This window comes from Mycobacterium cajalii (assembly GCF_045809005.2).
In the GTDB taxonomy this organism is placed as follows: Bacteria; Actinomycetota; Actinomycetes; order Mycobacteriales; family Mycobacteriaceae; genus Mycobacterium.
Map to the genome: position 1 here is coordinate 3,651,709 of NZ_CM141436.1, position 56,477 is coordinate 3,708,185.

Annotated in this window: 51 protein-coding genes and 3 pseudogenes (2 of these 54 only partly in view); 19 read left to right on the forward strand and 35 right to left on the reverse strand. The window is 71.2% G+C overall.

All coding sequences use genetic code 11. The features are described 5' to 3' along the window. The 8 genes and pseudogenes from murC to ACJ512_RS17360 all read right to left on the reverse strand — a co-directional run. Positions 1-1,270, reverse strand: the 5' portion of a protein-coding gene (gene murC / locus ACJ512_RS17325) for a UDP-N-acetylmuramate--L-alanine ligase (RefSeq protein WP_407689745.1). Its footprint begins 200 nt before the window's first position; only the first 1,270 of its 1,470 coding nucleotides appear in the window; the start codon lies at positions 1,268-1,270; its stop codon lies off the left edge, out of view. Next, positions 1,271-2,460, reverse strand: a pseudogene (gene murG, locus ACJ512_RS17330) (undecaprenyldiphospho-muramoylpentapeptide beta-N-acetylglucosaminyltransferase); the annotation flags it as partial. Beyond that, the gene (gene ftsW, locus ACJ512_RS17335) at positions 2,457-4,052 is read right to left on the reverse strand and encodes a putative lipid II flippase FtsW (protein ID WP_461479778.1); all 1,596 of its coding nucleotides are present in this window, start codon (positions 4,050-4,052) and stop codon (positions 2,457-2,459) included. The pseudogene murG and the gene ftsW, both read right to left, overlap by 4 nt. Before the next feature lie 6 nt (positions 4,053-4,058). Continuing rightward, positions 4,059-5,528: a UDP-N-acetylmuramoyl-L-alanine--D-glutamate ligase gene (gene murD, locus ACJ512_RS17340; protein ID WP_407689216.1), complete on the reverse strand. Its 1,470-nt coding sequence runs from the start codon at positions 5,526-5,528 to the stop codon at positions 4,059-4,061. Beyond that, positions 5,528-6,607: a phospho-N-acetylmuramoyl-pentapeptide-transferase gene (gene mraY, locus ACJ512_RS17345; protein WP_407689215.1), complete on the reverse strand. Its 1,080-nt coding sequence runs from the start codon at positions 6,605-6,607 to the stop codon at positions 5,528-5,530. Before mraY ends, murD begins: the two co-directional genes overlap by 1 nt. Further along, positions 6,604-8,139: a UDP-N-acetylmuramoyl-tripeptide--D-alanyl-D-alanine ligase gene (locus ACJ512_RS17350; protein ID WP_407689214.1), complete on the reverse strand. Its 1,536-nt coding sequence runs from the start codon at positions 8,137-8,139 to the stop codon at positions 6,604-6,606. Before ACJ512_RS17350 ends, mraY begins: the two co-directional genes overlap by 4 nt. Next, entirely contained in the window at positions 8,136-9,716 is a 1,581-nt protein-coding gene (locus ACJ512_RS17355) for a UDP-N-acetylmuramoyl-L-alanyl-D-glutamate--2,6-diaminopimelate ligase (protein ID WP_407689213.1), read from the reverse strand. The genes ACJ512_RS17350 and ACJ512_RS17355 overlap by 4 nt, the downstream gene beginning before the upstream one ends. Before the next feature lie 59 nt (positions 9,717-9,775). Beyond that, positions 9,776-10,192 carry a TetR-like C-terminal domain-containing protein gene (locus ACJ512_RS17360; RefSeq protein WP_407689212.1) on the reverse strand — a complete coding sequence of 139 codons (417 nt, stop codon included), beginning with the start codon at positions 10,190-10,192 and terminating at the stop codon, positions 9,776-9,778. 42 nt (positions 10,193-10,234) lie between these two features. Between ACJ512_RS17360 and ACJ512_RS17365 the strand changes: the two genes are divergently transcribed. Continuing rightward, entirely contained in the window at positions 10,235-11,149 is a 915-nt protein-coding gene (locus tag ACJ512_RS17365) for an FAD-dependent monooxygenase (RefSeq protein ID WP_407689211.1), read from the forward strand. A 94-nt stretch (positions 11,150-11,243) separates the two neighbouring features. On the opposite strand, the gene ACJ512_RS17370 is transcribed toward ACJ512_RS17365, so the two are convergent. The 5 genes from ACJ512_RS17370 to ACJ512_RS17390 all read right to left on the reverse strand — a co-directional run bounded on the left by ACJ512_RS17370 (position 11,244) and on the right by ACJ512_RS17390 (position 16,822). Next, positions 11,244-13,313 carry a peptidoglycan D,D-transpeptidase FtsI family protein gene (locus ACJ512_RS17370; protein WP_407689210.1) on the reverse strand — a complete coding sequence of 690 codons (2,070 nt, stop codon included), beginning with the start codon at positions 13,311-13,313 and terminating at the stop codon, positions 11,244-11,246. Next, positions 13,310-14,476, reverse strand: coding sequence for an FtsB family cell division protein (locus ACJ512_RS17375; RefSeq protein WP_461479779.1), 1,167 nt, complete (start codon positions 14,474-14,476; stop codon positions 13,310-13,312). Before ACJ512_RS17375 ends, ACJ512_RS17370 begins: the two co-directional genes overlap by 4 nt. Further along, entirely contained in the window at positions 14,473-15,651 is a 1,179-nt protein-coding gene (rsmH, locus tag ACJ512_RS17380; protein ID WP_407687591.1) for a 16S rRNA (cytosine(1402)-N(4))-methyltransferase RsmH, read from the reverse strand. The genes ACJ512_RS17375 and rsmH overlap by 4 nt, the downstream gene beginning before the upstream one ends. Beyond that, positions 15,626-16,057 carry a division/cell wall cluster transcriptional repressor MraZ gene (gene mraZ, locus ACJ512_RS17385; protein WP_144950524.1) on the reverse strand — a complete coding sequence of 144 codons (432 nt, stop codon included), beginning with the start codon at positions 16,055-16,057 and terminating at the stop codon, positions 15,626-15,628. The genes rsmH and mraZ overlap by 26 nt, the downstream gene beginning before the upstream one ends. A 369-nt stretch (positions 16,058-16,426) precedes the next feature. After that, a complete protein-coding gene (locus ACJ512_RS17390) occupies positions 16,427-16,822 on the reverse strand; it encodes a DUF3040 domain-containing protein (protein WP_407687592.1) in 396 nt (131 codons plus the stop codon). Positions 16,823-17,142: 320 nt separating this feature from the next. On the opposite strand from ACJ512_RS17390, the gene ACJ512_RS17395 reads away from it, so the two are divergent. Beyond that, entirely contained in the window at positions 17,143-17,751 is a 609-nt protein-coding gene (locus tag ACJ512_RS17395) for a GNAT family N-acetyltransferase (RefSeq protein WP_407687593.1), read from the forward strand. A 150-nt stretch (positions 17,752-17,901) separates the two neighbouring features. Further along, on the forward strand, positions 17,902-18,546 hold the full coding sequence (gene lppM / locus ACJ512_RS17400) for a lipoprotein LppM (protein ID WP_407687615.1): 645 nt from the start codon (positions 17,902-17,904) through the stop codon (positions 18,544-18,546). On the opposite strand, the gene ACJ512_RS17405 is transcribed toward lppM, so the two are convergent. Beyond that, positions 18,543-19,439, reverse strand: coding sequence for a mycobacterial-type methylenetetrahydrofolate reductase (locus ACJ512_RS17405; RefSeq protein WP_407687616.1), 897 nt, complete (start codon positions 19,437-19,439; stop codon positions 18,543-18,545). The two genes, lppM and ACJ512_RS17405, sit on opposite strands and share 4 nt — an antisense overlap. Positions 19,440-19,704: 265 nt before the next feature. On the opposite strand from ACJ512_RS17405, the gene idsA2 reads away from it, so the two are divergent. After that, positions 19,705-20,754 (forward strand): bifunctional (2E,6E)-farnesyl/geranyl diphosphate synthase, encoded by a 1,050-nt coding sequence (gene idsA2 / locus ACJ512_RS17410; RefSeq protein WP_407687617.1) that lies wholly within the window; start codon positions 19,705-19,707, stop codon positions 20,752-20,754. Between the two features lie 4 nt (positions 20,755-20,758). Next, complete coding sequence (locus tag ACJ512_RS17415; protein WP_407687594.1) at positions 20,759-22,318, forward strand: alpha-(1->6)-mannopyranosyltransferase A; 1,560 nt, start codon at positions 20,759-20,761, stop codon at positions 22,316-22,318. Here the strand turns inward: ACJ512_RS17415 and ACJ512_RS17420 are convergent. Continuing rightward, entirely contained in the window at positions 22,305-22,709 is a 405-nt protein-coding gene (locus tag ACJ512_RS17420; protein WP_407687595.1) for an Rv2175c family DNA-binding protein, read from the reverse strand. The genes ACJ512_RS17415 and ACJ512_RS17420 overlap by 14 nt on opposite strands. Positions 22,710-22,743: 34 nt before the next feature. Between ACJ512_RS17420 and ACJ512_RS17425 the strand changes: the two genes are divergently transcribed. Beyond that, positions 22,744-24,012, forward strand: coding sequence for a protein kinase domain-containing protein (locus tag ACJ512_RS17425; RefSeq protein ID WP_407687618.1), 1,269 nt, complete (start codon positions 22,744-22,746; stop codon positions 24,010-24,012). A gap of 88 nt (positions 24,013-24,100) precedes the next feature. Here the strand turns inward: ACJ512_RS17425 and ACJ512_RS17430 are convergent, their stop codons facing one another. The 3 genes and pseudogenes from ACJ512_RS17430 to ACJ512_RS17440 form a co-directional block, all read right to left on the reverse strand. After that, a complete protein-coding gene (locus ACJ512_RS17430; RefSeq protein WP_407687619.1) occupies positions 24,101-25,489 on the reverse strand; it encodes a class II 3-deoxy-7-phosphoheptulonate synthase in 1,389 nt (462 codons plus the stop codon). 63 nt (positions 25,490-25,552) lie between these two features. Then, positions 25,553-26,064 (reverse strand): annotated as a pseudogene (locus ACJ512_RS17435) (polyadenylate-specific 3'-exoribonuclease AS); the annotation flags it as partial. Positions 26,065-26,096: 32 nt separating this feature from the next. Then, entirely contained in the window at positions 26,097-26,972 is an 876-nt protein-coding gene (locus ACJ512_RS17440; protein WP_407687620.1) for a hypothetical protein, read from the reverse strand. A 108-nt stretch (positions 26,973-27,080) separates the two neighbouring features. On the opposite strand from ACJ512_RS17440, the gene ACJ512_RS17445 reads away from it, so the two are divergent. Next, positions 27,081-28,376 carry a glycosyltransferase 87 family protein gene (locus ACJ512_RS17445; RefSeq protein WP_407687596.1) on the forward strand — a complete coding sequence of 432 codons (1,296 nt, stop codon included), beginning with the start codon at positions 27,081-27,083 and terminating at the stop codon, positions 28,374-28,376. Here the strand turns inward: ACJ512_RS17445 and ACJ512_RS17450 are convergent. The 5 genes from ACJ512_RS17450 to ACJ512_RS17470 form a co-directional block, all read right to left on the reverse strand. Further along, positions 28,373-29,110 (reverse strand): lysophospholipid acyltransferase family protein, encoded by a 738-nt coding sequence (locus ACJ512_RS17450; RefSeq protein ID WP_407687597.1) that lies wholly within the window; start codon positions 29,108-29,110, stop codon positions 28,373-28,375. The genes ACJ512_RS17445 and ACJ512_RS17450 overlap by 4 nt on opposite strands. 84 nt (positions 29,111-29,194) lie before the next feature. Further along, on the reverse strand, positions 29,195-29,575 hold the full coding sequence (locus tag ACJ512_RS17455) for a hypothetical protein (protein ID WP_407687598.1): 381 nt from the start codon (positions 29,573-29,575) through the stop codon (positions 29,195-29,197). After that, entirely contained in the window at positions 29,572-30,831 is a 1,260-nt protein-coding gene (locus ACJ512_RS17460; RefSeq protein ID WP_407687621.1) for an ArsA family ATPase, read from the reverse strand. The genes ACJ512_RS17455 and ACJ512_RS17460 overlap by 4 nt, the downstream gene beginning before the upstream one ends. Then, on the reverse strand, positions 30,824-31,261 hold the full coding sequence (locus tag ACJ512_RS17465) for an SRPBCC family protein (RefSeq protein WP_407687599.1): 438 nt from the start codon (positions 31,259-31,261) through the stop codon (positions 30,824-30,826). The genes ACJ512_RS17460 and ACJ512_RS17465 overlap by 8 nt, the downstream gene beginning before the upstream one ends. A gap of 96 nt (positions 31,262-31,357) precedes the next feature. Further along, the gene (locus ACJ512_RS17470; protein ID WP_407687600.1) at positions 31,358-31,756 is read right to left on the reverse strand and encodes a polyketide cyclase / dehydrase and lipid transport; all 399 of its coding nucleotides are present in this window, start codon (positions 31,754-31,756) and stop codon (positions 31,358-31,360) included. Between the two features lie 126 nt (positions 31,757-31,882). Between ACJ512_RS17470 and ACJ512_RS17475 the strand changes: the two genes are divergently transcribed. Next, positions 31,883-33,685 carry an AMP-dependent synthetase/ligase gene (locus ACJ512_RS17475; protein ID WP_407687601.1) on the forward strand — a complete coding sequence of 601 codons (1,803 nt, stop codon included), beginning with the start codon at positions 31,883-31,885 and terminating at the stop codon, positions 33,683-33,685. Here the strand turns inward: ACJ512_RS17475 and pimB are convergent, their stop codons facing one another. From pimB to ACJ512_RS17495, 4 genes are all read right to left on the reverse strand, one after another. After that, positions 33,686-34,828: a GDP-mannose-dependent alpha-(1-6)-phosphatidylinositol monomannoside mannosyltransferase gene (gene pimB, locus ACJ512_RS17480; RefSeq protein ID WP_407687602.1), complete on the reverse strand. Its 1,143-nt coding sequence runs from the start codon at positions 34,826-34,828 to the stop codon at positions 33,686-33,688. 11 nt (positions 34,829-34,839) lie between these two features. Further along, entirely contained in the window at positions 34,840-35,700 is an 861-nt protein-coding gene (locus ACJ512_RS17485; protein WP_407687622.1) for an eCIS core domain-containing protein, read from the reverse strand. Between the two features lie 49 nt (positions 35,701-35,749). After that, a complete protein-coding gene (gene ripC / locus ACJ512_RS17490; protein ID WP_407687603.1) occupies positions 35,750-36,907 on the reverse strand; it encodes a peptidoglycan hydrolase RipC in 1,158 nt (385 codons plus the stop codon). 187 nt (positions 36,908-37,094) lie between these two features. Further along, the gene (locus tag ACJ512_RS17495) at positions 37,095-37,349 is read right to left on the reverse strand and encodes a hypothetical protein (protein WP_407687604.1); all 255 of its coding nucleotides are present in this window, start codon (positions 37,347-37,349) and stop codon (positions 37,095-37,097) included. 154 nt (positions 37,350-37,503) lie between these two features. Here ACJ512_RS17495 and ACJ512_RS17500 point away from each other — a divergent pair. Beyond that, positions 37,504-39,333: pseudogene (locus ACJ512_RS17500) on the forward strand (DEDD exonuclease domain-containing protein); the annotation flags it as partial. On the opposite strand, the gene trpD reads toward ACJ512_RS17500, so the two are convergent. After that, the gene (gene trpD / locus ACJ512_RS17505) at positions 39,271-40,359 is read right to left on the reverse strand and encodes an anthranilate phosphoribosyltransferase (RefSeq protein ID WP_407687605.1); all 1,089 of its coding nucleotides are present in this window, start codon (positions 40,357-40,359) and stop codon (positions 39,271-39,273) included. The pseudogene ACJ512_RS17500 and the gene trpD sit on opposite strands and share 63 nt — an antisense overlap. Before the next feature lie 127 nt (positions 40,360-40,486). Between trpD and ctaE the strand changes: the two genes are divergently transcribed. From ctaE to qcrB, 4 genes are read left to right on the forward strand one after another with little or no spacing between them, the layout of a single operon-like run. Continuing rightward, positions 40,487-41,098 (forward strand): aa3-type cytochrome oxidase subunit III, encoded by a 612-nt coding sequence (gene ctaE / locus ACJ512_RS17510; protein ID WP_407687606.1) that lies wholly within the window; start codon positions 40,487-40,489, stop codon positions 41,096-41,098. Then, positions 41,095-41,985 (forward strand): cytochrome bc1 complex diheme cytochrome c subunit, encoded by an 891-nt coding sequence (qcrC, locus tag ACJ512_RS17515; RefSeq protein ID WP_407687607.1) that lies wholly within the window; start codon positions 41,095-41,097, stop codon positions 41,983-41,985. Before ctaE ends, qcrC begins: the two co-directional genes overlap by 4 nt. Then, the gene (qcrA, locus tag ACJ512_RS17520) at positions 41,982-43,157 is read left to right on the forward strand and encodes a cytochrome bc1 complex Rieske iron-sulfur subunit (protein ID WP_407687608.1); all 1,176 of its coding nucleotides are present in this window, start codon (positions 41,982-41,984) and stop codon (positions 43,155-43,157) included. Before qcrC ends, qcrA begins: the two co-directional genes overlap by 4 nt. Beyond that, positions 43,154-44,851, forward strand: coding sequence for a cytochrome bc1 complex cytochrome b subunit (gene qcrB, locus ACJ512_RS17525; RefSeq protein ID WP_407687609.1), 1,698 nt, complete (start codon positions 43,154-43,156; stop codon positions 44,849-44,851). The genes qcrA and qcrB overlap by 4 nt, the downstream gene beginning before the upstream one ends. A 232-nt stretch (positions 44,852-45,083) precedes the next feature. Here qcrB and ACJ512_RS17530 read toward each other — a convergent pair whose 3' ends face one another. From ACJ512_RS17530 to ctaC, 4 genes are all read right to left on the reverse strand, one after another. Continuing rightward, on the reverse strand, positions 45,084-45,737 hold the full coding sequence (locus ACJ512_RS17530; protein WP_407687610.1) for a DUF2561 family protein: 654 nt from the start codon (positions 45,735-45,737) through the stop codon (positions 45,084-45,086). Continuing rightward, complete coding sequence (locus tag ACJ512_RS17535; RefSeq protein ID WP_407687611.1) at positions 45,737-46,657, reverse strand: MmpS family transport accessory protein; 921 nt, start codon at positions 46,655-46,657, stop codon at positions 45,737-45,739. Before ACJ512_RS17535 ends, ACJ512_RS17530 begins: the two co-directional genes overlap by 1 nt. A gap of 180 nt (positions 46,658-46,837) precedes the next feature. Then, positions 46,838-47,257, reverse strand: a complete 420-nt coding sequence (locus ACJ512_RS17540; protein ID WP_407687612.1) for a cytochrome c oxidase subunit 4 — start codon at positions 47,255-47,257, stop codon at positions 46,838-46,840. Positions 47,258-47,270: 13 nt separating this feature from the next. Then, on the reverse strand, positions 47,271-48,353 hold the full coding sequence (gene ctaC, locus ACJ512_RS17545; RefSeq protein ID WP_407687613.1) for an aa3-type cytochrome oxidase subunit II: 1,083 nt from the start codon (positions 48,351-48,353) through the stop codon (positions 47,271-47,273). 168 nt (positions 48,354-48,521) lie between these two features. Between ctaC and asnB the strand changes: the two genes are divergently transcribed. Continuing rightward, positions 48,522-50,474, forward strand: a complete 1,953-nt coding sequence (asnB, locus tag ACJ512_RS17550) for an asparagine synthase (glutamine-hydrolyzing) (RefSeq protein WP_461479780.1) — start codon at positions 48,522-48,524, stop codon at positions 50,472-50,474. A 12-nt stretch (positions 50,475-50,486) separates the two neighbouring features. Here asnB and ACJ512_RS17555 read toward each other — a convergent pair whose 3' ends face one another. After that, positions 50,487-51,461, reverse strand: coding sequence for a carbohydrate kinase family protein (locus tag ACJ512_RS17555; protein WP_407686514.1), 975 nt, complete (start codon positions 51,459-51,461; stop codon positions 50,487-50,489). A 202-nt stretch (positions 51,462-51,663) separates the two neighbouring features. Between ACJ512_RS17555 and ACJ512_RS17560 the strand changes: the two genes are divergently transcribed. Beyond that, the gene (locus ACJ512_RS17560) at positions 51,664-52,335 is read left to right on the forward strand and encodes an Rv0361 family membrane protein (protein WP_407686515.1); all 672 of its coding nucleotides are present in this window, start codon (positions 51,664-51,666) and stop codon (positions 52,333-52,335) included. A 41-nt stretch (positions 52,336-52,376) separates the two neighbouring features. Here the strand turns inward: ACJ512_RS17560 and ACJ512_RS17565 are convergent, their stop codons facing one another. Together ACJ512_RS17565 and ACJ512_RS17570 are read right to left on the reverse strand one after the other, a co-directional pair. Next, positions 52,377-52,733: a HesB/IscA family protein gene (locus ACJ512_RS17565; protein WP_407686516.1), complete on the reverse strand. Its 357-nt coding sequence runs from the start codon at positions 52,731-52,733 to the stop codon at positions 52,377-52,379. Between the two features lie 103 nt (positions 52,734-52,836). Next, positions 52,837-53,913 carry a glycerate kinase family protein gene (locus ACJ512_RS17570; protein WP_407686552.1) on the reverse strand — a complete coding sequence of 359 codons (1,077 nt, stop codon included), beginning with the start codon at positions 53,911-53,913 and terminating at the stop codon, positions 52,837-52,839. Between the two features lie 193 nt (positions 53,914-54,106). On the opposite strand from ACJ512_RS17570, the gene ACJ512_RS17575 reads away from it, so the two are divergent. The 4 genes in view from ACJ512_RS17575 to ACJ512_RS17590 are tightly spaced (at most 27 nt apart) and all read left to right on the forward strand, a layout consistent with a single transcriptional unit that may run on beyond the window. Beyond that, a complete protein-coding gene (locus ACJ512_RS17575) occupies positions 54,107-54,787 on the forward strand; it encodes a DUF3043 domain-containing protein (RefSeq protein ID WP_407686517.1) in 681 nt (226 codons plus the stop codon). A 27-nt stretch (positions 54,788-54,814) separates the two neighbouring features. Further along, the gene (locus ACJ512_RS17580) at positions 54,815-55,375 is read left to right on the forward strand and encodes a bifunctional adenosylcobinamide kinase/adenosylcobinamide-phosphate guanylyltransferase (RefSeq protein WP_407686518.1); all 561 of its coding nucleotides are present in this window, start codon (positions 54,815-54,817) and stop codon (positions 55,373-55,375) included. Beyond that, positions 55,375-56,421, forward strand: a complete 1,047-nt coding sequence (gene cobT / locus ACJ512_RS17585; RefSeq protein WP_407686519.1) for a nicotinate-nucleotide--dimethylbenzimidazole phosphoribosyltransferase — start codon at positions 55,375-55,377, stop codon at positions 56,419-56,421. The genes ACJ512_RS17580 and cobT overlap by 1 nt, the downstream gene beginning before the upstream one ends. Next, positions 56,418-56,477: the 5' portion of an adenosylcobinamide-GDP ribazoletransferase gene (locus ACJ512_RS17590; RefSeq protein ID WP_407686520.1), read on the forward strand. 678 nt of this gene lie beyond the right edge of the window; 60 of the gene's 738 nt are visible here — the first part of the coding sequence; its start codon is at positions 56,418-56,420; its stop codon lies off the right edge, out of view. Before cobT ends, ACJ512_RS17590 begins: the two co-directional genes overlap by 4 nt.

Genomic DNA, 56,477 nt, shown 5'->3' on the forward strand with positions numbered 1-56,477 from the left:
CGACGCTGGCGCCGCTGATACCGGCGACCGGTTGCTCGCGCGCGCCGTAGACGTCGAGGACGAACACCTCGTCGGCGGCGTCCAGCGCACGACCGAACTCGGCAGCGAAAGCCTTTGTGCGCGAATACAAATGGGGCTGGAACACCACGATGCAGCGACCCTCGCCGGTCTGGTCGAGCAGCGTGCGCACCGCCGCCAGCGTGGCGCTGATCTCCGTCGGGTGGTGGGCGTAGTCGTCGAAGACCCGCACCGGCGCATGGCCGTCTCCGGAGGTGCCGACCAGTTCGAAGCGGCGACGTACCCCCTCGAAGCCGGACAGCCCGTCGAGCACCTCGTGGGCGGCCGCGCCGATCTGGGTCGCCGCCAGCAGCGCGCCCAGCGCGTTGAGCGCCATGTGCCGGCCGGCCACCGACAGCCGCATCACCCGCGGATGCGGCTCGCCGGCCAGTTGAATGTGGGCGACCGCCTCGGTGCCCTGTTGCACCCAGGCCAACAGCGCGCCGGCCAGGTTCTCACCCGCGGACCCGTAGCGCAGCACGCGGACACCCAGTTCCGCGCTGCGCTCGGCCAGCGCGGCGGCGCCGGGGTCGTCGGTGCAGACCACCAGCGCTCCCCCGGGCGCCAGCCGCTCCACGAAGGCGTCGAACACCCCGGCGTAGGCGTCGGCGCTGCCGTAGAAGTCCAGGTGATCGGTCTCGATGTTGGTCACCACCGCGACGTCGGGCCGGTACTGCAACAACGAGCCGTCGCTCTCGTCGGCCTCGGCGACGAAGCAGTCGCCGCTGCCGTGGTGGGCGTTGGTTCCGGCCTCGCCGAGTTCCCCGCCGACCGCGAAGGACGGGTCGCGCCCGCAGTGCTGCAAGGCCACGATCAGCATCGACGTCGTGGTCGTCTTGCCGTGCGTGCCGGTGACCATCAACGTGGTGCGCCCGTCCATCAACCGGGCCAGCACGGCCGGCCGCAGCAGCACCGGGATGCCGCGGCGCCGGGCCTCGACGAGCTCGGGGTTGGTCTTGGGGATCGCGGCGTAGGTGGTGATGACGGCCGTGGGACCACCCGGCAGCAGGTCCAGCGACGAGGCGTCGTGCCCGATGCGGACCAGCGCGCCCCGGGCCCGCAGCGCGTGCACGCCGCGCGACTCCTTGGCATCCGACCCCGACACCAGCGCCCCGCGGTCCAGCAGGATGCGGGCGATGCCCGACATTCCGGCACCACCGATGCCGACCATGTGCACCCGCTGCAGCTCGGGCGGCAGCTGCCGGGCGTTCATCGAGGCCCCCCGGCCGCCACCGCCCGTCGCGCTACGTCCAGGGCCGCCTGGGCCACCCGGCGCGCCGCGTCGGGATGCCCCACCCGCGCGGCGGCGGCCGTCATCGCCGCCAACCGCTGCGGGTCGTTGAGGAGCCCGGCCACCCGTTGGGCGACCAGGGCCGGGGTCAGGGCGGTGTCAGCCACCACCATGCCGCCACCGGCGTCGACCACCGGCAGCGCGTTGAGCCGCTGCTCGCCGTTGCCGATCGGCAACGGCACGTAGATGGCGGGCAGGCCGACGGCCGAGACCTCGGCGACCGTCATCGCCCCGGACCGGCAGATGACCAGGTCGGCGGCGGCATACGCCAGATCCATGCGGTCCAGGTAGGGCACCGCCACGTAGGGCGGGTCGCCCGGCCCGGGATGCCGGAGCTCGAGGGTGTTCTTGGGCCCGTGCGCGTGCAGCACGGACACGCCCGCGACGGCCAGCTCGGCCGCGGCCCCGGACACGGCCCGGTTGAGCGACACCGCACCCTGGGAGCCGCCGAACACCAGCAGCACCCGCGCGTCGCCGGCGAAGCCGAAGTACGCGCGCGCCTCGGCCCGCAGCGCCGCGCGGTCCAGCGTGGTGATGGCCGCGCGCACCGGCACGCCGACGACCTCGGCGCGCGCCAGCCCGCAGTCGGGCACCGCCGCGAGCACCCGGTCGGCGGAGCGGGCACCGACCCGGTTGGCCAGCCCGGCCCGCGCGTTGGCTTCGTGGATCACCACCGGGACGCGGCGGCTCGCCCGCCCGAGGCCGGGGGTACCGCGCGCGGCGAGGTAGGCCGGCAGGGCGACGTACCCGCCGAAACCGACCACGACGTCGGCGCCCACCCCGTCGAGCACCGCGCGGGCCTCCCGGACCGCACGCCACACCCGCGACGGCAGCCGGGCCAGGTCACCGCTGGGTTTGCGCGGCAACGGCACCGGTGTGATCAGCTCGAGGCGGTACCCGCGCTCGGGCACCAGCCGGGTCTCGAGGCCGCGCGCGGTGCCCAACGCGGTGATCCGGACCTGCGGGTCCAGCGCGGCCAGCGCGTCGGCCACGGCCATCGCGGGCTCCACGTGCCCCGCGGTCCCGCCGCCCGCGAGCACGACCGACAACGCACCGGCGGGCGGGGGGCTCGCCCCCGGCCCGCCGGCCGACTTCTCGACGGTGTCGTTCACCCGTAACGCTGACCTTCCAGTACGCGCGTGCGCCGCGGTTGACGCTGACCGGCGTCACGCTGGCCAGATCCATGATGCCTGGCCCGCGCGCGGGCGGCGCCCCCAGACCGCCGGGCCGGCCGGGCGGCCGGCCGCGGCGGCGCCCCGGCGTCGCGGCCGCTCTTGCGCGCCGGGGCCTTCGCCGCCCGCGGGCGACCGCCCTTGCGGTCGCGGAACGACTCCAAACGGGTCGGCACGTAGGGCTGCGGCAGCGGCAGCCGCAGCAACCGGTTGACCTTGTCGTCGCGCCCGGCTCGCAGCGCGGCCACCGCCTCCGGCTCGTGACGGGCCGCGTTGGCCATGATACCTATCATGAAAAGCGTTGCGGCCGTTGATGTTCCGCCCGCAGAAATCAGCGGCAGCTGGATGCCGGTGACCGGCAGGATCCCGATCACGTAGCCGATGTTGATGAACGCCTGACCCAGCACCCACATGGTCGTGGCGGCGGTCAACAGGCGCAGGAACGGATCGGCCGACCGGCGCGCGATCCGCATCCCGGTGTAGGCGAACAGCCCGAAGAGCACCAGCAGACCGAAGGCGCCGATGAATCCGAGTTCCTCGCCGATGATCGCGAAGATGAAGTCGTTGTGCGCGTTGGGCAGGTAGTTCCACTTGGCCACGCCCTGGCCCAGCCCGTCACCGAAGATGCCGCCGTGAGCCAGCGCGAACTTCGCCTGCCGGGCCTGATAGCCGGTGTCCTGGGGGTCGCTCTCGGGGTTGATCCAGGACCGTACCCGCTCCGAGCGGTATCCGGCGGACATCGCCAGGACCGCGCCCGCGGCGAAGACCGCCAGCAGCGAGGTGCCGAACACGCGAAGCGGCAGCCCGCCGTACCACAGCAGGGCCAGCAGGATGATGCCCAGCGACACCGTCTGCCCGAGGTCGGGCTGGGCCACGATCAGCGCCAGCGAGATGACCGCGGCGGGCACCAGTGGAATCAGCATCTCCCGCAGCGACGCCCGCTCCACCCGGCGGGCCGCCAGCAGGTGCGCGCCCCAGATGGCCAGGGCGATCTTCGCGAGTTCGGAGGGCTGCATCGACAGCCCGCCGACCACGAACCACTTGCGGGATCCGTTGGCCAGGTGGCCGATTCCGGGCACCAGCACCAGCACCAGCAGGATGACCGTGACCACGTAGCCGGTGAAGGCGACGCGGCGCAGGAACCGCACCGACATCCGCATCGCCACATAGGCCCCGCCGACCCCGATGGCCGTCCACAGCACCTGCTTGCCGAAGATGACCCACGCCGACCCGTCGGAGTCGTAGGACCGCACACCCGAGGCCGACAGCACCATGATGAGTCCGAGGGTCGTCAGCAGCCCGGCCACGGCGATGATCAGGTGGAACGAAGTCATCGGCCGGTTCAGCCAGGCGCCGAAGCGGTGGCGCGGGCCGGTCTTTTCGGCCGCGACCGGGGCCTTCGAACCCTTGGCGGGCTCGGCGGCGTCCCCCGTCTCCTGGCCCGTCTCCTGGCCGGTCGCCTCGCTCGCGTCGGACTCGGCCGCGTCGGCTTTCTTGCCCCGGCCCAGCAGCCGGGTCAGCGCGTTGTCCACACCCGCCTACCGGACGGCCGCACGCACGGCGGCCGCGAAGGCCTCGCCGCGGTCGGCGTAGCCGCTGAACTGGTCGAATGAGGCGCCGGCCGGCGCCAGCAGCACCGTGTCGCCCGACCTCGCCAGGTCGCGGGCCGCGGCCACCGCGGCCGTCATGACGCGAACACCGAGATCCCCGCCCGTGCGTTTCACTTCTGCCACATCTATCTCAGAAATCACAGCAGTCGCATCCATACCAGCATCCTCGCCTGTCACAACCTGGACGACGGGGACATCCGGCGCGTGTCGCGATAACGCCTCTGCAACCTTCTCGCGGTCGCGGCCGATCAGCACCGCTCCGACCAGCCGGGACGCCATCCTGGCGACCTCCGCGTCGACCGACGCGCCCTTCAGCAAACCCCCGGCCACCCAGACCACCCGCGGGTAGGCCAGCACCGACGCCTCGGCGGCGTGCGGGTTGGTGGCCTTGGAGTCGTCGACGTAGGTGATCCCGTCGGCGACGGCGACGACCTCGGCCCGGTGCCGGCCGGGCCGGAAGGAGGCGACGGCAGCCCCGATTGCCTCGGGGGACACCCCGACCGACCGGGCCAGCGCGGCCGCGGCCAGCGCGTCGAGCACCCCGACGGGGCCCGGCACCGCGATCGAGTCGACGTCCGCCAGCGCCAGGTCATCGGCAAAGGCCCGGTCGACGAGCCGGCCGCCGCGCACGCCGAGCTCGCCGGGGGCCGGCTCGCCCAGCCGGAAGCCGGTCCGCACCGGCGCGGCCGCGGTGTCCAGCAACGCGGCGGCCCGGGCGTCGTCGAGCCCGACCACGGCCACCCGGCCGTCGAGCACCCGGGCCTTGTCGGCCGTGTACTCGGCCATCGAGGAGTGCCAGTCCAGATGGTCCTCGGCGATGTTGAGCACGACCCCGGCCTCGGGCCGCAGCGACGGCGCCCAGTGCAGCTGGAAGCTGGACAGCTCGACGGCCAGCAGGTCGGCGGGCTCGTCGAGAACGTCGAGCACCGGGCTGCCGATGTTGCCGCACAACAGGGCGCGGCGGCCCCCGGCGGTCAGCATGGCGTGCAGCATCGACGTCGTCGTCGTCTTGCCGTTGGTGCCGGTCACGGCGAGCCAGCGGCGCGGCGGCCCGTAGTGGCCCGCGGCGTCGAGCCGCCACGCCAGCTCGACGTCACCCCAGATCGGCACCCCCGCCCTCGCCGCGGCGGCCGGCACCGCCGACCCGGGTGCGAAGCCGGGGCTGGTCACCACCAGCGCGTAGTCGGAGATGCGTTGCGCGGCCGCCGTCGTGGACGCGGTCGCCACCCCCCGCTCGGCGTACCCGCGCAGCGTGGCCGGGTCGTCGTCGCACAGCGTCACCGCCACGCCGAACCGGGACAGGGCCGCCAGCGCCGCCCTGCCGGTCACCCCGCCGCCGGCCACCAGCACGGGCGCGCCCGGCACCAACGGGTCCATCGACTTTTCGATGCCGCTCATCAGGCGCCGATCGTGGCCAGCCACTCGCCGTAGAACAGGGCCACGCCCAAGCCGCAGGTGATCGCGGTCAGCAGCCAGAAGCGGATGATCACCGTGGTCTCGGCCCAGCCCGCCAACTCGAAATGGTGGTGGAAGGGCGCCATCCGGAACACCCGGCGCCCGGTGGTGCGGAAGGCCAGGATCTGCAGCACGACGGAGCTGACCTCGGCCACGAACAGCGCACCCAGCACGACGGCGAGGACCTCGGTGCGGCTGGTGACCGAGAGCCCCGCGATGATGCCGCCCAGCGCCAGCGACCCGGTGTCGCCCATGAAGATCTTGGCGGGCGCGGCGTTCCACCACAGGAAGCCGATGCACGCGCCGGCGGTGGCGGCGGCCACGATCGCCAGGTCCAGGGGATCGCGGACGTTGTAGCAGGCCAGGCCCGGCGCGGTGACGCAGGCGTTGCGATACTGCCAGAACGTGATCAACACGTAGGCGGCGGTGACCATCGCCATGCTGCCGGCCGCCAGCCCGTCCAGGCCGTCGGTGAAGTTGACCGCATTGGACCAGGCGCTGACCACGATCACGCAGAACAGCACGAACAGCGCCGGCGCCAGGGTGACGGTGGCGATCTCGCGGACGTAGGACAGGTTCGGGCTGGCCGGGGTCAGGCCGCTGGCGTTGTGGAACTGCAGCACCAGCACCCCGAACAGCACCGCGGCGGCGATCTGCCCGAGCATCTTGGCCGTCTTGTTCAGGCCGAGGTTGCGTGACCTGCGGATCTTGATCAGGTCGTCGAGGAACCCGACGCCGCCCAGCGCCGTGGCCAGCCCGAGTACCAGCAGGCCCGAGGCGGACATCCCTTCCCCGTCGAACGCCAGGCCGGCGAGGTGTGTGCCCAGGTAGCCGGCCCAGATGCCGGCGACGATCGCCACCCCGCCCATCGACGGCGTGCCGCTCTTGGTGTGGTGGCTGGGCGGGCCGTCCTCGCGGGCCTGGTGGCCGAAGCCCTGCTTGGTGAACAGCCGGATGAGCGCCGGGGTCAACAGGATGGACACCGTCAGCGCGATTGCGACGGCGACGAGGATCTGCCTCACGGGCGGGCCTCGCCGGCGGGCGCGTCCCCTGGCGCCTCCCGGGCCAGGGCGTCGGCCAGCGCGCCCAGCCCCGCGGCGTTGGACGCCTTGACCAGGACGACGTCACCGGGGCGCACCTCGGCCCGCAACAGCGCCAGGGCGGCGTCGCCGTCGGGGACGCTGACCGCTTCGGTGCCCCACGAACCTTCCGTGACCGCTCCGTGGTGCATGGCGCTCATCGACCTCCCATTTCCCACGACGACGAGTCGAGACACATCTAAGCGCACCGCGAGCCTGCCGATGCGATCATGCTCGGTTATCGCGTCCTCGCCGAGCTCGGCCATCTCCCCCAGCACCGCCCAGCTCCTGCGCTTTTCGGCGGGACCGGCCCCGCCGCCGTGGGCAATCCAGGCCAGCGCCTGCAGCCCGGCCCGCATCGAGTCGGGGTTGGCGTTGTAGGCGTCGTCGATCACGGTGACCCCGTCGGCGCGGGTGGTGACCTGCATCCGGTGCCGCGACACCGGCCCCGCGTGCGCGAGCGCCTCGGCCACCTGTTCGGCGGTGGCGCCGCATTCCAGCGCGACCGCGGCGGCGCACAGCGCGTTGGTGACCTGGTGCTCGCCGTAGACGCCGAGGTGGATCTCGGCTTCGGCGCCGCGCGCGTGCAGGGTGAAGCGCGGCCGGGCCAGCTCGTCGAGCGCGACGCCGTCGGCCCACACGTCGCCCGGTCCGGCGCGGCTCACCCGGACCACCCGGGCCGCGGTCACCCCCGCCATCGCCGCCACCACCGGGTCGTCTGCGTTGAGGACGACCACACCTTTCGACGGAACAGCTTGCGGCAGTTCGGATTTCGTTCGGGCAATGACGTCCCGGGAACCGAACTCACCCAGGTGCGCGGTGCCCACGTTGAGGACCACGCCGATCGCCGGCGGGGCGATCTCGGCCAGCGCGGCGATGTTGCCGGGGTGCCGCGCCGACATTTCGAGCACCAGGAAGTCGGTGCGCCGGGTGGCGCGCAGCACCGTCCACGGATGACCGAGTTCGTTGTTGAACGACCCGGGCGGGGCGACCACCTCGCCCAGCGGTGCCAGCACGGCGGCCACCAGGTCCTTCGTCGAGGTCTTGCCCGACGACCCGGTGATCCCGACGATCCTCAGCCCACCGGCCACCAGCTCGTCGGCCACCGCCCGGGCCAGCTTGGCCAGCGCGGCCAGCACCGCCGCGCCCGATCCGTCAGCGTCGTGCTCGAGCAGCCCGGACGTCCCGAATCCCGTTGTGGGCGTGTCCGTTCGGGGCGGCACCACGATGGCGGGGACTCCGACCGGCCGGGCCGCCAGCACCGCCACCGCCCCCGCGGCCACCGCCGCGCCCGCATGGTCGTGCCCGTCGGAGCGGGCGCCGGGCAACGCCAGGAACAGCCCACCGGCACCGACCGCGCGCGAGTCGAACTCGACGGTGCCGGTGACCCGCAGCCGCGCGGCGTCCTGCGGTGAGACGTCGGCCAGCGTGCCGCCGACGATCTCGGCGATCCGGGCGACGGTCAGATCGATCATCGCCGCGTCCCCGGCGCTTCCAACGCGGCGGCCAGTTCCACCCGGTCGTCGAACGGGCGGGTCTGCCCCGCGCCGCGCTGCCCGGTCTCGTGTCCCTTGCCGGCGATCAGTACGACGTCGCCGCTGCGTGCCCACCCCACGGCGTGGCGGATCGCCGCGCGCCGGTCGGCGACCTCGACCACCTCGGCGTTGCCGTGAGCCGTGCCGGCCAGGATCTCGCGGCGGATCGCCGCGGGGTCCTCGCCGCGCGGGTTGTCGTCGGTGACGACGACCAGATCGGCCAGTTCGGCGGCGATCTCGCCCATCGGGGCCCGCTTGCCCGGATCCCGCTCCCCGCCGGCGCCGAACACCACCGCCAGCCGGCCGCCGGGCCGCTGGAGGCCGGTCAGCACGGCCCGCAACGCGCCGGGCTTGTGGGCGTAGTCGACCAGCGCGAGGAAGTCCTGGCCGCGGTCGACCTGTTCCATCCGCCCGGGCACCCGGGTCTCCAGCAGACCGGGGGCAGCCTGCTCCGGCGACACCCCGACCGCATCCAGACTCGCGAGCGCGACAAGACAATTGGCGACGTTGTAGCGGCCCGGCAGCCGGATGCCGACGCTGTGGTGCACGCCGGCGGGATCCGTCGCGGTGAACTGCTGACCCCCGGCGCCCAGCGGCGCCACCTCCGAGGCGCGCCAGTGGGCGGGGCGGCCTTCGGCGCTGACGGTGACCGCGTCACCGGCGCGCTCGGCCATCGCGCGCCCGGCCTCGTCGTCGACGCACACCACGACGCGGCGCGCGCGCAGCGGCGAGGCGGGGTCGAACAGCAGCGCCTTGGCCTCGAAGTAGTCGGCCATGGTCGGGTGGAAGTCGAGGTGGTCGCGCGACAGGTTGGTGAACCCGCCCACCGCGAATCCGGTGCCGTCCACCCGGCCCAGCGTGAGCGCGTGGCTGGACACCTCCATGACCACGGTGTCCACGCCGCGTTCGGCCATCACGGCGAGCATGGCCTGCAGGGCCGGGGCTTCCGGGGTGGTCAGCGCGCTCGGGACGTCGGCGCCGTCGACCCGGATGCCCACGGTGCCGATCAGCCCGGCGACGCGCCCGGCCGCGCGCAGACCGGATTCGACCAGGTAGGTCGTGGTGGTCTTGCCCGAGGTGCCGGTGATCCCGACCACCGTCAGCCGCTCGGAGGGGTTGCCGTACACCGTGGCGGCCAGGGCGCCGAGCACGCGGCGGGGGTCGGGGTGCACGAGGACCGGCACGGCCGCGGTTCCGGCGATCTCGGCCACCCCGGCGGCGTCGGTGAGCACCGCGACGGCCCCGCGACCGATCGCGTCGGCCCCGTAGCGGGCGCCGTGCGTCGCGGCGCCGGGCAGGGCGGCGAACAGGTCGCCGGGCCGTATGTCCTGGGCACGCAGGGTCACGCCGGTGATCGGCGTGTCGGCAACCACGGCGCCCCGATCCGCGGGCACCGCGCCGGCCTGGGCCGCGAGCGCGGACAGCGGCACGCCGACGACGGCGTCGGGGCGCTGCGCGGCGGGAACCGACACCTCACCACCTCCGTCCGACGTCACCCGTTCGCCATGATCAGCCATGACACCCTACCTAGAAGTCGCAGGCACCGTGGTCGACGTCCCGAAGCGGTGCGGGCGCGTCATCGCTTCTTTCGCGCGTCGAGCAAGGGCAGAAATATGGTGTCGGCGATCTCCTCGATCGCCTCATCGGACAACGGCTGCAGCGTCATGAGGATCTCGTAACGGAACAGCTCCACGGGCAGGCGTGCGATGCGGCCGGTGACCTGTTCCGGCTGAATCTCGCCGCGGTCGATGGCGCGTTGGATGACTTGCTCGAGGACGCCGTCGCGGTCGCCGAGGATCAACGCCCGAAGGTCGGCCAGGCTGCGGGCGGTCTGCTGATAGAAGCCGCCCAGCCGGGTCATCAACGCGACCGCCAATCCGACCCTGAGCTTATTGGCTTGCCGAAGCAGGGCGATGACGTCGCCACGAAGGCTGCCCGTGTCGGGAACGGACACGACATCCTTGCCCACCTGACGGGCCAGCGCGGCGAGCATCAGTTCCTGCTTGTTGGGCCAGCGGCGATAAATGACCGCCGGGTGGACACGACCGAACGCGTGCAGTTCGTCGACGCCGACGGGGCCGTCGTGGCCGAACCGCCCCTCGATGAGATCAACGACTCGGCCGATGACGTCGAGATCCCGCGCGAAGACCTCACCAACATCTTGCACGAGCACCTCGGGCCGTCGGCGGAGCTCCGCTTCGAGCAATCGGTCGCCGCACTCGACGACGACGGCGCCGGAGTCGACGTCGAGTTCGCCTCGGGCGCCCGGGACCGTTACGGCCTGGTGGCCGGCGCCGACGGGATGCACTCGGCGGTCCGCCGAATCGCCTTCGGGCCCGAGCGGCAGTTCCTGCGCTATCTCGGCTTCTACGTCGCGTTGGCCGCCCTGCCCGGCTATACGCCCAACGGGCGCAACAACCCCATCTACAATTACCCTGGTCATCTTGCCGGCATCGCCACCTACAACGATAAAGCCTTGGCGGTGTTCATGTTTCGATCGGACTGGATCGAATACGACTACCACGACCTGGACGCGCAGAAGCGCATCCTCGTCGGCGCCTTCGCCGGACACAACGAATGGCGCGTCCCCGAACTCGTCGCGGCAGCTGTCGCGGACCCGGAACTGTACTTCGACTCCGTCAGCCAGATACAGATGCCCACGTGGCACCGCGGTCGCGTCGTCCTCGTCGGCGACGCCGCGCACTGCACCTCCAACCTCACCGGCCGCGGCACCAGCCTGGCGCTGACCGGTGCGTGGTCGCTCACCCAGGCCCTGCGGGTCCACCCCGGCGACGTCGGCCTGGCATCGGAGCAATACGAACGCAACCAGAGGCCGCTCGCGACCAGAATCCAGGCGATGGCCGCGCCGGGAGGCGACCGTCTGGTGCCGGCCACCCAGGCGGAGATCGACACGCGCAACAGCACCTTCAGAGCCGCCGCGGGCGCTTAGATCTGCCCGCCACCCTTCGCGAGGGTGCGCAGTTGTACGCCCGACGCGGCGCGTCACCGTACAGACATGCACGCTCGCGGGGGTGGGGCGCTGCTCAGGTGGCCTGCAGGACCAGCGGCGGCCCGGGGTCGGGTGACAGCGGCACGTTCTCGCGCTGCATCAGCCAGCCCGCGATGTTGTGGAACAGCGGGGCCGCCGAGTGCCCCGGCGAACCGTCGGCGTTGCGGTTCGGGTTGTCCATCATGATGCCGATCACGTAGCGCGGATTGTCGACGGTGGCCATCCCGGCGAAGGTGATCCAGTAAACGTCGTCGAAGTAGCAGCCGCAACCGGGATTGATCTGCTGGGCGGTGCCGGTCTTGCCGGCCATCTGGTAACCGGGCACCGCGGCGGCGGACCCGGTGCCCTGCTGGTAGCCCATCGGGTCGCGCTGCACCACGGCCCGCAGCATGTTCCGCACCGTCTGGGCGGTCTGTGCGGACACCACCCGCACACCCTCCGGGCGCGGCTCCTCGGTCCGGGTGCCGTCGGGCGCGATCGTGGCCTTGACGATGCGCGGCGGTATCCGCACCCCGTCGTTGGCGATGGCCTGGTACATGCCGGCCATCTGCAGCAGGGTCATCGAAAGGCCTTGGCCGATGGGCAGGTTGGAGAACGTGCTGCCCGACCACTGGTCGATCGGCGGGACCAGCCCGGCGCTCTCGCCGGGCAGCCCGACGTTGGTGCGCTGTCCCAGCCCGAACTTCTCGACCATGTCGTAGAAGCGCTCCGGGCCGACGCGCTGCGCCAGCATCAGCGTGCCGACGTTGGACGACTTCCCGAACACCCCGGTGGTGGTGTAGGGCATCACGCCGTGGTCCCAGGCGTCGTGCACGTTCACCCCGCCCATGTTGATCGAGCCGGGTACCTGCAACACCTCGTCGGGGTTGGACAGCCCGTACTCGATGACCGACGACGCGGTGATCACCTTGTTCACCGAGCCCGGCTCGAAGGGCGAGGACACCGACGGGTTGCCCAGCTGCCGGTCGCCCTGCCGGCCGATGTCCTGGGAGGGGTCGAAGGTGTTGTCGTTGGCCATGGCCAGCACCTCGCCGGTCTTGGCGTCCAGCACGACGGCCGAGACGTTGTGCGCCCCGGACACGTTCTTGGCCTGCTGGACCTGCTGCTGGACGTAGAACTGGATGTCGTCGTCGAGGGTCAACTGCACGGTGGAGCCGTTGACCGCGCGGTGCCGGTTGCGGTAGCTGCCGGGGATGACGACGCCGTCGGACCCGCGGTCGTAGGTGACCGAACCGTCGGTTCCGGAGAGCATCGCGTCCATCGACTCCTCCAGGCCCAGCAGGCCGTGACCGTCCCAGTCGATCCCGCCGACGATGTTGGCCGCCAGCGATCCGCCCGGGTACTGGCGCAGGTCCTGCCGCTCGGAGCCCACCTCCGGGTACTTGTCGGAGATCGCACCGGCGACGGCGGGGTCGACGGCGCGGGCCAGGTAGGCGAACGTCTCGTCGCTCTGCAGCTTCTTCAGCACGGTCTGGTAGTCCGGCTTGTTGTTCAGGCGCGCCGAGACCTCCTTGGCGATGTCGCGCAGCCGCTGCTGCGGGTCGGGGGCCGCGGAGTTCTTCGCCTTGGCCTCCTCCAGCTGTTTGCGAATCCGCTTAGGCTGGAAGGTCAACGCGCGCGACTCGGTGGTGAACGCCAGCTGATCGTTGTGGCGGTCGATGATGCTGCCGCGCACCGCCTTCTCGACGTCGGTGACCTTGAGCTGGCTGGCCGCCTGGGCGCGCAGCGCCGGGGCGTCGGTCACCTGCAGGACGAACAGCTGCGCCGCCGCGATCAGCGTCATCACTCCGATGACCGCGTTGCCGGCCCGGTGCCGGGCGACGAACGACGCGCCGCGGGTCCCCATCTGCACGAGTTGGCGGGTACGCCGCTCGCGTGCCGAGTGGCCGGCCGGCTGCGCGTCGGGCCGGGGGGCCGCACCCGACTTCCCGGCGCGCTTGGGCCTGCGGAATCGCCTGGGTTTGCCGACGTCCCGCGCCCGGGCGGCGTTGTCGGCCGTGCGGGCCCGCTTCGGCTGGCGGGCCTCCTCTTCGGAGCGGCGGGGACCGCGGCCCGGTCGCGCCGTCTGCGACCGGCGGGTGCGCCGGGGTTCGCGCCCGCTCATCCGGCCACACCCGGCGTCGCGACGGCGGGCGGCGGGAACTGCCCGGCGGTGGCCGGCAGCGGCGCCGGGGCGCCGGGGCCGACGGGAACCGCGGCCTGGGGGGCTTCGGGCGCCGTCCCGAGCTGCAGCGGTACCGGGACCTCGGCGGGCGCCGGCGCCGGCAGGCCGCCCAGCGGTACCGGGACCCCGACGGGAGCCGGAGCGGGCAGCGGCACCCCCGGGGCCGGCAAGCCCGGTAGCGGGGCCGCGCCCGGCAACTGCCCGGGCGCCGGGAATCCCCCCGGCGTGCCGGGGAGGGGCGCCTGCTGGGCCGGGAGGTGCTGACCGCCCACGGTCGAGGCGCCGTCCGGCGCGCGCAGCAGCATCTCCGGCCCGGACCTGGCCGGCGCCCCCGGTGCGCCCGGGGCCGGCTCTATCCGGACTGGGACCTCGGGGGACTGCTCCGGCCGCGGCGGCGGCGGGCCCTCGTCGGGGAGCTTGGCGTTCAGCGGCGGGGGCGGAACGCCGTCGGCGGGTTTGGGCGTGCCCACGACCACCCAGTTGCCGGCCGGGTCCTGGACCAGGTGGGCGGTGTCGCGCGTCGGGATCATGCCCTGCTTGCGGGCCGCCTCCGCCAGCGCCGGCGCCGACTCCGCCTCGCGCACATCGCGTTCCAGCGCCTCCTTCTGCTGCTGCAGCAGGCGATTCTGCTCGCGGGCGTGGCTGAGCTGGTAGGACCGCTCGGCCGAGGCGGTCGACAACCACAGCGTCAGGCCCAGCCCCACACCCAGCGCACCGATGACCAGAACGACGAACGGAACCCTGCTGAGCAGGGTCCGGGGCCGCAGGTCGACGGCGGCCAGCCGCGCCGCCAACCGCTCCGTCAGGCGGGGCCGGACGACCTTGGGCGCCTTGGCTTTCCGCGCCTTGGCCCGGGCCTTGGCCTGGCTGGCGCTCTTGGCCCGGACCGGCCGCTCGACCGGCCGCGGGACGGGGCTGGTCTGCGGCCCGGACCTCGGCGTCCGGCCCTCGCGGGCGGGCGCCGGGGTCTTGCCCGGCCGGGTGCTGTGTACCGGCTCGGCCGAGATGCGCCTGGCCTTGCGGGCGGAACCGCCGGAGCCGCTCGCCCCAACCCGGCGGTCGTTGCCGCCGCGGCGTTTCGGCGCCTCGCGCTTGGTCTTCATGAGTCGCCCCTCCCGGTTGCGTGTCGTGCTGCTTGCACCCCGTCCTCCACCCGTTGCAGGGCCCGTAACCGCACCGCGGCGCTGCGCGGATTGCGTTCGATCTCAGCGACATCCGCGCGTTCGGCGCCGCGTGTCAACGACCGGAATCGTGGCCCGTGGCCGGGCAGTTCGACCGGCAGGTCGATCGGGGTGCGCGTGGCGACGGCCTCGGCGAAGGCGCGCTTGACGATGCGGTCCTCCAGGGACTGATACGACAGCACCACGATGCGTCCGGAACCGGCGAGGGCGTCCAGCGCGGCCGGCAAGGCGCGGCGCAGCGTGTCCAGCTCGTCGTTGACCGCGATGCGCAGGGCCTGAAACGTGCGCTTGGCCGGATGCCCGCCGGTGCGCCGCGCCGGCGCCGGAATCGCTTGGTAGAGCAGCTCTACCAGCTCCCCCGTGGAGGTGAACGGCACGCGGGCGCGCCGGCGCACGATCTGGGCGGCGATGCGGCGCGCGAATCGCTCCTCGCCGTAGCGGTGCAGGATGTCGGCCAGCGCCGCCTCGTCGTAGGTGTTGACGATGTCGGCGGCGGTCAGCGGCGAGTCCGGGTCCATCCGCATGTCCAGCGGAGCGTCCTGGGCGTAGGCGAAGCCGCGTTCGGCGCGGTCGAGCTGCATGGACGACACGCCGAGGTCGAAGAGCGCACCGTCGACCGATTCCCGCTCCGGACAACCGGATTCGGCCAGCGCGGCGGCCAGGCCGTCGTAGCGGGTGTGGACGAGCGTGACCCGGTCGGCGAACCGGGCCAGCCGGGCCCGGGCGATGTCCAAAGCGCTGGGATCACGGTCGAGCCCGATCAGCCGCAGCCCCGGCAGGTCGGTCAGGAACCGCTCGGCGTGGCCGCCCGCGCCGAGCGTTGCGTCGACCAGCACCGCTCCCGTCCCGTCCGGGGCGCGGCGGGTCAGCGCCGGGGTCAGCAGTTCGACGCAGCGGTGCAGCAGGACGGGAACGTGCCCGTGATCGTCCGAATCATCAGCCACCGCAACGCCTCCGGAGATTGGGCGGGACGCCCCTGCACCGAGGTCCCTGTCCGAAGGCACGAACCTGGCGTTGGGGAAGTACGCCAGGGTCGGTTCGGGCAGAGGCCACGATGCACGGGCATGCGCCTCAGATGATGTCGCCGAGTGCTTCATCGCTGGCCGCGGAGAAGTTCTCTTCGTGTGTCTGCTGGTAGTCGTGCCAGGCCTGCGCATCCCAGATCTCGAGGTAGTCGACCGCCCCGATCACCACGCAGTCCTTGGACAGGTTCGCGTAACGGCGGTGGTCGGCCGACAACGTGATGCGGCCCTGCGCGTCGGGGTGCTGTTCGTCGGTGCCGGCGGCGAGGTTGCGCAGGAACGCCCTGGCTTCGGGGTTGCTGCGCGAGGTCTTGCTGGCCCGGCGGGCCAGCTGCTCGAATTCCGCGCGCGGGTAGACGGCCAGGCTGTGATCTTGGCTCTTGGTGACCATCAACCCCCCTGCCAGCGCGTCGCGGAACTTGGCGGGCAACGTCAGCCGCCCCTTGTCGTCGAGCCGGGGCGTGTAGGTGCCGAGAAACACCTGCTCACCTCCCGCCCGGAGCGGTTCCGTCTCACCCGAACACTGCAGTCACCATACCCCACAATCCCCCACTTTGCCCCATAACCGGGGCGTGCTCGGCGCGTTTTCCGGGACCTTTGCCACCTCGGACCGACCTGAGCCCCTCGGGTGGCACCGCACCGTCCCGCAGCGGCGCCGCAAAACCGCATTTCAAAGGCACGATACGGCGAGTGGGGCAAAGTGGGGGGATGGGGCGCGTCGGTGCGGGCCTCGGTTCGGACGCGGTTCGGCCTCGAATCGGGCACGACCGCAATAAATAAGGGGCAGCCTCCCGGCTACCCCTTTACGAAGGTGGACGGCGTCGAACTCGCCTGGGTCGGCGCGGTTCCGCTACTCGTCGAAACGGCGGCGGAACCGGTCCTCCATGCGGCTGGTGAACGAGCCCCCGGCGCCCTTGGCGCGCCGCGACCCCGGCCCGGAGCCGGGGTGGGCCGGCCGGCCCGCCAGGCTGGGTCCGCTGATGGCGAAGACCACCCCGGCAAACATCACGACGAAGCCGACGACGCTGAGGATCGGGAAGCTCCCGATCATCGTGGCCTTGAAGGCAACGCCGGAAACCAGCATCGCCAGACCGACGACGAACATGGCCGCGCCCTGCAGGCGCCGCCGCGCGGTGGGTGCGCGGAATCCGCCGCCCCGAACGCTCGACGCGAATTTGGGGTCCTCGGCGTAGAGAGCGCTCTCGATCTGATCGAGCATCCGTTGCTCATGATCGGAGAGTGGCATTCGGCCCTCCTTGCCGACAGCGTGGCACGTAACTATCGATAGCACGCGGATGCCCGATTTTGCGGGCAACTAACTCAGATGATACGAGGTCGATCTGCGCCGTACCACTGGTTCGACGGCGATTCTATCGCGGCCCGGCCCCGAGGCCCGGCCGGGCGGCGACGCCCGTGCGGTGCGAGCAGCTTGTCGGGCCGGGGCTCGAGCGCTTGTTAGCCGTGACCGCTCGGCTACCGGCAACCCGGGCGTCCGATAATGGCTGTGAAGCGGGCTTCGGAACGCGATTGCCGCTGCGGGGCGACGGATGAGGAGGACACCGCGAGTTGCCGACATTCCTCATCGATCTGCCGCCCACCGAAATGGAGCGCCGCCTCGGCGACGCCCTGGGTGTGTACGTCAAGGCGATGCGCTACCCGCGGGGCACCGAGAAGCAGCGCGCGGCGATGTGGCTCGAGCACCTGCGGCGACGTGGCTGGCAGGGAGTGGCCGCGGTGGAGGCCGACGACACCCTGGCGGCGGCCGGCACCGTCTCGGGCGCCCGCCTGAGCGACGCGCCGCTGGTCGGCGTGGCCTACGGCTACCCCGGGGCGCCCGGGCAGTGGTGGCAGCAGCAGGTCGTGATGGGTCTGCAGCGCGGCGGCTCGCCGCCCGAGGCGATCACGCGGCTGATGAGCAGCTACTTCGAGCTGACCGAGCTGCACATCCATCCCCGCGCCCAGGGGCGGGGCCTCGGCGAGGCGTTGGCCCGCCGGCTGCTCGCCGGTCGGGGCGAGCAGAACGTGCTGCTGTCGACCCCGGAAACCAACGGCGAGCCCAACCGCGCGTGGCGGTTGTACCGGCGACTGGGGTTCACCGACGTCATTCGCGACTACCACTTCGCCGGCGACCCGCGGGCCTTCGCGATCCTGGGCCGGGCTCTGCCTCTGCAGTGACCGGGCCTCGGCCGGCCCACGGCGCGCACATTCCAGGACTCGCCGAACCGGCCACGCGGCATCTGGCACGATGACCTGGTGCGCGCCGGCTCTCCCCCGATCCATGCCCGAGGATTCACCGCTCGGCGGCGCCGGGTGCTGGCCGCTTCGATGCTGCTGCTGCTGGTCCCGCTGGCCGCCGGATGTCTACGCGTCAGGGCGTCGATCACCATCTCGCCCGACGATCTGGTGTCCGGGGAGATCATCGCCGCGGCGAAACCCAAGACGCCCAAGGACACCGGCCCGCAACTGGAGAACAACCTGCCGTTCGCCCAGAAGGTGGCGGTGTCCAATTACGACAGCGACGGCTACGTGGGGTCGCAGGCGGTGTTCTCCGACCTGACGTTCGCCGAGGTGCCACAGCTGGCGGAGATGAACCCCAACGCCGCGGGCGTCAACCTGTCGCTGCGCCGCAACGGCAACCTGGTGATCCTGGAAGGCCGGGCCGACCTTACCTCTCTCACAGATCCCGATGCCGAAGTCGAGTTGACCGTCGCCTTCCCCGGGGTGGTCACCTCCACCAACGGCGACCGCGCCGAGCCCGACGTGGTCTCGTGGAAGCTCAAGCCGGGCGTGGTGAGCACCATGACCGCCCAGGCCCGATACACCGATCCCAACACGCGGTCGTTCACCGGGGCCGGCATCTGGCTGACCATCGCGTCCTTTGCGGCCGCCGGCGCGGTGGCGGCGCTGGCCTGGTTCAGCCGCGACCGCTCACCCCGGTTCACCGGCCCGCGCGACCAACCGCCGAGCTAGACCGGCTCGCGCGGCGACCAGTAGGCGAGCATCTCGGCGAACGCCTGGAAGGCCGGGGTCGACACCCCGTACGTCGCCTCGAAATGGATGCTGAGCGGGAAGCCCAGGTTGGCGACGCCGTCGACGACGCGCTTGTAGAGGTCGACCATGAGCCGGCGCTTCCGCGCCGGCTCGCTGCCGGCCAGTTCCCTCACGAACTCCTGCTCGCCGGCCACGGCCACGTTGCCCGGGTCCTGGATCAGCCAGTTGATCAGCCCGACGCGGCTCTCCACCTTCGGCACGAAGCCAAACGACAACAGGATCTCGGGCCGGTGATCGGTGGTTTGGGCGAACTCCGTCAAGAACCCCACGATCGCGTCCGAATACAGCAGCTGGGTCATGCCGTAGGTGGCACCCTGATCGCACTTGAAGTTGAACCGGCCGTGTTCGCCCTCGCGGGTGGGGATCAGGATCACCCCGCGGTTGCTCACCAGCTCCCGGTAGATCGACAGCGCGTCGGTGGGAGCGACGCCGGATCCCTCGCCGTCGCTCATCGTGCGCGGCACGCCGACGAACACCACGCCCTCCATGCCGGCGTCGCACAGGTCGGTGAGCCGCCGCCGCAGCGCCGACTCGTCCATGAAGGCGGTCACCTGCGTGCACAGGCCGCGCAACCCCGGCAACTCCGGCTTGAGGATCGACCAGAAGTCCAGCACGTCGAGCTTCGGCTTCATCGGGACGGGACGGTCGTCGTCCTCGGCGATCATCCCGGGAATCATCACGTGCCGGATCCGGCCCTCCAGGCCGCTCTCGGCCGAGCACTGCACCACTTTTCGCGCATCTTCCAGCGCCCGTTCCCGACCGTCTTCCACGTTGGGCGGCACCAGTTCGAGGGCGATGGTGTTGAGGGTCACGCGGCTCCTCTCCATCGGATTCTCATCAGACGATGACGGCCCCGGCACCTCGGGGCCGGGGCAAGCCGGGCCTAAGCCCGGGCCCTCGCCAGCATAGGCGTGGGGGTATCTCCCGCCGGGCGGGGGAACGGCGAGGCTGGCCGGAGCAACTCCGGGCGCCGAAGCGACATACACTGTCGGGCCTAGAACACACACCGCGTCGAGCCGAGCAGAAAGGGGCGCCGCGCTGAGCCCGAAAGCCCCAGCAGCAGCGGCAACCGCCGAACTGACCGGCGCCATCACCGACCGGCTTCGGCGGTACCTGCACGAGCGGCGCAACGAGACCGCCTACATCGGTGGCGACTACGGCGCCTTCATCGGCGCCCTCGAGGATTTCGTGCTCGGCGGCGGCAAGCGGCTGCGGCCGGCCTTCGCCTACTGGGGCTGGCGCGCCGTGGCCAGCGAGGACCCCGATCCCGAGGTGCTGCTGCTGTTCTCCGCGCTGGAGCTGCTGCACGCCTGCGCGCTGCTGCACGACGACGTGATCGACGACTCCTCGACCCGCCGGGGCAGACCGACCGCCCACGTGCAGTTCGCGGAGCTGCACCGCGGCCGGCGGTGGCGCGGCTCACCGGACCGGTTCGGGGTGTCGGCGGCGATCCTGCTCGGCGACCTCGCGCTGGCCTGGGCCGACGACATCGTGTTCGGCGCGGACTTGCCGCCCGACGCCCAGCGGCGGGTCATGCGCGTGTGGGCCGACATCCGCACCGAGGTGCTGGGCGGGCAGTACCTCGACATCGTCAACGAGGCCAGTGCCGCCGAGTCGATCGCGTCGGCGATGAAAGTCGACACGTTCAAAACCGCCAGCTACACCGTGGCCCGGCCGCTGCAGCTGGGGGTGGCCGCCGCCGCCGACCGGCCCGACGTCCAGGACACCTTCAAGCAGTTCGGGGTGGACCTCGGCGTGGCGTTCCAGTTGCGTGACGACGTGCTGGGGGTTTTCGGGGATCCGTCGGTGACCGGCAAGCCGTCCGGTGACGACCTACGGTCCGGCAAGCGGACGGTGCTACTGGCCGAGGCGGTCGAGCTGGCGGACAGGTCGGACCCGGCGGCGGCCGAGCTGTTGCGCAGCTCGATCGGCGCCCAGCTGACCGACGCGCAGGTGAACGAGCTGCGCGACGTCATCCAGGCGGTGGGCGCGCTGCAGGCGGCCGAGCAGCGCATCGCCGCGCTGACGCAACGGGCGCTGGCCACGCTCGCGTCCGCCCCCGTCAACGCGGCGGCCAAAGAGGGCCTGTCCGCGCTGGCCAGGATGGCCACGAACCGGTCCGCCTGAGCCGATGGAAACCCCGTCGAGTCCGGCGCACCTCCCGTCCGCCGAATCGCCCACGGTGCACAAGCTCCCCCGCGCCCCACAACTGTCACGATTGCTGGCGTTCACCGCCGGCCCGGAGTCGCGACCGGCGAAACTGGGGTTTCTCGGCGCGATGCTGATCACCATGGGCGGGCTGGGCGCCGGCAGCACCCGCCAGCACGACCCGCTGCTGGAGTCGATCCACCTGTCGTGGCTGCGCTTCGGGCACGGGCTGGTGCTGTCGTCGATCGTGCTGTGGGCGGGCGTGGGCCTGATGCTGATCGCGTGGCTGGGGCTGGGCCGCCGGGTGTTGGCCGGCGACGCGACCGAATACGTGATGAAGGCCACCACCGGGTTCTGGCTGGCGCCGTTGCTGGCGTCGGTGCCCGTGTTCAGCCGGGACACGTATTCCTATCTGGCCCAGGGCGCGCTGCTGCGCGACGGCCTGGACCCCTACGCGGTGGGCCCCGTGGCAAACCCGAACTCGTTGCTGGACAACGTGAGTCCCATCTGGACGATCACCACCGCGCCGTACGGCCCGGCGTTCATCCTGGTCGCGAAGTTCGTCACGGTCATCGTCGGCAACAACGTGGTGGCCGGGACGATGTTGCTGCGCCTGTGCATGCTGCCCGGGTTGGCGCTGCTGATCTGGGCCACGCCCCGGTTGGCGCATCACCTGGGCACCGACGGCTCCATCGCGCTGTGGATCTGCGTCCTCAACCCCCTGGTGCTCATCCACCTGATGGGCGGGGTGCACAACGAGATGCTGATGGTCGGGCTGATGGCCGCCGGCATCGCCCTGAGCTTCGGCGGGCGCCACCTCCCGGGCGTCGCCCTGATCACGGTGGCGAGCGCGGTCAAGGCCACCGCCGCGATCTCGTTGCCGTTCCTGGTCTGGGTGTGGATGCGGCATCTGCGCGACCGACGGGGATATCCCCCGGTGCGGGCGTTCCTGACGGCCATGGCGCTCTCCGTGCTCGTCTTCGCCGTGGTGTTCGGGATCCTGTCCGCCGCCGCCGGTGTCGGGCTGGGCTGGCTGACCGCACTCGCCGGATCGGTGAAGATCATCAACTGGCTGACCATTCCCACCGGGGCCGCCAACCTGATACATGCGTGGGGCAGCAACTTCTTCACCTTCGACTTCTATCCCCTGCTGCGCGTCACCCGGCTGATCGGGATCGGGGTCATCGCGGTGTCGCTGCCGTTGTTGTGGTGGCGGTACCGCCGCGACGACCGAGCCGCACTGACCGGCATCGCGTGGTCGATGCTGATCGTGGTGCTGTTCGTGCCCGCCGCCCTGCCCTGGTACTACTCCTGGCCGCTGGCGGCCGGGGCGCCGCTGGCCCAGTCGCGGCGAGCGGTCGCCACGATCGCGGGGTTCTCGACGTGGGTGATGGTCATCTTCAAACCCGACGGGTCGCACGGCATGTACTCGTGGCTGCACTTCTGGCTGGCCACCGCCTGCGCAGTGATCGCCTGGTACGCGTTGAAGCGGGCCCCCGCGGCGCCGGCGGAACCGGGCCGCGAAGCCGTCAGTAGGCCATAGCCTGGGCCCGGCGCACGACCTCCCGCGCCTGGTGGGCGTGCAGGGCGTCGACGGGACGGGCGTTGCTGACGGCGTCCCGGCTGCCGTCGCGGGTGACCGTCAGCGACGCGTCCGGGGTGAACAGCCACCGCAGGATCTCGGTCTCGCGGTAACCGCCGTCGCGCAGGATGGTCAACAGGCCGGGCAGGCTCTTGACCACCTCACCGGTGCCGGTGAAGAACGCCTGGGGGATCACCACGCCGCCGTCGCGGCGCACCGCGACCAGGTGGCCCTCCCGAAGCTGCTGGTGCACCTTGCCGACCGGCACGCCGAGCAATTCGGCGACCCGGGGCAGGTCGTACGTTGGCTCGCCGGGATCTATGACGTCGTCGCCGGCCGGGATGCTGCCCACCGCGCCAGTGTAGGCCCTGCTCGGCGCGTTGAGCATGGAGTTTTTCAACCCGGCGCCGCGGCGCACCTACGATGGCCCCGTGGCAGGCGCGGGGATCGGGGAGCTGGACGGCACGCTGCTGGACGGCCGCTACCTCGTGGAGTCCCGGATCGCCAGCGGCGGCACCTCGACGGTGTACCGGGGCCTCGACGTCCGGCTCGACCGCCCCGTCGCGGTCAAGGTGATGGACGCCCGCTACGCCGGCGACGAGCAGTTCCTGACCCGCTTCCGGCTCGAGGCGCGCGCGGTCGCGCGGTTGAAGAATCCCGGGCTGGTCGCCGTTTACGACCAGGGCCTGGACGCCCGGCACCCGTTCCTGGTGATGGAACTCGTCGAGGGCGGCACGCTGCGCGAGTTGCTGGCCGAGCGCGGGCCGATGCCGCCCCACGCCGTCGCCGCGGTGCTGCACCCGGTGCTGGGCGGGCTGGCCGCCGCGCACGGGGCGGGCCTGGTGCACCGCGACGTCAAGCCCGAGAACGTGCTGATCTCCGACGAAGGCGAGGTCAAGATCGCCGATTTCGGCCTGGTTCGCGCCGTCGCGGCCGCCGGGATCACCTCCGCCAGCGTCATTCTGGGGACGGCGGCCTACCTGTCGCCCGAGCAGGTCCGTGACGGGGACGCCAGCCCCCGCAGCGACGTCTACTCCACCGGAATCCTCACCTACGAGCTGTTGACCGGGCGCACGCCGTTCACCGGCGACACGGCACTGTCGATCGCCTACCAGCGCCTGGACACCGATGTGCCCCCGCCCGGCGCCGCGATCGACGGCGTGCCCCCGCAGTTCGACGAGTTGGTGCAGCGGGCGACCGCCCGCGACCCCGCCGACCGCTACGCCGACGCGATCGAGCTGGCCGCCGACCTCGAGGCGATCGCCGACGAACTCGGATTGCCGGCGTTCCGGGTGCCCGCCCCGGCCAATTCCGCCCAGCACCGGTCGGCGGCGCTGCAGCACAGCCGGACGGCGGAGCGCGGGGCCGCCGGGCAGCAGCCTCCCGCCGCCGCAGCGGCTCGCCGGCCCACCCGCCAGCTCACCCGGGGGCCCGGGGACTGGCCCGAGCCGCCGCCGTCCGAGCCGGACGAATACGAATACGAATACGAGCCCGTATCAGGGGAATTCGCCGGTATCGCGATGAGCGAGTTCGTGTGGGCCCGGCAGCGCGCCCGGCGCACGGTGCTGATCTGGGTCGCGATCGTGCTCGCCCTCACCGGGCTCGCGGCGACCGTGGGATGGACGATCGGCAGCAACCTCAACGGCCTGCTGTGAGGTCACCGGTCACCGCGGCGAGCAGACGCAGAATCGCCCGAAAGCACCCGTTCTGGTGCGAGTTTGTGTCTGCTCGCGGGGGAACGGGCTAGTCGCGCAGCATCTCCGCGACCAGGAACGCCAGCTCCAGCGACTGCTGGGTGTTGAGCCGCGGGTCGCAGGCCGTCTCGTAGCGGCCCACCAGATCGGTGTCCGAGATGTCTTGCGCGCCGCCGAGACACTCCGTGACGTTCTCGCCGGTGAGCTCGACGTGGATCCCGCCGGGATGGGTGCCCAGCGCGCGGTGCACCTCGAAGAAGCCCTGGACCTCGTCGACGATGCGGTCGAAGTGCCGCGTCTTGTATCCGTTGGACGACTCGTGGGTGTTGCCGTGCATCGGGTCGCACTGCCAGATCACCTGGTGGCCGGTGCCCTGGACCTTCTCGACGATCGGCGGCAGCAGATCGCGGACCTTGCCGTTACCGAGCCTGCTGACCAGCGTCAGCCGGCCGGGCTGGTTGCGCGGGTCGAGGCGCTCGACGTATTCGACGGCCAGTTCCGGCGTCATCGTCGGGCCGATCTTGACGCCGATGGGGTTGGCGATCACCTCGGCGAACGCGACGTGCGCGCCGTCGAGCTGGCGGGTGCGCTCCCCGATCCACACCGTGTGCGCCGACAGGTCGTAGAGCCGCGGCTCCCCGTCTTCGCCCTCGGACAGGCGCAGCATGGCCCGCTCGTAGTCGAGCACCAACGCCTCGTGGCTGGCGTAGATCTCGGCGGTCTGCAGATTGCGGTCGGCCACCCCGCAGGCGCTCATGAAGCGCAGCGCGCGGTCGATCTCGGTGGCCAGCGCCTCGTACCGCGCACCGGCCGGCGAGGTCGCGACGAACTCGCGGTTCCAGTCGTGCACCCCGTGCAGCGAGGCCAGCCCCGACGAGGTCAGCGCCCGCACCAGGTTCATCGCCGCACTGGCGTTGGCGTAGGCCCGCACCAGCCGCGACGGGTCGTGGTCGCGCGCGGCGGCGTCCGGGGCGAAGCCGTTGATCATGTCGCCGCGGTAGGACTTCAGGCCCAGCGCGTCGATGTCGGCCGAGCGTGGCTTGGCGTACTGGCCCGCGATGCGGGCCACCTTGACCACCGGCATGCTGGCGCCGTAGGTCAGCACGACGGCCATCTGCAGCAGCGCCCGGATGTTGCCCCGGATGTGGGGTTCGGTGTTGTCGGTGAACGTCTCCGCGCAGTCGCCACCCTGCAGCAGGAACGCCTCCCCCCTGGCGACCGCGGCCAGTTGTTCCTGCAGCCGCACGATCTCGGAGGGCACCGTCACCGGCGGCACGCTCTCCAGGACCGTGCGCATCGCCGTGGCCTGCTCGGCCGGCCAGCTGGGCTGCTGCGCGGCCGGCTTGGCCAGCGCGGCGTCCAGGCGGGCGCGCAGCTCGGTCGGCAGCGGCGGCAGCGAAGGCAGCTGGTCGATCGGGATGTCGACGGTCCAGTTCATCGGTCCATGGTAACCGGCACCCGGCCGGGGCCGTTCGGGGCTGATCAGCGCGAACGCCGGTCGACCGGCCGCTCGGCGGCCGGCATTTCCGCGGCGGTGATCAGCCGGAAGCGACGCAGCTGATCGCGGGCGTCGACCAGCGCGTCGTGAGCATCCCGCGACCGCGGCGGCAGCCGGGGCGACCCGCGGTCCTCCCAGAGCTGCCGCAGTTCCCGGGTGAAGCGGGGCAGCGCACGCGGCAGCTCCGGCATGGTGCCCCACAACTGGCACAAGGCCACGTGGTCGTAGGCCCCGATCCAGGCCCACAACTCGATCGGATCGTCGTCGTCGACGCCGGAGACACCGAAGAACTGCTCCAGGTCCTCGCGGATCCGCCTGCGCGACCGCCATAGCTGCGAGGACGGCGGCGGCAGCTTGGGCAGCACGTGCGCACGCACCCAGCTACCGGCGCGTTCGGGATCGAATTCGGTGGACACCGCGTAATACTCGCGGCCGTCTTCGGCGACCACGCCGATCGAGATCAGCTCGATGCTGCGCCCGTCCTCGATGAATTCCGTGTCGTAGAAGTACCGCACCGGAGGAAGCCTAGGCCCGTGGCCGCGGCGAGCTAGCTGCCCAGCAGGATGGGCTCGGTGTTCTCCGGTGGCGGCGCGGGACGCACCTCGGTGTCGAGCCTGGCGTCGACGGTGCGTTCGTCGGGCAGGCGCGGGGTGCCGGCGATCGCACACTGCAACGCCAGCTTGGCCCGCACCACGGGACGGCGCAGCGTCCGCTCCCGCTGCAGCGCCCGGCGCATCTTGTCCGGCTGGGTGGTGTAGCGCCACCGGGCCCACGGGGCGTGCGGGCGCGACAACCGGACCGCCCCGACGAGCAGCAGCACGACGATGAACATGCCCAGCAGGCCGGTCCACACCTTGCCCTTGAGCACCACGATCACGGCCAGCGGCAGCGTCAGCGCCATCGCACCGCCCACCGCGAACCGCAGCGCCGTCGAGTCGGCGCCCTCCCATACCGGCAGGAAGAACATCAACGGATGCAGGCCCATGATCAGCAGGCCGGCCACGGCCACCGCCGCGAACACGGCGTCCACCGACGTGCGCCCGTCTTCCGACCAGTACACGTCGGACAGGTGCAGGATCAACGCGTACTCATCGAGCACCAGCGCGGCCCCGACGCCGAAAAATATTGCTGCCGAGGTGAATTCTGGCTCGTGGCCGTCGAGGGACAGGGTGACCAGCGTCAGCCCGGACACCAACACCAGCACCACCCCGAACGTCACGTGGTGGATGTGGACTCCCCCGAGGTGGACGTTGCGCGGCTGCCACCATTTGGGCGGGCGGCCGGTCGCTGCGCGGTAGCGGATGAACCGGACGAAGGTTCGCGTGACGAAAAAGGTCAGGATGAAGGCCACCAGACAGCACAGCAGCGGCAACCGGCCGCCGTCGTGGATGTCATGGGAGAACCACCGGGTGACCCTCGGCACGAACCACTGCAGCACACCTGAAACCTACGCCTGCCCGGCCGCACCCGGCAGGAGCCGCGCTGCGCCACCCGCTGGCCGGCCCGGGCACCGATTACGCTGTTTGGCGAGATGAGTAGATCGCAGGCGCCCGGCGCGGGCTTCGCTGGCAGAAGTGGGCTCGGACGGGCGCTGACGTGGGGATTGCTCTGGTTGGCGGCGGCCGCCGCGCTGGGCCACACGGCGTGGCGCCTCTTCGGGCACACGCCGTACCGCATCGACATCGACATCTATCAGATGGGCGGTCAGGCCTGGTTGGACGGGCATCCGCTGTACCGCGGGGAGGTGTTGTTCCACACCCCCATCGGGCTGAACCTGCCGTTCACCTATCCCCCGCTGGCGGCCATCGTGTTCAGCCCGTTCGCCTGGTTGCACATGCCGGCCGCCAGCGTCGCGATCACGTTGCTGACGCTGGCGCTGCTGATGGTGTCGACGGCGATCGTGCTCACCCGCCTGGCCGTGTGGGACACCTCGACGGTGCTGCCGGGGCCGGCGTGGCTGCGCCGGCTGTGGCTGACCGTGCTGATCGTGGCGCCCGCGGCGATCTGGCTGGAACCCATCAACTCCAACTTCGCGTTCGGCCAGATCAACGCCGTGCTGATGACGCTGGTGATCGCCGACTGCTTCCCGCGCCGCACGCCGTGGCCACGCGGCGTGCTGCTCGGGTTGGGGATCGCGCTCAAGCTCACTCCCGCGGTGTTTCTGCTCTATCTGGTGCTGCGCCGCGACAACCGCGCGGCGCTCACCGCGCTGGCGTCGTTCGCGGCCGCGACGGCCGTCGGTTTCGCGCTGGCCTGGGACGACTCGTGGGAGTACTGGACCCGCACGGTGCACCACACCGACCGAATCGGCGCCGCGGCGCTGAACACCGACCAGAACATCGCGGGCGGGCTGGCGCGGCTGGGCCTCGGCGAGCACCAGCGCTTCGTGCTGTGGGTGGCCGCGAGCCTGCTCGTCCTGGCGCTGACAATCTGGGCGATGCGACGGGTGCTGCGCGCCGGCGAGCCGACGCTGGCGATCATCTGTGTCGCGCTGTTCGGTCTGGTGGTGTCGCCGGTGTCGTGGTCGCACCACTGGGTGTGGATGGTGCCGGCGGTGTTGGTGACCGCGGTCCTGGGCTGGCGGCGGCGCAACGTCGCGCTGGCGGCCATCAGCGCCGCCGGGGTGGCGCTGATGGCCTGGACCCCGATCAACCTGCTCCCCAAGCATCACGAGACGACCGCGGTGTGGTGGCGCCAACTGGCCGGGATGTCCTACGTGTGGTGGGCGCTGGCGGTCATCGCCGCAGCCGGAATCACCGTCGGCGCGCGGGCCGGCTCGCGGGACCCGGCATCGCCCACCCTGACGCCGGCGACGGCGGCCGGTTAACCCGCGGCGGTCTCGGGGATGCGCGCGGCCTCGCCGGTGGACGCGCCACCGGAGGCGGCGTTGCCATTTTCCTTGAGGCTGGCCGCATAGATGTCGACGTATTCCTGGCCGGACAGGCCCATCAGCTCGTAGATCACCTCGTCGGTGACGGCGCGTTCGATGAACCGGTTGCCGGCCATTCCCTCGAAGCGGGAGAAGTCCATCGGCTTGCCGAAGCGGACGGTGACGCGGCCGAACCGCAGCATGTTCGTCCCGGGCGGGTTGACGACGTTGGTGCCGATCATCGCCACCGGGATCACCGGAACCCCGGTGTGCAGAGCCAGCCGGCCCAGGCCGGTCTTGCCTTTGTAGAGCCGGCCGTCCGGCGAGCGGGTGCCCTCGGGGTACATCCCGAGCAACTTGCCCTGGCTCAGCAGCCGTTCGGCGGTGTCCAGCGCCGCCTGCGCGGCGTCGGCGTTGGTGCGGTCGATCGGGACCTGCCCGACGGCGGTGAAGAACCAGCGCTGGAACCAGCCCTTGAGGCCGGTGCCGGTGAAGTATTCGGACTTGGCCAGGAACGTGATCCGGCGGCGCACGACCAGGGGCAGGTAGAAGCTGTCCATCACCGCCAGGTGATTACTGGCCAGAATCGCCGGCCCGGAGTGCGGAAGATGTTCCAGGCCTTCGACTTTGGGCCGACCAAGCAGTGAGAGCAACGGGCCGAGTAGAACGTACTTGAACAGCCAGTACCACATGGCCCTCCCTCTCACCCCGCCGGTCGTGTACTGCGCCAACTGTACCCATCCACGGCGCGGGCGACCACCTGCGACCCGGGCGACTCACTCCTCGACGGTGACCGGGATGGACTGATACCGGGTCCTGGCGGTGCCTTCCCCCGCATCGCTGCCGGCGCGCGTCTCGTCGCCCGGCCCGTCCGGCGGCGGCTCCGGCGAGCGGTCGGCGTCACCGACGATGCCGCGGATCACCTCGAGCAGAACGATGCTGTGGTCGGCGATCACGGTGAGCAGCGGGTGCTGCTCACCGGTGGCCAGCGCGGCCAGCGCGCACACCGGGCACCACACCTGCTGGCATTTCCCGGTTCCCGGCCCGCCGCCTGCCGTCATCGCGGCCGCCAGCCGCACCGCCGGGTCGATTCCGTCCAGGATCGCCTGGGCGAGCCTGCGCAGCTCGGGACCGACGTCGGGATGAGCCCCACTCATCTAGGCCACACCTCCGGGTCTGGTCGGAAACGAACCGTCAGTTCACTACCCCGCAGACGCGCGTCGGACACCGTGCAACGCCGCAGCACGGACGCCAGCCGCACCCGGCGCCGCAACCCGCCGACGCTGATGATCAGGTCGTCGTCGACGCGGCCGAGGGTCAGGGCACCCGAATCGAGTTGGGGCAACGCTAGCCGCATCCGGTATGTCGCCCCAAGCCCCGATCCGGATTCGAGGTCGACGACGGGCTGCAACGGGCCCGGCGGCGCGGCCGTACCCTGCCGGCGGGCGCTGTCGAGCAGTGCGCCCAGCGCCTTGGGGCCGATCGGTTCGCCGGACAGGTGCGGGGTCACCACCAGCGCGACGTCACCCATGGCGGCGGCCAGTTCGTCGAGGACGACCCGTTGTTCGCAGATGCGTTCGGCGTACCAGGAGAACGCCGGGTGGGCGGGCAGGTTGTGGTACTCGTAGGACTCGTCCTGTACGAGAACCTGGTTGACGATCAGCTCCTCGACGCGCACCCCCATCAGGGCCAGCGAGCCCAGGGTCCGGACCGCCTCGGCCACCACCACCCGCTCCGGGGTCAGCACCAGGTGCGCACCGACCTGCTCGCCGTCGGTCAGCAGTGCGCCGAGCGCGTCGACACCCGCGCTGATGCGCTCCAGCAACTCCACCACCGCCGCCGAGCGGCCGTCGTCGGCGGCGATCGACAACCTGCGGTGGCGCGGCCACGCGCGCTCGACGTAGAGCCCGAACGTGGCGGGCAGGGTCAGCATCCGCAACGCGTCGGCGGTCGAGGCGCAGTCGACGACGACGAGATCCCAGCGCCCGGAGGCCGAAAGCTCACCGACGGCGTGCAAGCCGAGGACTTCCTGCACGCCCGGCAGGGCCGAAAGTTCTTCGGGGGCAATGGTGCCCAGCTCGGAGTCGGGAAACCTGCGGTCCACGGCGCCGACCACCTGCTGCCAGCGGGCCTCGAGCAGGGCCAGGGTGTCGAGGGCCAGCGCGTCGAGGAGACCGGCACCGGACTGGTCGTCGGTGAGCACCCGGACGGCCTCGGCGTCACCGCTCGGCGGGACCGGGACGCCCAGCACGTCGCCCAGCGAATGCGCCTGGTCGGTGGACACCACCAGCACGCGCTGACCCCGGTTCGCGGCGGCGACCGCGGTCGCCGAGGCCAGAGTGGATTTTCCTACCCCGCCCTTGCCGACGAACAGACTGATCCGGGCCGGGGTTGGCGTAACGGAATCACTCAGCCTCGACTCGTTTCTTCAGATCCTTCAACGCGGTGTCGGTGAGCCTGCGCTCGGCCTTGCGTTTGAGCATCCCGATCATCGGGAGGGCCAGGTCCACCGTCAGCTCGTAGGTGACGTCGGTGCCAGAATCCTTGGGCGCCAAACGATACGAGCCCTCGAGCGAACGCAGTAGCGAGCTGGAGACCAGGGTCCAGCTCAGCGAGCGGCGATCCTCGGGCCACTGGTAGGACATGACCAGGGTGTCTTTGATGATTCCGGCGTCCATCACGAAACGCGCCACCTTGGGGTAGCCGTCGGCGCCTCTCTCCTGCACCTCGGCTTCCTTGTACTCCGAGATCCAATCCGGGTAGGAATCGATGTCGGCGATCACCTTCAGTATCGTGTCGGGATCAGCGTCGATATAAATGGTCTGCGTCGTCTTCTCCGCCACCTGGCTGCTGCCTCTCTCCCACGAGCGCGTCGGCCCGCTGCGGGACTAACCCGGTCTCCGGCCCGAAACGGTACTCTCCATGCCCGACGTTGAGCGTCAAACTGCCGGAGAAATCCCGGCCGCGCGTGACCGTTCCAGTGTCGCCTTGAGTTCGAAAGCCATGTTCTTGCCCGCGACCCGGCGCCGGTGGATCACCTTCGCCAGGTTCAGCCTGGCCAGCTGCCAGGCCGCCAGGCCGGTCGGTTCGGCGTGCAGGAAGTAGTGCAGCACCACGCCGTCCAGCCCGTCGGGCAGGGGTTCCAGCCAGATCTCCATGGTGCCGGTCAACGCGCCGGTCACGGTCCAGCGGATGCCCTTGTCGGCGCGATCCTCGACGGTCTGCAACCGCAGGTCGGGCCACCAGCGCCGCCAGTTCGACGGATCGGCGATCGCGGCGCCGACCCGCGCGCCGTCGGCGGCGACGTACGTCTCGTCGGCGATCTGGATGCTGTTCACCGTCCCAGCTTCACACACCCGCGGCCTGGCGACCATCGCCGGGCCGGGCCGGGCGCAGTAAAGCCCGCATTAAGCTGGGTGCAGCAAGCCGGACCCGGCAGCACTAGCCAAATCGAGGTCAACACAGTGCGTGAGTACAGCGTTCCCGCCCGCTTCTGCGTCGGGGAGCACGACAACATCGCGGCCATGGTCTTCGAACACGAGCGACAGGACCCCGGCTTCGCGATCTACCAGCGCCGGGTCGACGGCGTCTGGACCGACGTCACGTGCGCCGAGGCGGCCGGGCAGGTCCGTTCCGCGGCGCTGGGTTTGATCGCGTTGGGGGTGCAGGCGGGTGACCGGGTGACGATCTTCTCGGCGACCCGGTACGAGTGGGCGATCCTCGACCTGGCGATCCTGTCGGTGGGCGCGGTCACCGTGCCGATCTACGAGACGTCGTCGGCCGAGCAGGTGCGCTGGGTGCTGCAGGACTCGGAGGCGGTGCTGGCGTTCGCCGAATCCGACGCCCACGCCGCGATGATCACCGAGCTCACCGGCGAACTGCCCGCCCTGCGCCGGGTGTTGCACATCGACGGGTCGGGCCCCAAGGCGCTCGACCAGTTGGTCGAGGCCGGCGCGCCGGTCGACCCGGCCGAGCTGACGGCGCGGCTCGGGGCGCTGCGGGCCGAGGACCCGGCGACGCTGATCTACACCTCGGGCACCACCGGCCGGCCCAAGGGCTGCCAGCTCACCCATTCCAACCTGCTCTACGAGACGCAGGGAACCAAGGAGTGCCTCCCGACCCTGTTGGCCGAGGGGCAGCGGCTGCTGGTGTTCCTGCCGCTGGCCCACGTCCTGGCCCGGGCGCTCACGCTGGGCGCGTTCGCCAACAAGGTGACCGTCGGCTTCACCAGCGACATCAAGAACCTGCTTCCGCTGCTGGCGGAGTTCAAGCCGACGGTGGTGGTCTCGGTGCCGCGGGTCTTCGAGAAGGTCTACAACACCGCCGAACAGAACGCCGCCAACGACGGCAAGGGGCGGATCTTCGCGATCGCCGCCCAGACCGCGGTCGAGTGGAGCCAGGCCCGCGACCGCGGCCGCCCCGGGCTGCGGCTGCGCGCCAAGCACGCCCTGTTCGACCGGCTGGTCTACAGCAAGCTGCGCGCGGCGCTGGGCGGCGACTGCCGCGCGTCGGTGTCCGGTGGGGCACCGTTGGGCGCCCGGCTGGGCCACTTCTTCCGCGGTGTGGGTCTCACCATCCACGAGGGCTACGGCCTGACCGAGACCAGTGCGGCGATCACGGTCAACCAGGTCGGCAACGTCAAGATCGGGACAGTCGGAACATTGGTGCCCGGCAACAGCTTACGCATCGGCGAGGACGGGGAGCTGCTGGTGCGCGGCGGGGTGGTGTTCAGCGGCTACTGGGGCAACGAGCAGGCCACCGCCGAGGCGTTCACCGACGGCTGGTTCAAGACGGGCGACCTGGGCTCCGTCGACGAGGACGGCTTCCTGACGATCACCGGGCGCAAGAAGGAGATCATCGTCACCGCGGGCGGCAAGAACGTCGCACCCGCGTTGCTCGAGGACCAACTGCGGGGGCACCCGCTGATCAGCCAGGCGATGGTCGTCGGGGACAACAAGCCCTTCATCGGCGCGCTGATCACGATCGACCCCGAGGCGTTCGACGTCTGGAAGCAGCGCAACAGCAAGGCGGCCGGCGCGTCGGTGGGCGACCTGACCACCGACCCCGACCTGATCGCCGAGGTGGACGCCGCCGTCAAGCAGGCCAACCTCTCGGTGTCGCACGCCGAGTCGATCCGCAAGTTCCGCATCCTTCCGGTCGACTTCACCGAGGACACCGGGGAGCTGACTCCCACGATGAAGGTCAAGCGCAAAGTGGTGGCCGAGAAGTTCGCGTCCGACATCGCAGCGATCTACGCGAAGGACTAGTCAGCCGCGGAGCAGGCCGGCCAGCCGCGCGGCCAGCGTGTCCCAGCGCCACTGCGCCGTCACCCACTTGCGGCCGGCCGCGCCCATGGCCGCGGCGCGGTCGCGGTCGGTCAGCAACTCGGTGACGGCGGTGGCGATCTTGTCCACCGAGCGGCCGTCGACCACAAGCCCGGTCTCGTTGTGCCGCACGGCTTCCGGGGCCCCGCCGGACTCGCCGGCGACGACGGGCACGCCGGTCGCGGACGCCTCCAGGAACACGATGCCCAGCCCCTCCACGTCCATGCCGGCGCCGCGGGTGCGGCACGGCATCGCGAACACGTCGGCCAGGGCGTGGTGTGCGGCCAGTTCGGCGGCCGGCACGCCGCCGGTGAACGTCACGTGCTCGGCGACCCCGCAGTCGCGGGCCAGTTTGCGCAGCGCGTCGGCGTGCGGGCCGCCGCCCACGATGACCAGCGCGGCGCCGTCGACGCGTTGCCGGATCGACGGCAGCGCCCTGATCAGCATGTCCTGGCCCTTGCGCGGCACCAGGCGCGACAGGCACACCACGGTCGGCCGCCCGCCCAGCCGGTAGCGGTCCCGCAGCGCGGCGCGGGCGGCGGGGTCGGGCCGGAACCGGTCGGTGTCCACCCCGGGCGGCAGGTATTCCAGCGAGGCGTTCGGCCCGAAGGCCGGGGCGAACCGGGAGCGGGTGTAACGGCTGACGAACGTCACGACGTCGGTGTCGTCGCCGATGCGGCGCAACACCGACCGGGCCACCGGGAGCATCGACCAGCCCACCTCGTGGCCGTGCGTGCTGGCCAGCACGCGGGTCGCCCCGGCGCCGCGGGCCCGCGACGCCAGCAGGGCCAACGGGGCGGCCGCCCCGAACCAGACGGTGTCGATGCCGTGGTCGGCGACCAGCCGGCACATCCGGGCAGCGACCGCCGGCCCCGGCAGCATCAGCGTGCCGGGATGGCGCACCACGCGGTAGCCGGCGGCGGCCGCCGCCTCGTCGAACGCCCCGGCGCCCTTCCATTGCGGTGCGTAGACGGTCACGGAGTGCGACCCCGCGCCGGCCAGCCGACCGACGAACTCGACCAGATACGACTGGATGCCGCCCGGCCGCGGCGGAAAGTCGTTGGTCACCAGCAGGACCCGGCTCACAGTGCGACAGGCTAGCCTGCCGGCCGCCCAGGCTTGCGCGAGCGTCCGCTCCCCGTGGGTGTCGCCAGCCACCGCCGCCAGCGGACGAGCAGACCCGCCGGGTCGGTGCCCAGGACGTCGCGCACGGCGGTGGGCAGGTCGGTGTGCCCCGCACCGCACGTGGCCACGTAGAACGCGCGCAACGTCGCCGGGCCACCGTAGGTGTCGGCGACGAACCGGGCGAACCACCACGCACGGTCGTACGCCGATGAGCGCTGCGGCCCCACCGCGTCCAGATCGGCGTCCGACGGCAGCGCCGGCGTCCCGGCCGCGGCGCCGGCGGGCACCGGGGTGACCGGCCGGGCGACGAAGTCGGCGACGCCCTCGGTGAGCCACCGAGGCGCGTCCAGTGCGGTGTCGGGGCGCGCGGCGTAATGAAAGAGCTCGTGCGCCAGCACGATTCGCAGTGCGTGTGCGCTCATGGCGGCCGCGCCCGGGGCAAACACGATGCGCTGGCCGACCGCCACCCGGCGGGCGGGGTCGACGCGGTCGGCGACCGTCACGGCCGCGATGTCGGCCCACTGCGCCGCCGGTCCCCCACCGGCGGCGGCGCGGAACTCCGCGTCGGAGCCGGCGGCCACCACCTCGACGTCACGCGGCCAGTCGGGACCCCAGAAGGCGTTGACTTGCCGCACCGCGGCGCCGGCGTCCGCGGCGATCCGGGCCAGCAGGCGGTCGGCGGGGCCGAGCAGTCGGACGGTTCTGTCGCCGACGACCACGTCCGCCGCGGCGGCCACCGGGTGGTCGGCGGGGCGCCCCGGCGTGTCGGGGCGCGAACGAAGCGGCAGGGCTGCGGCCACGACCGCCTCGGCGACGAACACCCACGCCAGCAGTATCGGCAGCCGCCGGCGCCGCGGGGCGTCAGGGTGCGCGCCGCAGCGCCTAGTAGCGGCGGGCGTCGTGGATCGGGCCCGCGGCATTCATCGGAACAACGCGCACCGGCTGGCCGTAGGTGGAGGAATGGATCACCATCCCGTCACCGACGTAGATGCCGCTGTGCGACGCGTCGGAGTAGAAGGTGATCACGTCGCCGGGTTGCAGGTCCGACACCGCCACCGGCTGGCCGCCTTGGGCCTGCGCCTGGCTGGAGTGCGGCAGCGCGATACCGGCCTGCTGGAAGGCCCACATCACCAGCCCGGAGCAGTCGAACCCGCCGGGCGCGGCGCCTCCCCACACGTACGGCGAACCGACCTGCGTCAACGCCGCCTGCACCACGCTGGCGCGGTCACCGCCACCGCCACCGCCACCGCCGGGAGCCGCGGCAGCCCAGCCGAAGGGCGCCGGCGGCGCACCGGGCGCCTGGCCGTCACCCGGGGGCGTGCCCGGCGGCGCCGCTTCCGGCGCGGGGGCGCCCGGCGCGGGCGCGCCTTCCGGAGCCGGTCCGGGGTTTGCCAGCGCGGTGCGCTGATCGGCCGTCAGGGCGAGGTACTGCGACTTGACGACGGCGATCTGCACCTGCAACTGGCTCTGCTTGGACTGCAGGCCGGCACGGACTGCGGCGGCCTGTTCGGCCGCGCTTTTCGCCTGGGCGGCGGACTTGGCCGACTCCCGCTCCGCGTTGGCGGCCTGCTGGCCGGCGAAGCGGTAACTGGCCATCTGGTTGGTCATCTGGGTCGCCATGATCCGCTGCATGCCCAGCTTGTCGATCAGTCCCTGCGGCGATCCCGCGGTCAGCATGGCTTCCATGCCGTCGACGCGGCCGCCCATGTACGTCGCGGCCGCCAGCTTGTCGACCGCGTGCTGGAACCCGGCCAGGCGGGCCTTCGCCGCGTCGGCGGCGGCCTCGTCATCCGCGTGCTTCTGCTCCGCCGCGCGCTCGGCCGTCAGTTTGTCGTTCAGGTCGAGCTGGGCGCTGTGCATCGCCTCGGTGGTCTGCTCGGCCCGCCGCGACAGCTCGGTGAGTTTGGCCAGCGCGTCCTGGGCGGGGTCGGCGGCCACATTTGCTGCGAAAACGCCGGATAACACCGTGAAGCCCGCTAACGTACCGACCAGAGAACGTGTTAGACCACGCGCAATCGGGTACTTAACGTCAAAGCTCAAGATTGTGCATCCTCGAACGGCCTTCGACGGACCGACGGCCGCCGAGCTGGTTTAGGTCTCAAACAGGTTACGAAACGATAAAGGCGTTTGTCCAAAGTCGTTGGTTAAGAAATTGGAAAGATTTCTGTCATTTCTCTGTGGGTGACGGCGGGTTCGCCGCGCCCGAAGTGTATGCGGTGCAAGGCGGTTAAGCCACACCGGATCCCCGGGCGCGTCGGATCGGCACCAGGCGCAGCCGTGGCGCCAGCCCGGCGTCGGCGAGAACCTCCAGGGCGGCGCGCTCGTCCTGCAGCAGGGTCTCGGGCACCCCGAGCAGCACGCTCACCACGCAGTCGCGGCAACCGGGCCCGCGCACCGCGCAGTCGTCGCAGTCGATCACCACCGGTTCGGACGTTTCGGTCCTCGCCACGCCTGGGCTGTCGGGTCCGCTGATTCGTGTCATCGGGTCGATCCTCTCGGTCTGGTTGTCGGCGCTCCCCGTGTCCGGGCTGCCCGCACGCTAACCGCGGGCACCGACATCTCCCCGCCGCCGGCCCCGACCGGCCCGCGGCGTGGCGGGCCCGCGGTGTCGGTGGTCCTGCCTAACGTGGCAAGCCATGGGTGCAGGTGGCGCGGCGCAACTGAGTTTCGCCGACGTGGGCACGCCGTGCACGGCCGACGAAATTCCGCTGCGCGAAACGACTTTCGTCGTGGTCGACCTCGAAACAACCGGCGGCCGCAGCCGCGGCACCGGCACGGCGCCGCCCGACGCGATCACCGAGATCGGGGCGGTCAAGGTCCGCGGCGGCGTCGTGCTCGGCGAGTTCGCCACGCTGGTCGACCCGCAGCGCAGCATCCCGCCCCAGATCGTCCAACTCACCGGCATCACCACGGCGATGGTGGGCGACGCCCCGACCATCGATGCCGTCCTGCCGATGTTCCTCGAGTTCGCCGGGAGCGCGGTGCTCGTCGCCCACAACGCCGGGTTCGACATCGGGTTCCTGCGCGCGGCGGCCGAGCGCTGCGACATCGCCTGGCCCCGGCCGCAGGTGCTGTGCACCGTGCGGCTGGCCCGCCGGGTGCTCCGTCGCGAGGAGGCGCCCAGCGTGCGGCTGGGCGCCCTGGCGCGGCTGTTCGCCGTCGCCGCCCAGCCGACCCACCGCGCCCTCGACGACGCCCGCGCCACCGTCGAGGTGCTGCACGCGCTGATCGAGCGGGTGGGCAACCAGGGCGTGTACACCTACGCCGACCTGCGCTCCTATCTGCCCGACGTGACGCCGGCGCAGCGCCGCAAGCGGGTGCTCGCGGACGGCCTGCCGCGCCGGCCGGGGGTCTACCTGTTCCGCGGGCCGGCGGGCGAGGTGCTCTACGTCGGCACCGCGGTCGACCTGCGCCGCCGGGTGCGCCAGTACTTCACCGGCGCCGACCCCCGCGGCCGGATGAAGGAGATGGTCTCCCTGGCCACCACGATCGAGCACGTCGAGTGCGCGCACGCGCTCGAGGCCGGCGTGCGGGAACTGCGCATGCTGGCCGCCCACGCGCCGCCGTACAACCGCCGGTCGAGGTTCCCGCAGCGCTGGTGGTGGCTGGCCCTGACCGAGGAGGCGTTCCCGCGGCTGGCGGTGGTGCGCGCTCCCCGGCACGACCGCGCCGTCGGGCCGTTTCGCTCCCGATCCGACGCCGCCGACACCGGTGAGCTGCTTGCCCGCTTCACGGGGCTGCGAACCTGCACCACCCGGCTGGGACGCTCCGCGCTGCACGGGCCCGCCTGCCCCGAGGCCGAGGTGTCGCCGTGCCCGGCCGCGCGCGACGTCACCGCCACCCGGTACGCGGCGGCGGTGGCGCGCGTCGCGGCCCTGATCGACGGCCAGGACGACAGCGCCCTGGCCGCGGCGGTCGACCAGGTCACCGCGCTGGCCGGGCGCCGCCACTACGAGAGCGCGGCGCGGCTGCGCGACCGCACCGCCACCGCCGTCGAAACCCTGTGGCGCGGCCAGCGGCTGCGCGCCCTGGCCGCCCTGCCGGAGCTGATCGCGGCGGCGCCCGACGGCGAGGGCGGATACCACCTCGCGGTCATCCGCCACGGCCAGCTCGCCGCCGCCGGCAGCGCCCGGCGCGGGGTGCCGCCGATGCCCGTGGTCGACGCCATTTGCGCTGCCGCCCAAACGATCCTGCCGGGCCCGGCCCCACTGGGCGGCGCGCTCGTCGAGGAGACCGCCCTGATCGCGCGCTGGCTGGCCGGCGCCGGGGTGCGCATCGTGCGGGTCGGCGACCCCGACGCCGACGGCTGGGCGTCCCCGCTGCGGTCGGCCGGGGCGTGGGCGGCGTGGGCGGCCTCGGCGCGCTCCGCCCGGCTGGCCTGCGAGCAATCGGGTGCCGGCGACTCAGAGTTCTCGGCCGAACCGCACCCATCGCGCGAGCAGCTGTTCGGCCGCGCCCGAGTCGATGGCCGCGGCGGCCCGCCGCAGCCCGTCCTCCCACGCCGGCAGCCATTCGGCGCGGCTGGATAACCCGGCGTGCGCGACGATGGCCCCGGCGGCGTTGAGCACGACCGCGTCGCGCACCGGCCCCCCGGCGCCGGCCAGCACCGCGCGCACCTCCGCCGCGTTGGCCTGGGCGTCGCCGCCCAGCAACTCGTCGAGATCGGCGCGGGCGAACCCGAACCCGGCCGGGTCGAACGTCAACTTGTCCACCGTCCCGGCCTGCACCCGCCAGATCGTGCTGGTGGTCGTCGTGGTCAGCTCGTCGAGCCCGTCGTCGCCGTGCACCACCAGCACGCTGGACCGGCGCGCGGCGAACACCCCCGCCATCACCTCGGCGAGATCGGCGAACGCGCAGCCGATCAGGCCGGCCCGGGGTGACGCCGGATTCGTCAGCGGCCCAAGGAGGTTGAAGACGGTCGGCACGCCGATCTCGCGCCGCACGGCCGAGGCGTGCCGGTACGACGGATGAAACACCGGGGCGAAGCAGAACCCGATCCCGAGGTCGGTGAGGCAGCGCGCCACCTGGTCGGGTTCGAGGTCGATGCGCACCCCGAGCGCCTCGAGGGTGTCGGCGCCCCCGGACAGCGACGACGACGCCCGGTTGCCGTGCTTGACCACCGGCACGCCGGCGGCCGCCACCACGATCGCGGCCATGGTGGACAGGTTGACGGTGCTGACCCCGTCCCCGCCGGTGCCCACGATGTCGACGGCATCGTCGGGCACCACGCCCTCGGGCATCCGGCGCGCGTGACTGAGCATCGCCCCGGCCAGCTCGCCGACTTCCGCCGCGGTGGGCACCTTCATCGTCATCGCCACGGCGAAGGCCGCGATCTGGGCGGGCGTCGCGGCGCCGGCCATGATCTGATCCATGGCCCAGGCCGCCTGGCCCCGCGCCAGCGGGCGCCCGCCCGTCAACCGGGCCAGCACCTGGCGCCACGACGCCGCCGGCCCGGCGGCGGGGGTCTCGGACGGCTCGGGTGGCACAGGCACGCGCCGATGGTCCCACGGCCTCCGACCGCCTCCCAACCAAGCCGGTACCGCCGCGGAAGCGACGCGCGGCACCCGAATTGCCGCCCCGGGTGGAGTTCGACAACTACAAAGCGTCATACTTGCGGATGTGACCAGCGCTGCCGGGACCTCAGGTACTGCCATCACCTCGCGGATTCATTCGCTGAACCGACCGAACATGGTCAGTGTCGGCACCATAGTGTGGCTTTCCAGCGAGCTGATGTTCTTTGCTGGCCTGTTTGCGATGTACTTCACAGCGCGCTCGCAGGCCGGTGGAAAATGGCCGCCGCCGCCGACCGAGCTGAATCTGTTCCAGGCCGTCCCGGTGACACTGGTGCTGATCGCCTCGTCGTTCACCTGCCAGATGGGTGTGTTCGCGGCCGAACGCGGCGACGTCTTCGGCCTGCGCCGCTGGTACGTGATCACGTTCCTGATGGGGCTGTTCTTCGTCCTCGGTCAGGGCTACGAGTACTACCACCTGGTGACCCACGGCACGACCATCCCCGGCAGCGCCTACGGCACCGTCTTCTACCTGTGCACCGGCTTCCACGGGCTGCACGTCACGGGCGGTCTGATCGCCTTCATCTTTCTGCTGGCCCGCACGACGATGAGCAAGTTCACGCCCGCGCAGGCGACGGCGAGCATCGTCGTCTCCTACTACTGGCATTTCGTCGACATCGTGTGGATCGCGCTGTTCACCGTCATCTATTTCATTCGATGAGCCGGCTCGGGACGAAGAGGAGTGAGCGGTTGAAGAATCTGCGGGTCACCCGGTCCGGTGGCCGCAAGCCACTTAACCAGCGCAGCGATCGCGTGCGGCGGCGGCTGCGCCGGCGCCTGTCGGGCGGCCTGCTGCTGCTGATAGCGCTGACGATCGCCGGCGGGCTGGCCGCCGTGCTGACGCCCACGCCGCAGGTGGCCGTCGCCGACGAGTCGTCCTCGGCGCTGCTGCGCACCGGCAAGCAGCTGTTCGACACCTCCTGCATCTCCTGCCACGGCGCGAACCTGCAGGGTGTGAACCAGCACGGACCCAGCCTGATCGGGGTCGGCGAGGAGGCCGTGTACTTCCAGGTGTCCACCGGCCGCATGCCCGCCATGCGCGGCGAGGCCCAGGCGCCGCGCAAGGAGCCGATCTTCGACGAGTCGCAGATCGAGGCGATCGGCGCCTTCGTGCAGGCCAACGGCGGCGGCCCGACGGTGGTCCGCAACCCCGACGGCAGCCTGGCGATGAAGTCGCTGCGCGGTAACGACGTCGGCCGCGGCGGCGACCTCTTCCGGCTCAACTGCTCCTCGTGCCACAACTTCACCGGCAAGGGCGGGGCGCTGTCGTCGGGCAAGTACGCACCCGACCTGGGCGACGCCAACGAGCAGCAGATCCTCGCCGCGATGCGCACCGGTCCGCAGAACATGCCGAAGTTCTCCGACCGTCAGCTGTCCTTCGACAACAAGAAGGACATCATCGCGTACGTGAAGTCGGTCTCCGAGGAGCGCCAGCCGGGCGGCTACGGCCTCGGCGGTCTGGGACCCGCACCCGAGGGGATGGCGATGTGGATCATCGGGATGGTTGCGGCCCTCGGGCTGGCACTGTGGATTGGGGCGCGAGCATGAGCGACGTCAGTCACGGCGGCTCCGAGGAGCCCGACGACGCCACCCTGGCCAACATGTCACAGCAGCAACTGCTGGAGCTGGGCGGCAAGCTCGACGGCGTCGAGACCGTCTTCAAGGAGTCGCGCTGGCCCGTCGAGGGCACCAAGGCCGAGAAGCGCGCCGAGCGCGGGGTTGCGTTGTGGCTCTTGGCCGGCGGCTTCTTCGGGCTCGCGCTGCTGCTGATCTTCTTGTTCTGGCCGTGGGAGTACAAGCCCAAGGACGCCCCGGGCAGCATCCTGTACACGCTGACCACGCCGCTGTACGGGCTGACGTTCGGGCTGTCCATCCTGGCGATCGCCGTCGGCGCGATCCTCTACCAGAAACGGTTCATCCCCGAGGAGATCTCGATCCAGCAGCGCCATGACGGCGCGTCGCGCGAGATCGACCGCAAGACCGTCGTGGCCAACCTGACCGACGCCTACCAGACGTCGTCGATCGGGCGCCGCAAGCTGGTCGGGCTGTCGCTGGGGATGGGCCTGGGCGCGTTCGGCCTGAGCACTCTGGTGGCGTTCATCGGGGGCCTGGTCAAGAACCCGTGGAAGCCGGTGGTGCCCACCGAAAACGGCATGGAGGCCATCCTCTGGACGTCCGGCTGGACCCCCCGCTACCACGGCGAAACCATCTTCCTGGCGCGCGCCACGGGCACCACCGAGGGTGCGCCGTTCATCAAGATGCGGCCGGAGGACATCGACGCGGGCGGCATGGAGACGGTGTTCCCCTGGCGGGAGTCCGACGGCGACGGCACGACAGCGGAGTCACGCGAGAAACTGCGGGGCATCCAGATGGGCGTGCGCAACCCCGTCATGCTCATCCGCATCCGACCCACCGACATGCATCGCGTCGTCAAGAGGCAGGGCCAGGAGAGCTTCAACTTCGGTGAGCTGTTCGCCTACACGAAGGTCTGCTCGCACCTGGGCTGCCCGGCCTCGCTGTACGAGGAGCAGTCCTACCGGATCCTGTGCCCGTGTCACCAGTCGCAGTTCGACGCGATGCACTACGCCAAGCCGATCTTCGGTCCCGCAGCCCGCGCCCTGGCGCAGCTGCCCATCACCATCGACACCAACGGGTATCTGGTTGCCAACGGCAACTTCGTCGAACCCGTCGGACCGGCATTCTGGGAGCGCACCACATGAGTCCGAAGCTCAGTCCCCCCAAACCGCCCAAGATCGGCGACGTCCTGGCCCGCCAGGGCGAGGACATCGACACCCGGTATCACCCGTCGGCGGCGGTGCGCCGGCAGCTCAACAAGGTGTTCCCGACGCACTGGTCGTTCCTGCTCGGTGAGGTCGCGATGTACAGCTTCATCGTGCTGCTGCTCACCGGCGTGTACCTGTCGCTGTTCTTCGACCCCACCATGGGCGAGGTCACCTACAACGGCGCCTACCAGCCGTTGCGCGGCGTGGACATGTCGAAGGCCTTCGCGTCGACCCTGGACATCTCGTTCGAGGTGCGCGGCGGCCTGTTCGTCCGGCAGGTCCACCACTGGGCCGCGCTGATGTTCGCCGCCGCCATCATGGTGCACCTGGCGCGCATCTTCTTCACCGGCGCGTTCCGGCGGCCCCGCGAGGCCAACTGGGTGATCGGTTCCCTGCTGCTGATCCTGGCGATGTTCGAGGGTTTCTTCGGCTACTCGCTGCCCGACGACCTGCTGTCGGGCATCGGAATCCGGGCGTCATTGTCCTCGATCACGCTGGGCATGCCGGTGATCGGCACCTGGCTGCACTGGGCGCTGTTCGGCGGCGACTTCCCCTGCGGCGGGGTGGGATACCACTGCGCCGACGCGGGCTACATCATCCCGCGCATGTACTCCCTGCACATCCTGCTATTACCCGGCATCATCCTGGCGCTCATCGGCGCACACCTGGCCATGGTGTGGTTCCAGAAGCACACGCAGTTCCCCGGACCGGGCCGCACCGAGCACAACGTCGTCGGCGTCCGGGTGATGCCGATCTTCGCGGTCAAGTCCGGCGCCTTCTTCGCGGCGATCGTCGGCGTGCTGGGCCTGATGGGTGGGCTGCTGCAGATCAACCCGATCTGGAACCTGGGCCCCTACAAGCCTTCTCACGTCTCGGCCGGCTCGCAGCCGGACTTCTACATGATGTGGACCGAGGGTCTGGCCCGTATCTGGCCGCCGTGGGAGTTCTACTTCTGGCACCACACCATCCCGGCCCCGGTGTGGGTGGCACTGCTGATGGGCCTGGTATTCATCCTGCTGATCATCTACCCCTTCCTGGAGAAGCGGTTCAGCGGTGACCACGCGCACCACAACCTGTTGCAGCGGCCGCGGGACGCCCCGGTGCGCACCTCGATCGGCGCGATGGCGATCGCGTTCTACATGGTGCTCACGCTGAGCGCGATGAACGACATCATCGCGCTGAAGTTCGACATCTCGCTGAACGCGACGACCTGGATCGGGCGTATCGGCATGGTGGTGCTGCCACCGATCGTGTACTTCGTCACCTACCGGTGGTGCATCGCGCTGCAGCGCAGCGACCGGGATGTGCTCGAGCACGGCATCGAAACGGGCATCATCAAGCGGTTGCCGCACGGCGCCTACATCGAGCTGCACCAGCCGCTCGGCCCGGTCGACGAGCACGGGCACCCGCTGCCGCTGGAGTACCAGGGTGCGCCGCTGCCCAAGCGGATGAACAAGCTGGGCTCGGCGGGTTCGCCGGGCAGCGGCAGCCTGTTGTACGCCGACCCGGCGTCCGAGGATGCGGCGCTGCGCGAGGCGACGCACGCCGCCGAGCACCGCGCCCTGACCGCCCTGCGCGAGCACCAGGACACCGTCGTCGGTTCCTCCGACGGCGAGCACGACGAGCACTAGCTCGGCGACAGTCAGCGCATAACGGCCGGCCTCCCACCTCGGTGGGGGGCCGGCCGCGTTTCCGGGTGAACGGTCCCCTGGCTCGGCTTCTGTCGGGGCTTCTCTCGGGACGACGCGCGTTCACCGGTGCGGGATTGGCCGTGCCCGGGTCGGTCGCGCGTCGACGTAGTCAGGTGCCGGACAGCCTCGGTACCGACCCCGCCCGGCCAACAGCCGCTGCGGGCCGCGCCGGTTACTCGGAACCGGCCACCAGGCGGCGCAGCTGCCGAACGTGCAGGAACTCGATCACCGGCATCCCCGCGGTGACGGCGCCGGCCAGCCCGTAGCCGACCCAGGACGGACCGTCGTGGCCGACGGCCATCAGGTAGGTCGCCGTCGCGACGGCGACCAGCGCGACGCCCATCGTGCCCGCCAGCAGGACGGTGCCGCGCAGCCACACACGATCCACCGCCTCGCCGGACCACTCGGCGGCCGAATCCGCCGCCTGCACCCGCGGCTGGCGCGTTCGCCCCCCCATCGTGCGCGTCGTCGCGGAGAAACCGGTGCGCAGCGGGGCGCCACCGGCCGGGCCGCGCGCCGCCCCGGCGGTCGGCCGGGCGGGCGGCTCCTCCTGGGCCGTGCGGCGGGCACGCAACAGCACCGGGATGGCCCCGGCGATGATCAGCGCGGAAACGATGATGACGGTGTACAACACCCAGGTGGTGTGCGTGCTGTTGCCGGACATCTTGTGGAAGCCGCGTCCCAGGTCCACCAGCGCGACGGCGGCGGCGACGCTCACGCCGAGCACCACCAGCCAGATCGCCGCGCAGGCCCCGATCAGGAGGCGGTCGATCGCCTCCGGCGGAATCGTGTCCGAGCCACGCCGATAGGAGTATTTGCTGACCATCAGCAGCTCGTCTGCGGCGCGTCGTTGGAGTTCGAGGACAGCACGGTGCCGTCGCTCGTGGTGATCGAGCAGTTGAGCCGGCTGAGCCGGAACAGGCTGGACGCCTCGACCGAGCCCACGTCGGACTGCGAGATCGGCGTGACGGTCATCGACCAGGGAATGTACACGTTGTGCTGCGTACGCCGGCGGCCGGACGCGTCGACGTAGGTCACCGAGATGATGTCCCCCGGCGCCTTGGTGCCGGTCACCGAATAGGTGACCTGCCGCGGACCGGTCGGGGTCGTCGTCGTCGGCGGGGGCGCCGCGGCGGTCGAGGTGGCCGGCGGCGCCGCCGAAGTGCTCGCCGGTGGCGGCGGTGGCGGCGGGGTCACCGTCACCGTCTGGGTTTCCGTGGCGGTCGGCACCTCGGTCGACGGGGGTGGTGGCGGTGGCGGTGGCGGGGGCGGCGGTTTCGTCGTGGTGATCTGATCCTGGATCGGCGGGATGGACGGGGTGGTCGTGGCGGGGTTGGCGAGTTTGCTGGTGTCGGTACGCGCGACGAGCAGCGACACCGACACCACGAGCGCGATCGCCGCCAGGATCGCGGCGACACCGACCACCCACGGCCAGCGCGGGGCGCGTTGTTCGTCGTCCGGTTCGGGCGCCTCGTCGTAGTCGTCGTACTCGTAGAGCCGAAGGTCGGCCGGCACGTAGGGGCCGCTGGTGAAGTGCTCGGACTCCGGCGCCGAATAGGCCCGGGAGTATGCGTCGGTATGGCCGGCCCGCTCCGAGGCCTCCATCTCGGCGCCGTCGAAGGGTTCGAGCTCCTCCACCGGCCCGGCTTCGTCGCCGTGTTCACTGCCGGAATCCGGTTCGGGGCTGAGCTTGCTGACGGAATCGGCTTCTTCAGGTTCCCATCCCGGGGGGTTCGGCCCGCTCATCTTTGCCTGCCCTGTCCAACTGCCTCACAAGCGCGCGGGGCTCCGCGGTCACATCGTTGCGCGCGCACTTCACAAGTTCTCATCCTGCCCGGACAAACCCTACCGAACCGAAAGCGGCAAAAACGTCCTGGCGAACCGGCCGCCGGTCACGTGATCCGATTGTGACCTTCGGGTGCGAAATCAGTGCTTCTCGGGCCCGATGTAGTACTCGAAGACCAACCCGCCGACCGAGGCGAGGATGAAAACCACCCCCGCGGCGAGCAGCCAGGGCAGCCACAGCGCGATGCCGACCGCCGTCACCGACGCCGACAGCGCGACCAGGATCGGCCACCAGCTGTGCGGGCTGAAGAAGCCCAATTCGCCTGCGCCGTCGCTGATCTCGGCGCCCTCATAGTCCTCGGGCCGAGTGTCGAGCCGGCGTGCCACGAACCGGAAGAAGGTGGCCACGATCAGCGCCATGCCTCCGGTCAGCGCTAGCGCGGCCGTGCCCGCCCACTCCACGCCACCGGTGGCGTACAGCGACGTCAACACCCCGTACAGCACCGCCACGATGACGAAGAACCCGGCGATGAACTCGAACAGCCTCGCTTCGATATGCATTGAGGGTCCTCACCTACTGGCTTGTGGTCAATTCACCGCGGCGGGTGTCGAACGGGTGGGTGGTCACAGCCACCGGGGACTGGTTGATCGCCTGCAGCGCCTGGGCGTTGGTCTTGCCGTCCATCCGCTGGTGCAGGTAGGCCTTGAAGTCGTTCGCCGACACGACCCGGACCTCGAAGTTCATCATCGAGTGATACGTGCCGCACATCTCGGCGCAGTGACCGACGAACGCGCCGGTCCGGTTGATCTGCTCCACCTGGAAGACGTTGACCGAGTTGTTCGCCTTCGGGTTGGGCATCACGTCGCGCTTGAACAGGAACTCGGGCACCCAGAACGAGTGCACCACGTCGGCGGATGCCAACTGGAACTCGATGCGCTTGCCCTCGGGGACCACGAGCACCGGGATCTCGGTGGTGGTGCCCAGGGTTTCGACCTTGTCGAAGTTCAGGTAGCTGAGATCCTCACCGTGGAGACCGTGAATCGGCCCTACGAGTTCCTCACCGTGCTTGTCGACGCCCTCCGGCTTGGACACCATGGCCTTCTTGCGGGCGGGGTCGGCACCGTCGTAGGTGAAGGTGCCGTCCTTGAAGTCGACGCGCTGGTAACCGAACTTCCAGTTCCACTGGAAGGCCGTGACGTCGATCACCACTTCGGGGTCCTTGGCGATGTGCAGCACCTTTTCCTGGACCACGACGGTGAAGTAGAAGAGCACCGAGATGATCAGGAACGGCAGCACGGTGAGCACCAGCTCCAGCGGCATGTTGTAGCCGAACTGGCGGGGCAGCTCGGTGTCGGTCGCCTTCTTGCGGTGAAACGCCGACGACCAGAAGATGAGCCCCCACACGATGCCGCCGACGGCCAGGGAGGCGATGACGGCGCCGATCCACAGCTCCCGGTTCAGGTGTGCCTCCGGGGTGATGCCCTCCGGCCAGCCCATACCCAGCGCTTCCGACCAGCTGCAGCCGCTCAAGCTGACCGCGAGCACCCCCAGCATTCCGGCCAGTGCCAGTGGCCGGAGACGGGGAAGGCCGGCCGAAAGCCCTTGAAACCTGCCCTGCGACAAACGGTGCGAACGGACCTGCTCGCGAGGTGTCACGTTGGCGCCTCCATGCTCGGATATCGAATACTACGCAGCGTAGACCACGGCCCTGACGCGGGCGACGAAACCCCGGCCGGTTGGGCGGTGCGGCACGTCGCGGGCCCGTCGGGGCATGTTGCGCGCGGCGCCCACGCGCGCCGCCCGCGTGCGGCATACTGGGGCGCCGTGTGCGGACTGCTGGCCTTTGTCGCGGACCCGGCGGCTGCCGACGCCACCGGTGCCGCCGACGTCGACGGTGCCGTCACCGCGGCGCTGCGGCTGATGCGGCACCGCGGCCCCGACGAGCCGGGCACCTGGACCGACCCAAGCGCCGACGGCGCGGTCGTCTTCGGTTTCAACCGGCTCTCGATCATCGACATCGCCCATTCGCACCAGCCGCTGCACTGGGGGCCGCCCGAGCAGCCGGGCCGCTACGTGCTGGTGTTCAACGGCGAGATCTACAACTACCTGGAGCTGCGCGACGAACTGGCCGCCCGCCACGGCGCCGCCTTCGCCACCGACGGTGACGGCGAGGCGATCGTCGCCGGGTTCCACCACTGGGGCACCGAGGTGTTGGGCCGCCTGCGCGGCATGTTCGCGTTCGCGCTGTGGGACACCGCGACGAGCGAACTGTTCTGCGCGCGGGATCCTTTCGGCATCAAGCCGCTGTTCATGGCCACCGGCACCGGCGGCACCGCGGTGGCCAGCGAGAAGAAGTGCCTGCTGGACCTGGCCGGGCTGGTCGGGTTCGACACCGCGATCGACGAGCGGGCCGTGCAGCACTACACGGTCCTGCAGTACGTGCCCGAGCCCGAGACGCTGCACCGCGGGGTGCGCCGGCTGGAATCGGGCTGTTATGCCCGGATCCGGCCCGGACGGCAGCCGGAAGTCACCCGCTATTTCGTGCCGCGCTTCGCCGCCACGCCGCTGACCCGCGACACCGAGCAGGCCCGCTACGACGAGATCACCGCGGTGCTGCAGGACTCGGTGGCCAAGCACATGCGCGCCGACGTCACGGTGGGCGCTTTTCTGTCCGGGGGCATCGACTCCACCGCCATCGCGGCGCTGGCCATCCGCCACAACCCGCGGCTGATCACGTTCACCACCGGCTTCGAGCGGGAGGGCTTCTCCGAGATCGACGTGGCGGTGGCCTCCGCCGAGGCGATCGGCGCCCGCCACATCGCCAAGGTCGTCAGCCCGGAGGAGTTCGTCGCCGCGCTGCCCGAGATCGTCTGGTACCTCGACGAGCCCGTCGCCGACCCCGCGCTGGTGCCGCTGTTCTTCGTCGCGCGCGAGGCCCGCAAGCACGTCAAGGTGGTGCTCTCCGGGGAGGGCGCCGACGAATTGTTCGGCGGGTACACCATCTACCGGGAACCGTTGTCGCTCAAGCCGTTCGACTATCTGCCACGGCCGGTCCGACGGTCGGTGGGCAAGATGTCGGGGCCGCTGCCCGAGGGCATGCGCGGCAAGAGCCTGCTGCACCGCGGATCGCTGACGCTCGAGGAGCGCTACTACGGCAACGCCCGCAGTTTCTCCGACGCGCAGTTGCGCGCCGTGCTGCCCGGGTTCCGCGAGGACTGGACGCACACCGACGTCACCGCCCCGGTGTACGCCGAATCGGCCGGCTGGGACCCGGTGGCCCGCATGCAGCACCTCGACCTGTTCACCTGGCTGCGCGGCGACATCCTGGTCAAGGCCGACAAGATGACGATGGCCAACTCGCTGGAGCTGCGGGTGCCGTTTCTGGACCCGGAGGTGTTCGCCGTCGCGTCCCGGTTGCCCGTGGAGGCGAAGATCACCCGCACGACCACCAAGTACGCGCTGCGCCGCGCGCTGGAGCCCGTCGTGCCGGCCCACGTGCTGCACCGGCCCAAGCTGGGCTTCCCGGTGCCGATCCGGCATTGGCTGCGCGCGGGCGAGCTGCTGGAGTGGGCCTACGCGATGGTGGACTCCTCGCAGGCCGGTCGCCTGGTCGACCTGCCCGCCGTCCGCCGCATGCTCGACGAGCACCGCAACGGCGTCAGCGATCACAGCCGCCGGCTGTGGACGGTGCTGATCTTCATGCTCTGGCACGCCATCTTCGTCGAGCACAGCGTCGTACCGCAGATCAGCGAGCCGGTCTACCCCGTCCAACTCTGAGCGCGAGCGGGCCTAGGTGAGCACCGCCGTGATCTCGGCGGCCGCCTCGTCGCCGTAGGCGCCGGCCAGCCGGGTTTTCGCGACCTCGTGGTCCCAGTCCCAGTTCTGGGTCCCGGTGGACTCGAGCACCAGCACCGCCACCAGCGAGCCCAGCTGCGCCGAGCGCTCGAGGCTCAGTTCGGCGCTGCGCCCGGTCAGGAAGCCGGCCCGGAAGGCGTCGCCGACGCCGGTGGGGTCGACCTGACTGGTCTCGGGCACCACGTCGACGTGGATGCTGGTGCCGTCGGGCTGCACCACGTCCACGCCCTTGGGGCCCAGCGTGGTGACCCGCAGGCCGATCTGCGCCATGACGTCGGCCTCCGTCCAGCCGGTCTTGGACAGCATCAGGTCCCATTCGTAGTCGTTGGTGAACAGGTACTCCGCACCGTCGATGAGCTTGCGGATCTCGTCCCCCGACAGCCGGGCCAGCTGCTGGGACGGGTCGGCCGCGAACGGGAGCCCCAGTTTGCGGCACTCGTCGGTGTGCACGACCATCGCCTCGGGGTCGTTGGCGCCGATGATCACCAGCTCGGGCTTGCCGATACCCGAGATCACGTCGGCCAGCTTGATGTTGCGGGCCTCCGACATGGCGCCGGGGTAGAACGACGCGATCTGGGCCATGTCGACGTCGGTGGTGCAGGTGAAGCGCGCGGTGTGCGCGCTGTCGGAGATCAGGACGTGGTCGCAGTTGACGTTGTGGGCCAGCAGCCACTTGCGGTAGTCGGCGAAGTCGTCGCCGGCGGCACCGACGAGGGCCACCTCACCGCCGAGCACCCCGATGGCGAAGGCGATGTTGCCCGCCACACCGCCGCGATGGATGACCAGGTCGTCCACCAGGAAGCTGAGCGAGACCTTCTGCAGATGATCGGCCAGCAGCTGTTCGGAAAAGCGGCCGGGGAACCGCATCAGGTTGTCGGTCGCTATCGAACCGGTTACCGCGATCGTCACGAAATCTCCACCCTCCATTACTAAGGTTGTCTAGCTTACTCACGTGCATCGACCGCCGTTGCGTCCACGGTCTGCGGGTGCCGGTGCGCTAGCCTGCCTACAAACCTGACCAGTCGCGAGACCCGTGCCCACACCCGAGCGCGGGCGTTTGCCGCCCCCGATGTCTACCGGGCGCCCCAACTACCACCGTAGGAGACCCACGATGGCCGGTCCGCACCCGCCGAACCACACCGTCGGAAGCGACCGTCCAGCGCCGCGCCCGGAATCCCGGCCGCTCGAGTATCCCGACGAGCACGCCGCCGGCAACCCGGTCTTCGGGGGCCCCGCGGGACCCCTGCCGCCCAATTATGCAGGTCCGCCGCCCGCGCCGGTCGGCTACCCGCAGCGACGGTCCAAGCGACGTTTGCTTGTCAGTGTTCTGGTGGCCATCGCGCTGGCCGCCGTGACGACGGTGGCGATCGTGTACGGGGTGCGCACCAATGGGGCCAACACCGGCGCGACGTTCTCGGAGTCGGCGGCCAAGACGGCGATTCAGGAGTACCTGAACGCGCTGGACCACCGCGAGCTCGACGTCGTCGTCCACAACGCGCTGTGCGGCATGTACGACGGGGTGCGTGACAAACGCTCGGACCTGGCGCTGGCCCGGCTCGCCAGCGACGCGTTCCGCAAGCAGTTCTCCCAGGTCGAGGTGACCTCGATCGACAAGATCGTGTACCTGTCGCAGTACCAGGCTCAGGCGCTGTTCACGATGCGCGTCTCCCCTGCCACCGGTGGCCCGATGCGCGGGCAGGTGCAGGGCATCGCGCAGCTGCTCTTCCAGCGCGGCCAGATCATGGTCTGCTCGTACGTGTTGCGCACCGGCGGCTCGTACTAGCGCCCGCGCAGCCGCGACCCGGTCAGCGGCTCGTCATCGGGTCAGTTGAAGGAGTCCCCGCAGGCGCACGAGCCGGTGGCGTTGGGGTTGTCGATCGTGAAGCCCTGCTTCTCGATCGTGTCGACGAAGTCGATGGAGGCACCCTCGACGTAGGGCGCGCTCATCCGGTCCACCGTCAAGGTGACGCCGCCGAACTCCGCGGTCAGGTCGCCGTCCAGCGTCCGGTCGTCGAAAAAGAGGTTGTAGCGCAGGCCGGCGCAGCCACCCGGCTGGACCGCGATGCGCAGCGCGAGGTCGTCACGGCCCTCCTGGTCGAGCAGGGACTTCGCCTTGGCGGAAGCGGCCTCGGTCAGGATCACGCCGTGGGTCTTGGCGTCCGACTCGTTTTGCACCGTCATTGCTTCTCCTACATGCCTCATCGGTACTGCATGCGCATGCATGCCTCGTGGTTGGGTGGGTCGGCTTCAGCGGGGCCCCATCGGCTCCGGAAAACCCACACGTTCAACGGTACCTCGCCGGACCGCTATTCCCGAGCCGTGCCGCCACCTGTGAGGCCAATCCCATCAGCTGGTTGGCCGCGTCGGCCTGCGCGAGCCGCGCCGAGCCGGCGTAGTCGGCGATCGACAAGGCGGACATGATGCCCGCGGTGCGCACCGCCGAATTGTCCAGGTCGACCTGCCCGGCCAGCACGATCACGGGGATGCCCCGCGGGCGGGCCTCGTCGGCGAGGTACCCCACCACCTTGCCGTGCAGGGACTGCTCGTCGAATCGCCCCTCCCCGGTCAGGATCAGCTCCGCGATGTCGAGGTCGTCGGCCAGGTGGGTGTGCTCGGCGATGATGGCGGCGCCCGACTCGCACCTGGCGCCGAGCGCCAGCAACCCGGCGCCGATGCCGCCGGCGGCCCCCGCCCCGGGTTCGGAACTCACGTCACGTCCGGCCGCCGCTTCCAGTTCGAGCGCCCACGCCTCGAGGCGCACCTCCAGGGCCGCGACGGTGGCCGTGTCGGCACCCTTCTGCGGACCGAAGACCCGGGCGGCCCCCCATGGGCCCGTCAGCGGGTATTCGGTGTCCGAGGCGATGATCAGCTCGACGCCGGCCAATCGTCGCCGCGCGGTGTCCAGCCCGCCCAGCTCGGTGATCATGGCCTGGCCGCCGTCGGTGCAGGCGCTGCCGCCCAGCCCGACCACGATCCGCCTGGCCCCGTAGCACAGCGCCTCGTCGATGAGCTGCCCCACTCCCCTGCTGTGGGCCGCCAGCGCGGTCTCCGGGGTCGGCGGGCCGCCCAGCAGGGCCAGGCCACACGCCTGGGCGCACTCCAGGTATGCCGTCGCCGACGCGGCATCCAGCACCCAGTCGGCGCGGACCGTGGTGTCCAGCGGCCCGGACACCTTCAGGCGCCGCTTCTGCCCCAGCCGGTTGGCCAGCACCTCGACGAAACCCGGGCCGCCGTCGGACTGCGGGGCCACGATGAACCGGTCGCCCGGCCGTGACCGCGTCCAGCCCGTCGCGATGGAGGCGGCCGCCTGCACGGCCGACAGGCTGTCGCCGTAGCAGTCCGGGGCCACCAGAACCAGCATGGCCGGTAGCTGCAGACGACCTGGCGCGAGGCCGGCGGCGCCACCACCCGACGCCATCGAGCCATCGTCCATCACAGCCAGCCGTTCAGCACAGGCCTAAGCGTAGGGCCATCCTCATCGCTGGCGCATGGCTAATAGCGATGCTTTCCGGGGCGATTCCGTGCCGGGCCCGCCGCGAAGTAACCTGGCGGCTGTGAAGCTACTGGGCCGCGGGAAGAGCCACGAAGACGACCTCGGCGAAGGCGCGCCGGAGCCGCGCTCCGGTTCCGGCGACGGAGCCCACGGCGAGTCGCGCCGCACCGCACCCAAGGGCCGGCCCACCCCCAAACGCAACGACGCCCGGCGCAGCGCCAAGAAGGGACCGGTCGCGCCTGCGCCCATGACCGCCTCGGAGGCGCGGGCCCGGCGCAAATCGCTCGCCAAGCCCAAGCTCAGCCGCGAGGAGCGCCGCGCCGACAAGGCCGCCAGCCGGGCCCGGATGACCGAGCGCCGCGAGCGCATGATGGCCGGCGAAGAGGGCTACCTGCTGCCGCGCGACCAGGGGCCGATACGCCGGTACGTGCGTGACGTGGTGGACTCCCGGCGCAACCTGCTGGGGCTGTTCATGCCGGCGACGCTGTTCCTGCTGTTCGTGATGTTCGCGGTCCCCCAGGTGCAGCTCTACATGTCCCCGGCGATGCTGGTGCTGATGGCGGTGATGGCTGTCGACGCGTTCATCCTGGGCCGCAAGGTCACCAGAATGGTCGACGCGAAATTCCCGAAGAACACCGAAAGCCGTTGGAAGCTGGGCCTTTACGCCGCCAGTCGGGCCTCCCAGATGCGCCGGATGCGGGCGCCCAAGCCCCAGGTCGAGCGCGGCAGCAGTGTCGGCTGAGCGTCACCTGAAAGCCGCCTGACCCCGGTGCGCACGCTGGTGCTCGGCGGGATCAGGTCGGGCAAGTCGCGCTGGGCCGAGGAAGCCATCGCCGGGTCGCTGCCGCCCGGCGAGCCCGTGCGTTACCTGGCCCCCGGCCCCGTCGACGAGACCGACGCGGCCTGGTCGGAACGCGTCGCGCGGCACCGCGGCCGCCGGCCCGCGCACTGGGCGACGGTGGAAACCGGGGAGATCGCCGCCCAGTTGCGGCAGTTGCCGCACGCCCCGGCGCTGGTCGACGATCTCGGCGCCTGGCTGACGGCCGTACTGGACCGCAACAACGCGTGGGGAAACGGGTCGCCGGCGGAGCCGGTGCACGAGATGATCGACGACATGCTGGCCGCCGTCGCCGCGTTCGCCGCCCCGCTGGTGCTGGTCAGCCCCGAGGTCGGGCTGACCGTGGTGCCGGCCACCGCGTCCGGGCGCCGGTTCGCCGACGAACTGGGCGGGCTCAACCAGCGCGTCGCCGAGTTGTGCGATCGGGTGGTGCTGGTCGTGGCCGGGCAGGCGCTGCCGATCAAGCCGATCAAGCCGGCGTCGGGAATCTGATGGAGTTCCCGCCGATCTCGCCGCCGGATGCGGCCGTCGCCGCGGCCGCCCGCGCCCGTCAGGACATTCTGACCAAACCGCGGGGCGCCCTCGGCCGCCTCGAGGACCTGGCGGTCTGGATCGCGTCGTGCCAGGCCCAGTGCCCGCCGCGGCAGTTCGGGCGCGCCCGGGTGGTGGTGTTCGCCGGCGACCACGGCGTCGCCCGGTCCGGGGTGTCGGCGTATCCGCCGGAGGTGACGGCCCAGATGGTCGCCAACATCGCGGCCGGCGGCGCGGCGATCAACGTGATGGCCGAGATCGCGGAGGCGACGGTGCGGGTCGCGGACCTGGCCGTCGACGCCGACGCGGTCTCCGAGCGGATCGGCGCCCACAAGGTGCGGCGCGGCAGCGGCGACATCAGCGTGCAGGACGCGCTGACCGACGAGGAGACCGTCGCGGCGATCGACGCGGGCCGGCGCATCGCCGACGAAGAGGTCGACGCCGGCGCCGACCTGCTCATCGCCGGCGACATGGGGATCGGCAACACCACCCCGGCGACGGTGCTGGTGGCGGCGCTGACCAACACCGAGCCCGTCGCGGCCATCGGCTTCGGCACCGGGATCGACGACGCCGCGTGGGTGCGCAAAACGGCCGCCGTGCGCGATGCGCTGTTCCGGACGCGGCTGGTGCTGCCCGACCCGGTGGGCCTGCTGCGCTGCTGCGCCGGTGCAGACCTGGCGGCCATGGCGGGTTTTTGTGCGCAGGCGGCGGTGCGGCGCACGCCGCTGCTGCTCGACGGCATGGCGGTGACGGCCGCGGCGCTGGTCGCCGAGCGCCTGGCCCCGGGCGCCCGGCAGTGGTGGCAGGCCGGTCACCGCTCCGCCGAGCCGGGCCACACGCTGGCCCTGGCGGCCCTGTCGCTGGAGCCGATCCTGGACCTGGGGATGCGGCTGGGCGAGGGCAGCGGCGCGGCGGCGGCGCTGCCGGTGCTGCGCGCCGCGGTGGCCACGCTGGCGTCCATGGCAACCTTCGGCGAGGCCGGCGTCTCCGACCGACCCTGCCCGTGATCCGTTCGTTGGCAACGGCTTTCGCGTTCGGGACGGTGCTGCCGGTCCCGCGCGCC

What these genes read in the sequence shown, in the direction of transcription:
- murD (WP_407689216.1), bottom strand. Translation starts at nt 5,528, where the DNA reads ATGAGCGGCATCGAAAAGTCGATGGACCCGTTGGTGCCGGGCGCGCCC.
- ACJ512_RS17350 (WP_407689214.1), bottom strand. Translation starts at nt 8,139, where the DNA reads ATGATCGATCTGACCGTCGCCCGGATCGCCGAGATCGTCGGCGGCACG.
- ACJ512_RS17355 (WP_407689213.1), bottom strand. Translation starts at nt 9,716, where the DNA reads ATGGCTGATCATGGCGAACGGGTGACGTCGGACGGAGGTGGTGAGGTG.
- ACJ512_RS17360 (WP_407689212.1), bottom strand. Translation starts at nt 10,192, where the DNA reads ATGCTCGCCGCGCTGGCCCGTCAGGTGGGCAAGGATGTCGTGTCCGTT.
- ACJ512_RS17370 (WP_407689210.1), bottom strand. Translation starts at nt 13,313, where the DNA reads ATGAGCGGGCGCGAACCCCGGCGCACCCGCCGGTCGCAGACGGCGCGA.
- ACJ512_RS17375 (WP_461479779.1), bottom strand. Translation starts at nt 14,476, where the DNA reads ATGAAGACCAAGCGCGAGGCGCCGAAACGCCGCGGCGGCAACGACCGC.
- rsmH (WP_407687591.1), bottom strand. Translation starts at nt 15,651, where the DNA reads ATGAAGCACTCGGCGACATCATCTGAGGCGCATGCCCGTGCATCGTGG.
- ACJ512_RS17390 (WP_407687592.1), bottom strand. Translation starts at nt 16,822, where the DNA reads ATGCCACTCTCCGATCATGAGCAACGGATGCTCGATCAGATCGAGAGC.
- lppM (WP_407687615.1), top strand. Translation starts at nt 17,902, where the DNA reads ATGCTGCTGCTGCTGGTCCCGCTGGCCGCCGGATGTCTACGCGTCAGG.
- ACJ512_RS17415 (WP_407687594.1), top strand. Translation starts at nt 20,759, where the DNA reads ATGGAAACCCCGTCGAGTCCGGCGCACCTCCCGTCCGCCGAATCGCCC.
- ACJ512_RS17425 (WP_407687618.1), top strand. Translation starts at nt 22,744, where the DNA reads ATGGAGTTTTTCAACCCGGCGCCGCGGCGCACCTACGATGGCCCCGTG.
- ACJ512_RS17430 (WP_407687619.1), bottom strand. Translation starts at nt 25,489, where the DNA reads ATGAACTGGACCGTCGACATCCCGATCGACCAGCTGCCTTCGCTGCCG.
- ACJ512_RS17445 (WP_407687596.1), top strand. Translation starts at nt 27,081, where the DNA reads ATGAGTAGATCGCAGGCGCCCGGCGCGGGCTTCGCTGGCAGAAGTGGG.
- ACJ512_RS17450 (WP_407687597.1), bottom strand. Translation starts at nt 29,110, where the DNA reads ATGTGGTACTGGCTGTTCAAGTACGTTCTACTCGGCCCGTTGCTCTCA.
- ACJ512_RS17455 (WP_407687598.1), bottom strand. Translation starts at nt 29,575, where the DNA reads ATGAGTGGGGCTCATCCCGACGTCGGTCCCGAGCTGCGCAGGCTCGCC.
- ACJ512_RS17495 (WP_407687604.1), bottom strand. Translation starts at nt 37,349, where the DNA reads ATGACACGAATCAGCGGACCCGACAGCCCAGGCGTGGCGAGGACCGAA.
- qcrC (WP_407687607.1), top strand. Translation starts at nt 41,095, where the DNA reads ATGAGCCGGCTCGGGACGAAGAGGAGTGAGCGGTTGAAGAATCTGCGG.
- qcrA (WP_407687608.1), top strand. Translation starts at nt 41,982, where the DNA reads ATGAGCGACGTCAGTCACGGCGGCTCCGAGGAGCCCGACGACGCCACC.
- qcrB (WP_407687609.1), top strand. Translation starts at nt 43,154, where the DNA reads ATGAGTCCGAAGCTCAGTCCCCCCAAACCGCCCAAGATCGGCGACGTC.
- ACJ512_RS17530 (WP_407687610.1), bottom strand. Translation starts at nt 45,737, where the DNA reads ATGGTCAGCAAATACTCCTATCGGCGTGGCTCGGACACGATTCCGCCG.
- ACJ512_RS17535 (WP_407687611.1), bottom strand. Translation starts at nt 46,657, where the DNA reads ATGAGCGGGCCGAACCCCCCGGGATGGGAACCTGAAGAAGCCGATTCC.
- ACJ512_RS17540 (WP_407687612.1), bottom strand. Translation starts at nt 47,257, where the DNA reads ATGCATATCGAAGCGAGGCTGTTCGAGTTCATCGCCGGGTTCTTCGTC.
- ACJ512_RS17560 (WP_407686515.1), top strand. Translation starts at nt 51,664, where the DNA reads ATGGCCGGTCCGCACCCGCCGAACCACACCGTCGGAAGCGACCGTCCA.
- ACJ512_RS17565 (WP_407686516.1), bottom strand. Translation starts at nt 52,733, where the DNA reads ATGACGGTGCAAAACGAGTCGGACGCCAAGACCCACGGCGTGATCCTG.
- ACJ512_RS17570 (WP_407686552.1), bottom strand. Translation starts at nt 53,913, where the DNA reads ATGCTGGTTCTGGTGGCCCCGGACTGCTACGGCGACAGCCTGTCGGCC.
- cobT (WP_407686519.1), top strand. Translation starts at nt 55,375, where the DNA reads ATGGAGTTCCCGCCGATCTCGCCGCCGGATGCGGCCGTCGCCGCGGCC.